This window comes from Parabacteroides acidifaciens, from assembly GCF_003363715.1.
Lineage (GTDB): Bacteria > Bacteroidota > Bacteroidia > Bacteroidales > Tannerellaceae > Parabacteroides > Parabacteroides acidifaciens.
On record NZ_QREV01000001.1, the window covers coordinates 173,014 to 215,520 of the forward strand.

Annotated in this window: 28 protein-coding genes (1 of these 28 only partly in view); 8 read left to right on the forward strand and 20 right to left on the reverse strand. The window is 49.5% G+C overall.

The window, feature by feature from the left end; genetic code table 11:
- On the reverse strand, positions 1 to 972 hold the 5' portion of the coding sequence (locus DWU89_RS00715; protein WP_115497775.1) for a helix-turn-helix domain-containing protein. The gene continues 6 nt to the left of window position 1, outside the view; the window shows 972 of its 978 coding nt (coding positions 1-972); it begins with the start codon at positions 970 to 972; its stop codon lies off the left edge, out of view.
- A gap of 400 nt (positions 973 to 1,372) precedes the next feature.
- On the opposite strand from DWU89_RS00715, the gene DWU89_RS00725 reads away from it, so the two are divergent.
- The 5 genes from DWU89_RS00725 to DWU89_RS00745 all read left to right on the forward strand — a co-directional run bounded on the left by DWU89_RS00725 (position 1,373) and on the right by DWU89_RS00745 (position 9,223).
- Positions 1,373 to 2,926 (forward strand): Mfa1 family fimbria major subunit, encoded by a 1,554-nt coding sequence (locus tag DWU89_RS00725; RefSeq protein WP_115497777.1) that lies wholly within the window; start codon positions 1,373 to 1,375, stop codon positions 2,924 to 2,926.
- 110 nt (positions 2,927 to 3,036) lie between these two features.
- On the forward strand, positions 3,037 to 4,062 hold the full coding sequence (locus DWU89_RS00730) for a FimB/Mfa2 family fimbrial subunit (protein WP_115497778.1): 1,026 nt from the start codon (positions 3,037 to 3,039) through the stop codon (positions 4,060 to 4,062).
- Between the two features lie 20 nt (positions 4,063 to 4,082).
- Positions 4,083 to 5,459 carry a hypothetical protein gene (locus DWU89_RS00735; RefSeq protein ID WP_115497779.1) on the forward strand — a complete coding sequence of 459 codons (1,377 nt, stop codon included), beginning with the start codon at positions 4,083 to 4,085 and terminating at the stop codon, positions 5,457 to 5,459.
- A gap of 30 nt (positions 5,460 to 5,489) precedes the next feature.
- Positions 5,490 to 7,730: a fibrobacter succinogenes major paralogous domain-containing protein gene (locus tag DWU89_RS00740; RefSeq protein ID WP_115497780.1), complete on the forward strand. Its 2,241-nt coding sequence runs from the start codon at positions 5,490 to 5,492 to the stop codon at positions 7,728 to 7,730.
- Between the two features lie 587 nt (positions 7,731 to 8,317).
- Entirely contained in the window at positions 8,318 to 9,223 is a 906-nt protein-coding gene (locus DWU89_RS00745) for a DMT family transporter (RefSeq protein WP_115497781.1), read from the forward strand.
- 160 nt (positions 9,224 to 9,383) lie between these two features.
- Here the strand turns inward: DWU89_RS00745 and DWU89_RS00750 are convergent, their stop codons facing one another.
- The 11 genes from DWU89_RS00750 to DWU89_RS00800 form a co-directional block, all read right to left on the reverse strand.
- The gene (locus DWU89_RS00750; RefSeq protein WP_115497782.1) at positions 9,384 to 10,676 is read right to left on the reverse strand and encodes a TolC family protein; all 1,293 of its coding nucleotides are present in this window, start codon (positions 10,674 to 10,676) and stop codon (positions 9,384 to 9,386) included.
- Between the two features lies 1 nt (position 10,677).
- On the reverse strand, positions 10,678 to 13,719 hold the full coding sequence (locus DWU89_RS00755) for an efflux RND transporter permease subunit (RefSeq protein WP_115497783.1): 3,042 nt from the start codon (positions 13,717 to 13,719) through the stop codon (positions 10,678 to 10,680).
- An 11-nt stretch (positions 13,720 to 13,730) separates the two neighbouring features.
- Entirely contained in the window at positions 13,731 to 14,780 is a 1,050-nt protein-coding gene (locus DWU89_RS00760; protein ID WP_115497814.1) for an efflux RND transporter periplasmic adaptor subunit, read from the reverse strand.
- A gap of 127 nt (positions 14,781 to 14,907) precedes the next feature.
- Positions 14,908 to 15,912: a DNA/RNA non-specific endonuclease gene (locus DWU89_RS00765; protein ID WP_115497784.1), complete on the reverse strand. Its 1,005-nt coding sequence runs from the start codon at positions 15,910 to 15,912 to the stop codon at positions 14,908 to 14,910.
- Between the two features lie 130 nt (positions 15,913 to 16,042).
- Positions 16,043 to 18,256 carry an alpha-L-rhamnosidase-related protein gene (locus DWU89_RS00770; RefSeq protein WP_115497785.1) on the reverse strand — a complete coding sequence of 738 codons (2,214 nt, stop codon included), beginning with the start codon at positions 18,254 to 18,256 and terminating at the stop codon, positions 16,043 to 16,045.
- 23 nt (positions 18,257 to 18,279) lie between these two features.
- Positions 18,280 to 20,856, reverse strand: coding sequence for a family 78 glycoside hydrolase catalytic domain (locus DWU89_RS00775; protein WP_115497786.1), 2,577 nt, complete (start codon positions 20,854 to 20,856; stop codon positions 18,280 to 18,282).
- Between the two features lie 19 nt (positions 20,857 to 20,875).
- Positions 20,876 to 22,624 carry an alpha-L-rhamnosidase-related protein gene (locus tag DWU89_RS00780; RefSeq protein ID WP_115497787.1) on the reverse strand — a complete coding sequence of 583 codons (1,749 nt, stop codon included), beginning with the start codon at positions 22,622 to 22,624 and terminating at the stop codon, positions 20,876 to 20,878.
- A gap of 172 nt (positions 22,625 to 22,796) precedes the next feature.
- Entirely contained in the window at positions 22,797 to 23,597 is an 801-nt protein-coding gene (rhaD, locus tag DWU89_RS00785; protein ID WP_115497788.1) for a rhamnulose-1-phosphate aldolase, read from the reverse strand.
- A gap of 20 nt (positions 23,598 to 23,617) precedes the next feature.
- Positions 23,618 to 24,643: an L-rhamnose/proton symporter RhaT gene (gene rhaT / locus DWU89_RS00790; RefSeq protein ID WP_115497789.1), complete on the reverse strand. Its 1,026-nt coding sequence runs from the start codon at positions 24,641 to 24,643 to the stop codon at positions 23,618 to 23,620.
- A gap of 87 nt (positions 24,644 to 24,730) precedes the next feature.
- On the reverse strand, positions 24,731 to 25,987 hold the full coding sequence (locus DWU89_RS00795) for an L-rhamnose isomerase (protein WP_115497790.1): 1,257 nt from the start codon (positions 25,985 to 25,987) through the stop codon (positions 24,731 to 24,733).
- 10 nt (positions 25,988 to 25,997) lie between these two features.
- The gene (locus DWU89_RS00800; protein WP_115497791.1) at positions 25,998 to 27,470 is read right to left on the reverse strand and encodes a rhamnulokinase; all 1,473 of its coding nucleotides are present in this window, start codon (positions 27,468 to 27,470) and stop codon (positions 25,998 to 26,000) included.
- Positions 27,471 to 27,571: 101 nt separating this feature from the next.
- Between DWU89_RS00800 and DWU89_RS00805 the strand changes: the two genes are divergently transcribed.
- Positions 27,572 to 28,459: an AraC family transcriptional regulator gene (locus DWU89_RS00805; RefSeq protein WP_115497815.1), complete on the forward strand. Its 888-nt coding sequence runs from the start codon at positions 27,572 to 27,574 to the stop codon at positions 28,457 to 28,459.
- Between the two features lie 346 nt (positions 28,460 to 28,805).
- Here DWU89_RS00805 and hisB read toward each other — a convergent pair whose 3' ends face one another.
- From hisB to DWU89_RS00840, 7 genes are all read right to left on the reverse strand, one after another.
- On the reverse strand, positions 28,806 to 29,933 hold the full coding sequence (gene hisB / locus DWU89_RS00810; protein ID WP_115497792.1) for a bifunctional histidinol-phosphatase/imidazoleglycerol-phosphate dehydratase HisB: 1,128 nt from the start codon (positions 29,931 to 29,933) through the stop codon (positions 28,806 to 28,808).
- A 2-nt stretch (positions 29,934 to 29,935) separates the two neighbouring features.
- Positions 29,936 to 30,967, reverse strand: a complete 1,032-nt coding sequence (hisC, locus tag DWU89_RS00815; protein WP_115497793.1) for a histidinol-phosphate transaminase — start codon at positions 30,965 to 30,967, stop codon at positions 29,936 to 29,938.
- Entirely contained in the window at positions 30,964 to 32,253 is a 1,290-nt protein-coding gene (gene hisD, locus DWU89_RS00820; protein WP_115497794.1) for a histidinol dehydrogenase, read from the reverse strand. Before hisD ends, hisC begins: the two co-directional genes overlap by 4 nt.
- 3 nt (positions 32,254 to 32,256) lie before the next feature.
- Entirely contained in the window at positions 32,257 to 33,108 is an 852-nt protein-coding gene (gene hisG, locus DWU89_RS00825; RefSeq protein ID WP_115497795.1) for an ATP phosphoribosyltransferase, read from the reverse strand.
- A 259-nt stretch (positions 33,109 to 33,367) separates the two neighbouring features.
- A complete protein-coding gene (locus DWU89_RS00830) occupies positions 33,368 to 35,956 on the reverse strand; it encodes a M1 family metallopeptidase (RefSeq protein ID WP_115497796.1) in 2,589 nt (862 codons plus the stop codon).
- Between the two features lie 146 nt (positions 35,957 to 36,102).
- Positions 36,103 to 36,558 (reverse strand): DUF4268 domain-containing protein, encoded by a 456-nt coding sequence (locus DWU89_RS00835; RefSeq protein ID WP_115497797.1) that lies wholly within the window; start codon positions 36,556 to 36,558, stop codon positions 36,103 to 36,105.
- Positions 36,558 to 39,419 carry a M16 family metallopeptidase gene (locus DWU89_RS00840; protein WP_244205821.1) on the reverse strand — a complete coding sequence of 954 codons (2,862 nt, stop codon included), beginning with the start codon at positions 39,417 to 39,419 and terminating at the stop codon, positions 36,558 to 36,560. The genes DWU89_RS00835 and DWU89_RS00840 overlap by 1 nt, the downstream gene beginning before the upstream one ends.
- 145 nt (positions 39,420 to 39,564) lie before the next feature.
- Here DWU89_RS00840 and DWU89_RS00845 point away from each other — a divergent pair, with 145 nt between their 5' ends.
- Together DWU89_RS00845 and DWU89_RS00850 are read left to right on the forward strand one after the other, a co-directional pair.
- The gene (locus DWU89_RS00845) at positions 39,565 to 40,734 is read left to right on the forward strand and encodes a mechanosensitive ion channel family protein (protein ID WP_115497798.1); all 1,170 of its coding nucleotides are present in this window, start codon (positions 39,565 to 39,567) and stop codon (positions 40,732 to 40,734) included.
- A gap of 46 nt (positions 40,735 to 40,780) precedes the next feature.
- Positions 40,781 to 42,046: a mechanosensitive ion channel family protein gene (locus DWU89_RS00850; RefSeq protein WP_115497799.1), complete on the forward strand. Its 1,266-nt coding sequence runs from the start codon at positions 40,781 to 40,783 to the stop codon at positions 42,044 to 42,046.
- On the opposite strand, the gene DWU89_RS00855 is transcribed toward DWU89_RS00850, so the two are convergent.
- On the reverse strand, positions 42,040 to 42,282 hold the full coding sequence (locus DWU89_RS00855) for a hypothetical protein (RefSeq protein WP_147292080.1): 243 nt from the start codon (positions 42,280 to 42,282) through the stop codon (positions 42,040 to 42,042). The two genes, DWU89_RS00850 and DWU89_RS00855, sit on opposite strands and share 7 nt — an antisense overlap.
- Positions 42,283 to 42,507 lie beyond the last annotated feature (225 nt).

The following is a 42,507-nucleotide window of genomic DNA, read 5'->3' on the forward strand; positions in this document are numbered from 1 at the left end:
CAACACCTCATCTATGATCTTATGCTGTTTATTGAAAAACAGGCGCCTTTCGATACGTCCGCCTTCGGAGAGCAGGGTGGAAAGCTTGCAGAATGACCGGACCCACTCCTGCATCTTCTTAAAGTTACCACTGGTATCTGTAGACATGGAAAAGCTGAAATTCGTTTTAAACAAGGCCAGTGACTGCTTTTCGGAAGTAAAATAACCGGTTGTAAATCCCAGGTTCATAGCTGAAACATAAAACTTATAATCCGGCGGCAAGGCAAATTCCGGAGTATAAGTCCCGTTCAAAAACATTTCCAACTTGACCAAAAACTCTTTGAGTTCATTTTTGATTTCGTCTTTCTCTTGCGTACTGATAATACGCATCTTATGGAAATTATGTATTTCTATACTTATATTCCATATCAAGGCATTATCCCAGACATAAAACCCTTTCTGGAAATTATATATATCATAGAATTTCTCCACGATTTTAAGCAACCGGCCTGGTGGTTCCCAGCTGGCAAAATCACTGAATTCTTCCGATTGTACAAAATAACTGCCCCATTTGAAAAACACAAACTTCATAAGAATCGGAGAATGCACATAACATTCCAACGGCAAGGCATGGTACACATTGCCGGTTTCACTTTCTTCATCCAGACCGATTTCCCTCACTTTCTCGATATTGGAATCCAGTAAGTCATACAACGGATCCATAGATTGATATGCCGACGGCAGCCCCAAGATGACAGGCACCCATTGAAGTCCTAAATCCTGGTACAAAAGACTGTCCAAGGATATGTTCAAAGCTTTAGCCAGGATCCCCATTTCCCTGACGGAAAAGTTTACTTTGCCTGCCAGCCTTCTATAGGCAGACTCCTTCTCCAGTTTGAGAATGTCAGATATGAGGTAGACAAGATCAGCTTTCTTAATTCCCCTATTCTGCAATTCTTCGATAAATATATCATGTAGATCTTTCTTTTTCATATTTGTCACATTATTATATATGAATAGAAAACACAAAATTACGGGTATCGAAATATAAGAAAAATTATCAAAAGGCACAAGGTCCAAACTGCTAAAAAAAGACAGAGTTTCAAACTTAGCCCCATCGCCCTGAGTTTTTCTCCTTTTCTGTCAATATCCGGACAGGCTTCCTCCAAAAAGTCCATAAACAACATCTTTATTCCCATCGTTTTGCAGAATAATCTATGTTCAAACATCTTCCTCCTCAAAAAAGGTTCTAACCCTTCATTTTCACCTGATAAAGTTGTCTTTTTTCGCACTTCATAATAGCGGAACTTTGCCCTTGAAAACAAAAAGAATTTTATGCGTATGCAAAAAGTTATATTATCATTTACTTAATCACAATTAAAAAAACAAGACAATGAAACTGAGAACTATTTTTATGTCAATGTTGGTGATAGCCGCCTTGACCAGTTGTAACAATGATGACGTAGATCATCACGGCGGTCCGCAGATGGCAGACGTAGACGTGGCGTATCTTTCCATCAAAATCGAAACGCAGCCGACGACCCGCGCTTCCGGTTCCACCGAAAAACCCGGGGCAAACGAGAGCGATCTGAAAGCTCTTTACCTGATTACTTTTGATGATAATGGCATGGTTGTGGGAATCCCCGGAACAACAAATTATTTCACGATGCTCTCTACATCCTCGACAACACCAGAAGCGATCAAAGTGTCGAAAAACGCAAAACAACTATTGGTGATTGCCAATCCTGACGGAATGCTTAAAAACGCAATCAACAATATCAGCGTGACATCGAGCTTCAGCTCTGTCAATGCTGCAATCACCGGTACGACAAAAGACGAGGTTATAGACAACCCCAACAGTATCAGTAAAGGTTTCACGATGATCAACAGTGGTCCCAATGAAGAGACAGAAGGTAAAGTAACCAACCTGCTCATCGACATCTCAAACAGTCTTAAAGATAATGAGGATGAAGCTGAAGCCAACAGAGTGCCTGTCAGCCTTGAGCGTCTGGCAGCCAAACTCGACTTGCAGGAAAAGCCGGGTGGAGCCACAACAAAACAAGAAGGAGCGTCTTTTACGTTCGGTCGATGGACACTCGACGCAGTGAACTCGACCTACTACCCATGCGCCGAAAAACACATACTTGGAAGTACGCATACCCAGGGTATCTATAAAAAGAATTTCTATACATACGATCCAAACTTCAACGGAGCTTCCGGACTTGTATTTGCAACAATTGATACAGACAACGATTATAGCCCGTTGCTGGCTGAATCTTATGACTGGCAGAATAAGGGGACAACCGCTTATTGCATCGAAAACACAATGGATGCTGACGATCAGCTATTCGGAAATGCAACCCGTTTGGTGATACAAGCGACCTATTTCCCGTCAGGCTTCAATACTCAAGGTGACTGGTTCAACTATGCCGGTAAGAATTATGATGGCCTTGAAAAACTGAAAGAGGCTTATAGCGAAGCCGGTGAGGACTCAAACTTAAAGAAAGCTTGTGACAAAATGTTTAATAAAATCAAAGCGTATGCAAGCGAGCATCCCGGAATTACCATCTCCGGAGTTAATTTCGCCAGCCTTACAGAGGAAGATTTAAGCAAGATACCTAACGGCGGACAAGTAATCAAAGATGGTAAGGACGACGTGATCCGCTGGTATCAGAAAGGCCTCTGTTACTACTACTACATGATCCGTCATGACAATACATTAGACGACGAAATGGTTTTCGGAAAATACGGTGTTGTACGCAACAACTGGTATTCGCTGACATTGAATTCCGTTGGCGGACCTGGAAGCCCCTGGTATCCGGAAGCAAACAACCCGGGCCCGGGTGATCCGGACCCAAAAGATCCTATCGATGAAGCAGCAGGTTATCTGGGCATCACCGTATCGGTTGCTCCATGGATTGTATGGGAAAATGAGATTGATATTTAAGACTGTCAAGTCCTTGATGTAATAATAGTTTCATTCGGAAGAAACTTTAGTTCCACCCTCATGAAACAAAGGTTTCTTCCGAAAGTACTTTTTAATAATAACACAGGAGTATGAACACGAACAGAACATATCGGAATTTTAGTGCATTGGCCTTGACAGTCTTCGTGTCTGTCTTCCTGTTGTCTTGCATCAGAGAGTATATAGATGAATGCAGGACATACCTCGAGTTTATCTACGACCATAATATGGAGTACACAGACTCTTTTGATCCGCATGTCGGCTCCGTCGACCTGTTTATCTTCGATGCGCAGGATAAATACCTGTTCACTATGCAATCTTCGCAGGAAGAACTTATTGGAAACAAAAGAATGCCTTTTGGCTACAACCTCCCTTTCGGGAAATATAAGATATTGACAGTCGGCGGACTCTCCGACAACTTCCGTGTCACAGGAAAAAACGGAAGCCGGCTTATTCCCGGAGAAACAACGCCATACGAAACACAAATAGCACTGGCGCGTAACTCGAATACCGTTTCCCATGAATTTCCTCCGTTATGGATCGGGACAACAAAGGAAATCGATTACCAGGCAAATGAGACCGTTCATCCCATACACCTCATAAAAGCAACCAATCTTTTCAATCTGGTGTTGGCAAGTTCGGACTACGGACAAGAGACAAAGGCCGATACGAATGCTGCCGCCTATACGTTCGAGATCACTACTCCCGAAGGCGCAGTCTACGGACATGACAACAGCCCGAAAAATAAAGAAACAGTGAAGTACACCCCCTATTCCCTGACAGCCGGCGATGCCGCATCCGGAGCAATAGCGGAAGCCCATATTAATACCGGGCGGTTACTTCATGAAGAAGAATATGATTACCGGCTCACCGTCTGCAGTACGGAAACCGGAAAGGTCGTATGGGATTACGACCTGATGAAATTATTGGAACATACCAAGCCCGCTTCGCGCCCTGACGGCAACCCGTTGCCCATGCAGGAATATCTGGACAGACAAAGCGAATGGCATATTGTAGTTATATATAAAGGAGATGAGCCGGGTGGTCCTGAGAACTTTGTCGCTGTCAAAGTGATTGTCAACGACTGGATAATATGGCTCAACGATATAGGAATTTGAATATTTGAAAAAGGAATTTTATGAAAACGATATTGAACCTGATATACATAGTTATTGCGACCATAACCCTTTATGCTTGCACAGCAGAGCACGCAATAGGCGAACCTGTCCTGCAAGATACAAAGGGGATGATGGCTATAAATATCATTACAGGCGATGTGCAGGTCGATGAGTATGTATATTCCGCCCGCTTTATTGTGTTCGATAACGTATCGACTTATCCCACTGTCGATATCAACCAAATGGTAATACTGGACAAAAACAACGTCTGGTCATTCAATACCTATTTGAAAGTTCGCCATAACCAGGACAAAGCGCTCATCGTCATCCTGAACGAACCGGATGCATTAACCAGGACATTAGAGTCGGTAAGCTCTCCTTACGATCTGAACACGATAAAATTCCAAATGGCAGATATTTTCAATCAAAACCATACAGCTATCGGGACAAAGGGAATACCGATGACGGGCATCGTCCATAACATCTCCATAACAGAAAGTCATGCAAACGAAAACAGCGCCCTTGCACAAGAATTAAGAGTCGAACGTGCAGTCGCACGGGTCGATATTTGGTTCAAAACCTATCCGTGGTTTGAAGCAGCTGTTACAGAGAATACTAAAATCACCTTGTCGAGGTCATATGACGAAGGCTATCTGGTTGGTCCCGACATATTTTTCGGTTCCGATATGCAGACTGTCATACCCAATAAGGAGGTTGTCTGGCAGCATACGGGAGTTCCTTTGAAAATCGGGTATGAAGCAAAACGATATTGTTCTTTCTATACACCGGAGAGAACCTGCGACGCGGCAAACCATAACGATAAACTAATCTTGACCATTGAAGGCATAGACACCGAAGAAGGACAAAGAAGAGCCGTTACGACCTTGTTGGACTTTACCGATATGACCAACTTAGAACCCCTGACCATGCGAGAGGTAAGGCGTAACTATGTCTATAAAACAATCGCAAATATACATAGAGAAAAGATAGAGTTTTACACCACTATCAGTCCATGGACAAATGTCAAGCAAGACGTTATTATCGATCCGCAATATTTCCTGACCGTGAGTGAAGATAACCTCTACTTGCCGAATTACCAAGACAGAGCCGATGTGATTGCCATAACCAATTATGACCATAGCGATCGGAATTACCCGGATGGCATCTGTATTGGAGAAACACGATATTATACCAAAACAGGCGAACCGGTCACCGACACCAACAGCCTTTTATATGGTTGGCTGCGGGTAGCTCTTGACGAGAAGGAGGGCTATCTCCGCCGGGAAATAGAATACTCGAATATGCAAGAGATAAAAATTCCAGAGCATAACGGTTGCTATGCAATAGCAGAAGTCAAAGCCGGCAACCTGACAAAGCTGATCAGGATCAACCGCTAAAATGATTTATAATTAAATACATATAACAGTATGAAACAATATAATATCCTGACAAGAATAATAAGCGCAATCATCCTTTTGCTGTGCATAATGGGATGTACCGACGAGTCCATAATCAGTGGCGTTATACCGACAGAAAATAAAATAACGGTAAAAATGACTATGCCCGGCTTGGAAATCCCTATGCTGACCCGTTCAGGTGAAGATAGAATTTGGGAAAGAAAAATTGAGGAGGTAGACCTGATGTTCTTCGACGATTCATCTCCAAGCGAATTAATCAAACACGTTCATATCAATCAATTTTCAGAGGAAACATGGGGTGATGATCACTTCATCTTATTCCATTTGGCATTAGGAGAAAATGAAGATCTCAGCCATGCCCGCACCGTTGTCACAGTTGCCAACGCTCATGACAAAGTAATGGATGTATTAGGACAATATCCTCCCAAGAGTATATCCAAAACAGATTTATTGGATAATCTGATATTCCAGAGTTCCGGTCAATGGGACACTTCCGCCCTGATACCAATGTATGGAGAAACATATGTATATGGCATCTATAAAGGAGTACCGGTACCCAATATCGAAATGAAACGTATGCTGGCGCGAATTGATGTAGAAAACAAGGTAAACGGAAGTATTTTCAAATTGGAAAAAATCCACTTGGCAAACTACCGTACAAGCGGATTTATCGCCCCCGCCTGGAGCCATCATACCGGACTGATAATCGGAGAATGGGAGCATACATATCCTTATTCGAGAAATATGGACCCGATGGTTCCGTCGGGCTTTACTGTAAATCCCCCTATCGAATACAGCTATTCGCAGTACGATAATCTCCCGGGACCGCTAATGGAAGGACTAATATATACATACGAAGCTCCAAAAGCTACTCCAAATGAAAAAGTATGCCTTGTGTTGGAAGGTCTTTATAAGGGAGTGCGCACCTATTACCGTGTCGATTTCACTTCCGACCGGGAGGCGCATGAAGATTATGAAGTCTTTCGCGGAGACGATGTCCCGTTATATCGCAACCATAAATATGTCGTAGCGATTACCGCTGCCGAAGGAATCGGTTATCCGAGTTTTAATGAGGCAATTAAGGCCTCATCCGTACTGTCGAACCTGAAGACCTCCATCCTGATTGTGGATATGGCAGGAATAAATAACATTGTTTACGACGGGCAATACTTCATGGGAACCGAAAAAAAGGTAATCGACGTGCCCTGGAAGACAAGCAAAGAATTAAAGGTCAAGATTGTTTCTGATTATCAAGGTAGCTGGGAAGCTGAAATCCTCGACCCGGAAAAAGCATACTGGCTAAAGTTTGCAAACGGTACGACTTCCGACAGAGGCGAGAATCTCTCCGGCTTGGACCTTCTTGTGGCAGAGTCTACCCCTCCTCTTGAAGATTGTTATGCAACCGGCCAAGTCGTATTCTCTACCGGAAGACTCCGCGATACCCTTACTATCCGAAGAGTCACATTGGCAGAAATGTTTGCACACAGTAATATTATGATTATCGACAAGAGTTTGACATTCGCCACTTCGGATATAGATAGAGAGAGACTTAGGCCGACTGCGCAAGGAGTACTCTTCAAATGGGGATCGCTTTATCCGATCAGACCGGCCGGCAATCCTTACGAATCGCACAAATACGAGAGGTGGGAGGATATACCCTATGCCCACTGGAGTTTCAATTTCACGACAACTCCGACAAATAACAAAGATGCCGATGCATTCAAAACATATAACAATAACCTGGGTTTCAAAAAGGAAGCCGATATTGGCGATATATGCCGCTATATTTCAAGCCAAAAGACCTGGGGCGGAGGCAAATGGCGTTTGCCGACTAATGAGGAGCTAAGGTCACTGCTTGCAGAAACGACAAAAGACCCTCATATATATCGTTTTGGTAAATTCGGAAATATAACGAATGGCCTCAACAATGCGGCCGACAGTGTGTTTTTCAATATAGTCATGACAGGTACTTTTACTTATTTGAGCGGATTACAATTAGGAATCACAGCAAAAGACCATGTTAATGATACAAATTATCCGCCCGCCGGATCTATTATGCTTCCGGCTTCCGGTGGCCGGTATTTAGACGGCGAAGTTCAATATATTGGAGAGATAGGCGTTTACTGGTCTTCAACACCCGGCATTAATAATGAGACCGTCAGTTGCCTTCATTTCAAGCATGATGAGATTGAGTTTTACGATATAAACCGTTCATGTGCATTTCCGGTCCGCTGTGTCAGGGACTATTGATTGACGCATACGATTTTTCCAGCATCCGCGCCTGGAAATTTATTCCGTATTTCTCCGCTCCTGTCCCATATTTTCCCGGACAGGGGCGGTTTTTTTTCGGACGGGAATAAAAAAAGGGGCACGAGGGGCACGTTAAAAGGCTTTTTCCGTAACTTTTATAAATATACAAGACGAGATATACTCTTCTGTAGCATATCTCGTCTCGCGTTATGATAAATGTTTAGAAAAAGGCCTTTTAACGTGCCCCTCGTGCCCCTTTTTACTAAAATGGAATAGATAAATTTGAGTCAGTATGCTCTTTTTCAACAGTTTGACTAATCTCGTCTTTCGGCAGTGTTTCGTCTGTAAATCCCATCTGACGGGCCTAAACCGGGTCAAAAGTCATCTCTATGACCGCAAAAAGGCGTCTGACGTTCCGCTTTAACTGTTCAAAATCGCCCCTTTTTAGCATCTTGCCCAGGTTATTTACGTTCAGATTAGTGATCTACAGACGTGTTTTTCGACTAATTTGGCCCATATTTCACTGCTCGAGAGATATAATGGCGCATCGAAACAAAAAGTGTATATTTGCAACAAAATATACAAATATGACCGCAAATAACAAGCAAATGTATCGCTTTCACTTTCTGGCAATCCTTACCGTTATAATATGGGGTACTACTTTTGTCTCGACTAAAGTGCTTATAGGCAACGGACTGACGCCGGTCGAAATTCTCCTCTACCGCTTTGCACTGGCGTACGCCGGTATCTGGTTCTTCTGCCCGCGTAAGCTGCTGGCCAAATCCTGGCGGGACGAACTGCTCTTTCTCGGGTTAGGGCTTTGTGGAGGTTCCCTTTATTTTATTGCCGAGAACACGGCGTTAGGGATTACCCTTGCGTCGAATGTGTCGCTGATTATCTGTACAACCCCTATCCTGACCGCTCTCCTTTCACGCCTGTTCAATAAAGGGGAACGGCTGAAAAGGCATTTGATATATGGTTCCCTGATGGCTCTGCTCGGAGTGGCGCTTGTCGTTTTCAACGGCAGCTTTATCCTGCAAATTAACCCGCTGGGCGATATGTTGACCTTATTGGCTGCCCTGATGTGGGCATTCTACGGGTTAATACTGAAACGGCTGGGAAACCGGTATCCGACTCTTTTTGTCACCCGGAAAGTATTCTTTTACGGAATCATCACCCTGATTCCCGTCCTGATAATCTCTCCTATCCATCCGCAAATGGAAGTACTGACAGCGCCTGCCGTTATCGGAAACTTGCTGTTCCTTGGCGTTATCGCTTCCCTGCTCTGCTATATCATGTGGAACACCGCCGTGAAAGAATTAGGGGTTGTCCGCACGACAAATTATATTTATGTCGTTCCCTTAGTCACCCTTCTGACTTCGGCCATCGTCATCGATGAAACCATTACGGTGATTGCGCTAATCGGTTCCGCTTTCATCCTTTCGGGTGTATATGTAGCAGAGAAAGGATTCACACTGCGGCGAAATAGCTGACAAAAAAAGGGGATATGTCAAAAGTCCCTTGTCCCCGCGCTTGACGCGGGGCCGCAAAAGAACAGGCCTTATCAATCAGTTGTTTATACGGTCGGTTTTAATGCGATCCCGCGTCAAGCGCGGGAACAAGGCTGTTTTGACACATCCTCTTTTTTATATATTATTGCAACCGACGAAGCCCCACAGCCTTGTTATATTGGGCAAGGGAAGCTTTCTGCTGGTACCAGGTTTGGATCAGGCTGCTGTAGGACTGAATCCAGGAGAGTTGGGCAGAAAGCACGTCGAGGATCGGAAGTTTACCTTCGTTGTAACTGAATGTATTCAGGTCGAGGTTTTCTTCGGCAATCTGGCAGGCTTCTTCGGCCATATTGATCTGCTTGGTATTCTCCGTCAGGCTGGTCCAGGAGTTGGCCACTTCCTGCGAAATCTGGTCGCGGGTGTTGTCCATTGCATATTCCTTACTGCGCAGGATCGCTTTCTGCGAATTGACTTCCTTGAAACGGGCGCCCCAACGGAACAAAGGTATCTTCAACGAGGCAAATACGGCGGGTGTCCAAAGCTGGTCGGAACCTTTTACATTCAGCATCGGAGTACCCCAGGTTCCCTGGAAACCGATTGCCAGTGTCGGGTTGTATTTAGCTTTTGACAAATTGATCTGCCGCTTCTGGTACTCGATATTCAGTTTGGAGATCATAAAATCCGGACGGTTTTCCAAAGCAGCCTCCTCTCCTATATGCAACGGTAAAGGCTGAACCTTTGTGATGGAATCGGCTATATCCACCGGAGTCATAGGAGGAAGCCCCATAAGAATATTCAAGTTTTGCAGAGCAATCTGGTAATCCTTATATGCAGAACTTTTATTCAACTCGGCTTCTTTCAGGCGAGATTGAACTTGCAGCAGGTCTGTCTTACTGATCTGTCCGTCCTCAAAACGGGTAGTCAAGACATTCGCAAGCGTTTGCACAATATCAACATACTGGCACATCACGTCGTACATACCTTTACGGGCAGCGGCAGACCAATAGTTCAAGTCGGCGGCATAAATAACATTATCCGTCGTCAGTTCTTCGGCCTCGGAAGCGATCTGTCCCTGGACCTGGGCAGCTTTGTAGTTATTGTAAATCTGTCCGCCGGCATAGATCGGCTGGCTTACCGTAGCTCCCAGGCTATAGGTGTTATGGTCCATTTCAACTGCCATCCCCGGTCCGAAATCAAGATCATACTTGTTGATACGGTATTGGTAACTGCCGGAGAAGTCCACAGCCGGGAAGAACCCCGTTTTTGCAGCCTTTACAGCCTGTTGCATCGCAATGCGTTCTTCGGCACTTTGTTTTATCTGGCGGCTATATTCAAGCACTTTCTGCTTGTAGTCTGCTACTGTGATGGGCTTTTCCTGTGCTCCCACAGACAAAGCCCCCAACAGCATACAACCGATAATTATTTTATTTCTCATATTATTCCGATTTAATCTTAAAGAATATACAATAGGTCACCGGAAGGACGAAGATGGTCAGGACTGTCGAGATAAACAAACCTCCCATAATCGTAGCAGCCATACCGGCAAACATGGCGTCGCCCAACAACGGCAACATACCTAAAATCGTCGTACCCGAAGCCATCGTCACCGGAACGATACGCGTCTTGGTAGCCTCGATGACAGCATTCACCGGCGCCAGGCCACTGTTGAGCTGCAAGCCGATTTCGTCCACCAGCACGATCGCATTCTTGATGTTCATACCGATCAAGCCCAGCAAGCCCAACATGGCAAAGAAGTCGAGCGATTTGCCGAACACCAGCAATCCCAATACCACACCGATAAAGATCAACGGCAACATACACATGATCAGCACCGGTTTCCGGTAGAATTTCGGGAAGAGGAACAACAGGGTAATGTAGATCAAACCGAACATCAACGGGATGTTGGCAGCGATCGCCTTGTTTCCTTTATCCTGTTCGGACTGTTCACCGAAGTATTGCAGTTTATAGCCTTCGGGCACCTGTACTTCCTGCTGTATCTGTTGCCACAACTGGCTGAAGGCGGCCATCGTATTGGCTCCGCGTTTCGGTTCGCACTGCATCATCATATAACGCTGGCGGTTATAACGCTTGACAACACTGAACTCGTAATCGAGTGAGAAATCGTCAATCACCTGTTCCACTTTTACGGAACGCCCTTTGGCGCTGTAAACCGGAAGCGTTTTAAGATCGTTCAGGTTCATGGAGTCGCGATCGGCATCTTTCATCAGGATCGGCATAAAGACGTCTCCTTCGCGGTATTCGCCCAGCGGCACACCGTTCGTGGCCGAACGGAGCGAATAGGCCATCTGCTGGCGCGTAATACCCAAGCGAAGCCCCTTCTCCTGCGAGTATAAGGGTTTCCATACCGGGACTTTATTTCCCCAGCTATTACGCACTTCCATCACCATATCGTTCTTGCGTGCTATCTCCTGTGCCCGTTGCGTCAAAGCTACCAACGTGTCGATATTGTCACCCACAAAGCCGATTTCAATAGCGGCATCCGGTACGGGAGACAAAGCGAACAGGGCTGAACGGGTCAGGATGTCCGGATAGTTGGCAACCATATATTCATAGAACTTGCTTTCCTCGCTTTGCGCATCCTTGGCATCCTTCGTTTCGATCAGCACGTTGGCAAAGTTCGGCTTCGGACCGATAGAAGAACTTGCCAGATAGTAACGGACCGGAGAGCCTCCCAAAGTGAACGAATAGGACTTGATCTTATCATTATTCTTCAGATAGTCCTCAATCTTAATCACGTTCTTCTCCACATCATCGATGCCATATCCTTCCGGGAAAATCAGGTCGGCACGGAAATAGGGCTTGCTCATGATCGGGAAGAAGCTCTGCGGCATGATGCTCATGATAAACAGAGACAGGAACAAGGTTGCGACAACCGAAGTAAGCGTGACATAACGGCGTTTGATCAAACGGCTCAATACCTTCTCGAACTTATGGTACAGTTTGGTATCGTACGGATCTTTGGATTCGCCCGGCTTTGCCTCTTTCAGGATGAAATTACCGAAAGTAGTCGTCTGTGTCAAAGCCAACACCCAGCTTAACCCCAGAGAGACAGCCAAGACGATAAACAACGGTTTCACGATCTCGGCAACCGAAGCCGGAGCCAGATACATCGGCAGGAAAGAGCAAACGGCGATAAAGGTTGCGCCAAGCAGCGCCCACTGCGGTTTTGTCGCACCGTCGACCAAAGCCTGGTAACGGGAAAGACCGCGTTTGATGCCGACCTGTGCATTATCTGTCACCACAATCGCATTATCCACCAACATACCCATCGCGATAATAAAGGCAGCAAGCGAAGTTCGGTTCAGCCCGACGCCCCAGATCAACATGATCAGCAACGTACCGCCTACCGAGAAAAGCAACGAGCTTCCCACCAACATACCGGCCCGGGAGCCCATCACAAGGAAAATAATCACGATTACGATCAGCAACGATTCGATCAGGTTCAGGATAAAACCGTTGTTCGCCTCGTCGGCAATCTGGTTTTCCGGATAGATCGTTTTCATCTCCATGCCGATCGGGAAAAGCTGCTCCATCTCTTTCAGATGGTCGGCAACAGCATTACCGACAGCCACTACGTCATCCTTTGCACCTGTAGCCACACCGATACCGATAGCCCGTTTACCGTCCACACGCATCAGGTTGGAAGGCGGATCCATATAGCCGCGTTCGATAGTGGCGATATCGCCCAAACGGACTTCACTGCCTCCCTTAGTCACGATCAGCTGGTCGCGGATATCCTGTATGCTTTTATAAGTACCTTCGGCACGTACACGAAGCTGGTAAGTTCCCGTCAGGATCTCACCGGTATTGACCAAGAGGTTTTGTGTCTGGAGAACCTGCTGGATCGAATTGGGATCGATTCCCAGGTTTGCCAGCTTGGGGACGGAGATACGGACATTTACAACCTGTGTCTGTTCGGCAAACAGATAAACTTTCTGTACACCGGGGATAGGAGTCAACTCCGTTTTGATCTTCTGCGCCCAGTCGCGCATATCGTCGTAGGTAAAACCATCGTCGGCCGTCAAGGCATAATAGATACCGAACACATCCCCGAAGTCGTCACTCACATTAATGGCGGAAGCTCCACTCGGGAGGCGGGGTTGTATGTTGGCTACTTTACGGCGCAACTCGTCCCACTTGACGGGCATATAATCCGGCGACAGGGTCGGTTGCAGTTCGATCGAGATTTTCGACATGCCGAAATAAGATTCAGACTTGATCTGAAAAACATCAGACATGGACTGAATTTCCCGTTCGATAGGTTCCGTTATCAATTTCTCTACCTCTAAAGGAGTGGCGCCCGGATATTGCGTAACCAAAACAGCCTGTTTGATTACAAAGGGCGAGTCCTCCTTCTTCGGTAATTTGAAGAAAGAATATATACCTCCTATCAGCATCACTGCCAAAAAGAAGTATATAATCTTCTTATTCTCTAAGGAATATTTTGGAAGATTCATTGTTTATCAGCTTAATCTGTTAATACTTTTACCTGTTGTCCGTCTACCAGGCGGGTAGCCCCGGCCGAGACAACCTGGTCGCCGGCTTTCAGCCCTTCGGTAATGACAACATTGTCTTTCCCGACCAGTTCGACTTCCTTAATCTGGCGACGTTCCACTTTCTGCGTCTGGCTGTTGTAGACGAAGACATACTTATCTTGGTTCTCTTCGTTGGCAACAATTGCGGAAAGCGGCACCAATACGGCTCCTTCGTTAAAGCTTTCGCTTTCGATATGCAGAACCACACGGCAGGAAAAGCCGACAGCCACTTTATATTTCTTCAGATTAAACTCCGGATCATCTATGTACAGAAATACCGGAACACCGGAACCGTCGGGAGAAGCTTCCACGTATTCTTTTACCTTCGCTTTGAAACGGACGCCTTTGTAGTTGTCAAACTCTACATATATATTATAAGGCGTAGAGAAATAAGTGATGTTCGTCTCCGGCATCGTAAACTGCACTTGCAGCTTGTTCGGATTGATCAGGCAGACAATTCCCTGCCCGGCCTGTACCTTTTGATAGTTTTCCACATATTTCTTCTGGATGAAACCATCGAAAGGTGCACGCAGTTTCGTTTGTTCCAATTGGTTCTGGGCATACTCGAAGGCTGCTTTGGCGTTTGAATAAGAGGCTTCGGTCGTTTCATATTCCTGCTTGGAAATAGCCTGTTTGGAAAGCAACTTCTTGGCACGCTGCAATTGTGCTTCGGCCGTTTGAAAAGAAGCTTTCTTTGCTTCATATTCCCATTTGAAGTCTTGCGGGTCGATTTCGGCGACAATCTGTCCCGTACGGACTTTCTGCCCTTCGTCTACATTCAGCGAGATCAGCGGTCCGGACATCTTAAAGGCCAGGTCACTGAACTGGTCCGGCGAAACCACGCCGCTAAACGACTTTTCCACAACATTCAAAGAGGTCACTTCCGCCAGTTTCACCGGACGGGGACCTTGCTCCTTCACCGGCGGCTGACTACATGACATCAATGCTGCCAATACAAAAACGGGGATTAATTTACCATTCATGATAACTTGCATTTAGTTATTTGTTATTACTATTTATAATCTGATTTGTAATTGCATAACTCTGGTTTATTATGCCATAGTTATACAACATCCTTTTAAATTCTATTGTTCCGATTCACATCGGATTTCAAAAAGACCAACTGTCCCAATCGACAGTCCGTTCCATTTCTTTTTCCTCTCCATCGGGGATGGATGGGAAAAAGTCGATACCTGTTACCCTCTCAACGCTATCGATAGGAATTGCCATCGATTTCAACGAGTTTTCTTTATAGTCCCTATTTTCGAAAAGGAAAGCGATACCTTTATAACCGCTTCCCGTATGATAACATAATACTTTATAAAATGATTTAGGTATGGCTACCCTGTTTTTACCCAAACGTTTCATATCGTCTGTCATGACCGGGCCTGTAACGATCAGCAACGAACCGTTGTCCATCGCCCATAAACGGCACTGTTCTTCCAGGTCTTTCCAGATTCCCCGGTTCAGTTTCGGCTTTTGAGGACAGATATTACTCAGGTAGAAAGATTCACGCATGGCCTTTTCCGACCATTTCATATCGCCTGCCGGAGCCAGATGCCCCCGGTCATAGCCCGTACGTGAATAGTCTTCATTCGTCGCAGTCGCCCCTTTCACTAAGGGGTCGGGGACGAACTTGTTCGAACGTTCCGTCTTCCGGCTTTTGGCTTCCGTAGCGGTCAGCTCGTAAGCCACCCAGTTTGCAATACGATATTCGGAATTATAAGACACAGTGTATCCTTCATGCTTGATTACCTGCTCCTGGCGTTTTGCCTTCAGGCGGGGAATCTCAGTATTGGCAGGGATTTTAAATGTCTTTGTGGAAGTAGCAACCGGAGCTTTACCGGCCGGTGTCTTTTTGGGCGTTTGCTGTTTCGGCGTATCCTGCTTTGGCTTGGCTACAGGTTTCTTGGCTGGGATAGCAGTCCGTTCCTTCTTTTCCTCCACTGCCGGCTTTTGATTTGCGACAGCAAAGTAGTCATAAATAAACAGTACCCCCATCAAACAAGCAACCACGATAAAGGCACCGATAAACACCCGCTTCACCGTTGAAAGGAAAGCCGAAGTCTTTTGAGTCTTTTTTCGCGGTTTTCTTACACTCTTTCTTTTTGCCATTTCTCTTGATAAACCGATTCCTATTGGGCGCAAAAGTAGGCAATATCAATATTCTACACAATATCAAGAGAATAATTGTATTGGTCTGTATTGTTATAAAAAGTGCCCCGATTAAAAGGGGCACCTTCATTTATAACGTCCGGGATGAAATTGTCAATGTATGTTCTCCCGCTTCCAACCGCTTCACTTTCCCCTTTGAGACAGGGACTTCGGCGGTTGTTCCTGCCGGGACGGACAGTGTCATCCGAATCTTGCTGCCTTTCCGGTTCAAGGAAACCTGTATTTTACCGTAATGGGTGTCAACCGTTGCAGATGCTTCGGTCAGGGTTCCCATCTGCGGGCAGACTTTGAACGAACGGAAACCGGGTGAGGTCGGTTCTATGCCACATACTTTCTGGCTCAAGAGGGTAAGCGGCCCTCCACTCCAAGCATGATTAGTCGTTCCGCCTCCGAAACCATCCGGACCAATCCCCCAACCTTCGAATAAGGTGGTGCAATCAGGATACTGGTCGATCATCTTGGCATAACGCTGCCGGGTGCGTTCAAGGGCAAATGCCGGTTCATTCATCTGGAAAAGCGCTTCGAGCACATACTTCTCCATATAAGGGCTGGCATGGTATTCCTTTTTCAGCACCTTCACCAATGCCGGGTATTTATCGGCGGAAGCCAGGCCGGAAACAACAGCCATCGCCTGTGCACGGTCGTCCGTCTCACCCTTATAGCCGGGAGAGCGGTAGGCGGTTCCTGTCCAGAACTTCGTATCGAAACATTTCTCTATGCTGTACATCATACGGCTTATGTCTTCAGCATCGGCCGTCTTACCCAATTGAAGGGCAAAAGCCTTTTCGGCTTTCAGCGCCAGGTAATACCAGCAGTTCGTGAGGACGCCCATATCGATATCTTCGCCCCAGTCGCCCCAACTCCAGTCGCCGTCGCGCTCGATAGCCAGGCCGCTCTTGTCGACCTGCCAAACCTGGTGCAGATAACGGTGCAGGCGGTCGTAGATACCGGCAACGAAACTACTGTCGCCACTATAATAATACTGCGTATAGAAACCATACCAGCCGACAGATGCCAACATCTGCAAAGGCAATTCCTTCCGCCAGTTTCCGGCAGGCGAAGGAGCGAAAATCACGCCATCCTCCCGTTGCCAGTTCATCAGCTCATGGATACCCTTCAGTGCCATTTTATGGCTGGACGGGGAAAGAGCATAGAAGGCTTCGCCTAACTCATTCACTTCATCGCCCCACCATTGTGCACGCTCGCGATCCGGACAGTCCATATAGCTGTCGCGCATCGTTATGTACAAGGTACGTGCCGAACGCTTCCACAGTTCATTCATAAACGGATCGTTACACTGGAAAGAACCGGTGAACTCCGTATTGTAGCCCGTCTCCCGGAACTTCACATCGAGCACCTTCACCCCTTCCGGCAGGATATACCGCATCTCGTGCCCATTCATCCAACCATAGCTCTCGTATTCCTGGACACCGTCGCGGGTGATATATTCGGCACGGACATTGTTCGCGCTGCCTCCTTCATAATTATCGGTCAGGATATGGACCGTCTTACCCGCCGGAGCTTCCACTTTCAGATAAGGCGTCACCTGGCAGTTATAAGGCAGGCGACAATAAAGCGTATCGCCGGCAGCCGACTTACGGACATCGACATACGGCTTCAGGCCATAGTCTTTAAACAACGGGATCGGACGTTCCACCAGCTTACCTAACGGCGCCACTCCTACCTCGGAAATCACGACGGCAACCCCCATCCTGCCCTTATAACCCGGCTGGTTCCAACCGGTCAATTCCATCCGTGCATCAAAACGGATATTACTTTCCGGCAAACGGTAGTTCGGGAAAGGAGCTTCCGTATTCTGATACGCATCATAGAGGGAACAGAACCAACTTGCATCGGACACGATCTCCACACCCGGCGCAATGGCTTCAAACAGCAGGGCGGCCAGCCCGCTGTTTACATGACTGAACCCGCTCTTACCGAAATGCCAGACCAGAACGGCTATCGTATTCTCACCGGCAGTCAGGTAGGGAGCGATCTCCACCGAATCATAATAAGTATCGTACAGAGACGGACCGCGCTTCAACCCACCTTCGAACACAACCAGCTTGCCATTGATCCACAGCCAGTATTTGCTATCGGCGGCAATATGGGCGGTAAGCGTCTGCGGCACCTTCTCTATATCGACGGTCTTACGGTACGCTAACCAGGTGTTTGCGGCACTCTGGCAACGCTCCGTATTGATCCAACGGGCTTTCCAGTCGGACTTGGCCTGAGCGGAGGCGAAGCATCCGATCAACAGCAGTATCAGAAAGTATTTTTTCATCGTATTCTTATTTATCAGGTTAATCAGTATATGTTGACGTGCGTACCGGAACCGACCTTCTTTGTCTGGTCGCCTACCCGGATATCGGCTGTACAGCCGGAGGGTACCGTAACCGTAAGCGTCACCTTTCCTCCTTCCCGCTTCCATTCGCTGGTAATCAGCCCGCGAACAGAACGGTATTCACCTTTCGCCCAGTCCAGTCCTTCCACAAAATGAGGGGTGATCAGGATATGGCTGAATCCCGGCCCTGCGGCATCATGATTGATACCGGCAAGCTGGTTCATCATCCAAGCAGAAACATCGCCCATAAAGACATGGTTAAGGGAAGCATCCCTGAATTGCGGACTCAGCGTCCAGGTCTCGGCCAATGTCGAATAACCCATTGTTTCCACCCAATAACCCCATGAAGGCGCTTCTGTCTTCGTAACCATCTTCATGGCATCTTCCACATAGCCGTAGCGAGTCAGCATGGCCGGAACGGATTTACTGCCTAACAGGCCGAAATCGAGGAAATGATTGTTGCCACGTACAACCTCGCAAAGTTTATCTGCAACCAACTGTTCCTTGCCTTCGGGAACGATACCTAAATAGAGGGCGATGGCCTGTGCCGTCTGTGTCCCTTCCGCATAGATGCCTGTCTCCGGGTTAAAGAATTTATTATTGACCAAAGCCTTCAACTCATCCGCTTTCTGCTGGAAAGGAGTGGCATCCTTACCCAATAAGCGGGCAAAACGGGCCATCAGCGTATAATCCAGATAGTAGTAGGCTGTGGAAGTGTAGGTATTATTGGTGGTAGACTTCCAGTACACCCAGTCGCCCAATCCGAAAGTCAGGTAACCGTCTTTCTCCTTCGTCTTCAGATAATCCAGGTAGCGGAGCATGGTCGGATAGAGGTTCTCGATACTGCGTGTCTCCCCATAATAATCATACAGGGCATTCGGAATGATAAACATGGCTGCATCCCAAACCGGACCGGGCCATTCGCCGTATCCCCAACCGCTGGACGGGATAATGCCGGAGATATCGCCGGCTTCACGCTGGTTATCGATAAAGTCGTTCATCCATTTCTCATACAACGTGATCCCGTCGAAGCCCCACAAACCGAGGTCGACTGCCACATGTGCATCGGCCGTCCATCCGTTCTTCTCGCGCTGCGGGCAATCGGTCGGAATGCTGTGCAGATTACTGCGATAGGCCTCCATCGTAGCGTTCCATATCTTATTCAACAACGGGTCGGAGCAGGAGAACGAGCCGACCGGATCCACCGCCGTATGCATAAACAAACCGGTCAGGCTTTCTTTCGTCAGCTTGACAGGAGCGGAACTTTCCACTTCCACATACTGGAATCCGTGGTAGGCGAACGAAGGCATGAAGACCTCTTCCTCACCGGTTCCTTTCAGTGTGAAGACATCCATCTGGAACACTTCACCCGGTTTTACGGGATGATAATAGACATTGATATTGCCCTGTTCCAAACGGCCGTCAGCCTTCAGCAGCTCGCCGTGCTTCAATGTGATGCGTGTGCCGGGAGCTCCCTTCACCTTCAGGCGGGACAGGCCGGCAAAGTTTTTCTCGAAAGAGAATACATAGAGCTTGTCGCTGAATGCCTTCATCGAGACAGGAGACAGCTCTTCCGTAATCCGGATGCCGGGCATTTGCTGGGCTACCAACAGAGGAGCCGGAGCCTCAGTCACAACGGCCTGCGCCCATTTGGCGTCATCGAAACCGGCGGCATTCCAACCCGCCTCTTCCAGGGTGGCATCATACTTGTCACCGCTGTATATGCTGTTATACGTGTATGGGCCTGTTGCCGTACGCCAGGTTCCGTCGGTAGCGATCACATCTGTCGTTCCATCCGTATATTGGACGCGTAATTCGCAAAGCATCTCCGGACGCTGACGCCAGCGTGCCGTCTCGAAATTCCAGACGGCAACGGACTGCTCGTTGAACCAACCGTTACCCAACACCGTTGCCACAGCGTTTTCACCCGTCTTCAGCAACGGGGTGACATCGTGCGTCACATACAGGATACGTTTGTCGAAATGCGTATAACCCGGATCGAGGTAGTTTTCCCCTACCCGCTTCCCGTTCACAAAGAGATCGTAATATCCGGCGGCGGCGATGTAGACGCGGGCATCCTTTACCTCCTTATCGAGTGTAAACGATTTCCGGAACATCGGAGCCGGTTCAAATTCCTTATCATTATTGTCGGTAATCCACTGGCCCGACCAGTCGGACGGTTCGAACTTGGCAGTCTCGAAAGTAGCCGTTTCGGATGTCTGGCAGACATTCCCGCCTTTATCCCATACCGTGACATTCCAATAATAACGGGTATGCGGTGCTAACTTCATGCCGTCCGTATAGGGTTGCAGGTTGTCGGGGGAAGTACCAATCCTTATTTCCGAACGGGAGGCGAGGAAGTTGTCCTCATTTCCTTTATATTCCCAGGTAAAGCGCGGGCTTTTCGTGTCCAAACCGATCGGTTCGCGCAGGTACTCCGTACGAAGGTTAACCGGTACCGTCAACTCGTTCTTACCCTTGCAACCTAATAACGAGAGGAAGGCAAGCGAGCAAATAACTAATGTGTTTATCTTTCCCATATATCTTTATTTGATTTGATTATTGTATGATCTTTACTTCTGCCGGAGCGTCGATCCGGCTCTTTACCTGACCGTCGACACCTATCTCATGACGGATCGTAATGATGCCGTACGGAGTCGGGAAAGTACCTTCCACCCACTCCAAGTCACCCAGGTGAGGCGTAATCCGGACAGTCCGGCAACCCGGCTCCACAACCTGGACGCCCAACACATATTCACTCAGCCAGGAGGTCGGTCCGGAAGCCCAGCCATGACAAAGGCTATGACGGAAACCCTTATAGCAATAAGCGCCGTAATCGCCATGAATATCTTTCTTGCCTGCCGGAACCAATTCATCGATGCGCGAGGCATCCGGCAACCATTCCATATTGAAATCTTCCCAGAAAGTAGTCGCTCCCAGGTCGATCATCGCACCCCAATATTGGCGGATCACATCGATAGCCCCCCGGTAATCACCGGCGGCAGCCATTGCACGGAGCATATAGTAACCGTAAAAAGTGGAGAAGCCTTTCGCCCCGTTCACGGACAGGTATTTCCGGTTTGCTTCTTCCGGCTTCATCAGTCCGGCAAGCGTCAACAGGGAAGCGGCCTGCTTGGAGCCGGGGGCGTCCGGGGCAACGCCGGACTTCAGCAGCGGTTTCGTTACTTTCGATGCGGCCTTGACCATTTTCTCCATCATTGCCTGGCATTCGGAGGCAAGCGCGTTCTCTCCCAAGACTGTGCAGAGTTCGTTACCCGCCTTCATCGCCTGCACCATCAAAGCCTGCAAGCCGGCGTTTATCGCCATCGGGTTCGCATTGGAGGGCCAGTCGAGAAAACGGTTTCCGTCAAGTTTCTCCACCCCGTCTGCATCCACCTTGGAAATAAGGTGGCGGAGAAGGGCGGTCATATAGGGCTTTTGTTCTTTCAGGTAAACCAAGTCGCCATGGTAGTAATACCAGTCGCGGTGAATCAGCAGCCACCAGATCGAATAGGAACTGATGCCGTTCATCCATTCGGGCAGCGGGGTGATATCACGTATCAGGTCGAGGCTCTTCGGAACCACTTCATTGTAACCGAAGACCGTATTCACCGTCATCACTTCCGGATGCAGGTCGCCTACCCAGACCAGGCGGTCGCGTTTGATCCCGTCCCACAGGTATTCCTGCATATTCAGATGCACGGTATAAGCGCCGGTTTGCCAGATTTTATTCAGCCGCTCGTCATTGCAACGGAAAGAACCTTTATACGGAATATCGCGGAAAGTCGATATGGCGCGGACCTCCTTCAAGTGCAGCTCGGCCGAATCATCCAACAGGTCGATGCGGACAAAACGGAAACCGGAATTACCCACTTCCATGACTCCCAACCAGGGAAGGCGGATCGTAAAATCGCGCATGGCATGATCGTTAGTAGCTCCGTTTACTCCGTCAATCTCGCACATGGCTTCGCTCACCGACTCGCCGAAACGGACACGGATGGCAACCGGTTCGTGTGAAGCCGGCATCCCGGTCACAATCTGCAAGCCGCCTTGCAGTTCCTTTCCGAAATCGAGCAGGATGGCGGGGTGTTGCTTGTCGGTACTGGTCATCTTACAAATAGTACGGTTTGCGAGGTCGGACTGCCCGTTACCGGGAAGAAGCAGATGGTCCGCCCCCCGGATCAATCCGCTTTCCTGTTGCCAGACAATACGCACGGGAGGAAGATATTCACGCACACGGCTGTCGCGCTGCTGTGCGGACAACGAAACGGTAAGGAATAGAGAGATGAGAATTAACTGTATTTTCATGGTAACATTATAGTATTAAAAGATAAGGAGGTGTGTCAAAACTGTCCTGTTCCCGCGCTTGACGCGGGATCGCATTAAAACCGGCCGTCTGATTGATAAGGTCTGTTCTTTTGCGGCCCCGCGTCAAGCGCGGGGACAAGGGACTTTTGACACATCGCCTTGCAATCGTATATTACAATCCGAACGCCGGCACCAAATCATCCAGCTGCTTGTCGGTCATGCCGGCGGGTTCGTATCCGGCCATGCGGGCGCTGAAATAAATCTGGGCGGATTTGCTCAGGGTGTCGATTGCGTCGAAACATTCGATCAGGTCTTCGCCCACCGCCAGGATTCCGTGTTTTTCCCAGAATACGACATCGTGTTTCTCCAACTGCTTGATAGTGGCACGCGCCAGATCCAGTGTCCCCGGGATTTCGTACGGAACGATACCCACGCCTTTCGGAACGATGATACGGCATTCCGGGATCATGCTCCATAAAGTACGGGTGATCTTTTCCGAATCGAGGAACGGCTGGCAATGCGTCATACCGATCAGGTCGGTCGGGTGTGTATGCAAAACGACTTTATTATTCCGTCTCAATCCACGCAGATAATTGTGCATCATCAGGTGGGAAGGCAGTTCGGAGGTCGGCAAGACCAGCTGTTCGGCAATTATATCGTAGCTTTTCCCATCTTTAGCGATACGGATCAGGGAACCGTTGGCAAACGGGTCTTGCGCCACATAGCGCATCCGCTTTCCGGTTCCGGTGACATAGAAAATATCCCCTCCAAGAGCCGTCATCGCCTCTTGCAAAGGAATAGCCGGGCCTAATGCGGGCAGCGCTTTTTCGACATCGCTCATCAGGTCGGTCAAATTAACAGAGATGTTACCACCGTTGCGTTCCGCCCATCCTTTTGTCCAGAGATAGCCGGCAACTTCGGCAATACGGCCGATTTCGGCCATTAATTGTTCATTGTTTCTGATTCTTTCCATTTTACTTATTTGTACATTAATCAAACCAAATTAGGCAGCAAGAGCGAGAATATCAGGAGACACATACCGCAGATCAAAACGATGATCGTCTGCCTGCTCACTCCCTTCCATTCTTTCAGGATAATTCCCCAGACATTGCTGAAGATCACATTCAACGACATCAGGATGCTCCATGAAAAAGCCAGCATCACCGGAGAATCGGCGAAATAGCTCTTTCCCATCCCTAACCCGAAGAATTGTGAATACCATAAAACCCCTGCCAACGCGCAAAATAAGACATTATTCAGCAAAGTACCACCCGATACCGAGAAATAATCTTTCCCTGTCTTATTCCGTATATTCTGAAATATGCAGTAGGAAGCATTCGTCAGAAAGCCTCCGATCGTCACCAACAGGATAACCGGGTTCAACGCGAACAGTTCGCTTGCGCCCGACTGCTTGGCCTTTTCAAGAATAGGAGCGCCGGATTCCAGCCCCAAATTGAAACAGGCGCTCATCACACCCGCCAACAGAGCGACCAGCAACCCTTTTGTCAGGGCAAAGTCTTTCACAGCCGCCTTCTTTTCCTCTTCCGTCATATTACGGGCACGAAGGCTCCCGGCATACCCGATCACGGCAATACCGGCAAGCGTGATACACACGCCGATCAACAGGATTAACCCATCGCCATGAAAGAGGTCCGTTCCGCCGAACACCGCCGGGAAAAGGGTACCGAAGCCGGCACAGGTGCCAAGCGCGATACTCTGACCGAGCGCGACACCTAAATAGCGCATACTAAGCCCGAAAGTCAGACCGCCTATCCCCCACAGGACACCGTAGATGACAGCTCCCGTAGCCCCGCCTGCATTCCACAGTTCGGCAAGGCTGCTCCCGTCGGGAATGGCAAGCTGCGCACCTAAGAACGGGAAAACGAGCCAGGCAAAGATACCCTGCACCAGCCAGAAGCTTTCCCAACTCCAGTCCTTAACCTTATTGATCGGGACGTACGAGCTGCTCTGCCCGAAACTCCCGATCGCTATGATGATTAAACCGATGATTATTTCCATAAATAATAATTTTTCAATGTGCTAATTTGCCAATTTGCCAATAGAGGCACATTTAGCGAAGCGCCACATTGGCATATTGGCACATTATTAACGTTTGCTTGTGACTTCAGCCTCGTACTTCTCGATTTCAGCGATGTAATCTTCGCCTACAGGAACGTCGTTTTGCAGGCAGAACATATCCCATACAGCTGTCCAAGGCAGGCTTTTCAGCTCTTCCTGCAAAGCTAAGCGCTGGAAATATTTGCCTTCGGCCTCGTACTGCTGTAAAGTGGCGGACGGTTCCAAAAGTGCCTGCATAAAGGCCTTCTGTGTAGCACGGCAACCGATCACATAAGCGCCGATACGGTTGATCGTAGCATCGAAGTAGTCCAACCCGATATGCACACGGTCCAGCGCCTTGCAGCGGATGATCTCGCGTGCCAGGTCGAGCAGGTCGTCGCTCAGGATCACAACATGGTCGCTGTCCCAACGGACCGGACGGCTCACGTGCAGCATGATCTCCGGCGTAAAGAGAAGAAGCGCGGAAACCTTGTCGGCGATGCTTTCCGTCAGGTGGAAGTGTCCCGTATCGAGCGTCACGATCTTATTCTTCTTCGCACCGTAGCCCAAATAGAAATCGTATGAACCGACGGTATAGCTTTCCAGACCGATACCGAACAGCTTGGCTTCGATACAGTCTTTCATATTGGCATACTTCGTAGCAAAAATCTCATCTAAAGATTGCTCCAATATCTGGCGGTATTTCAGGCGGTTGGCAGGGACTTCCTTGCTTCCGTCGTGAATCCAGAGGTTCATTATACAAGGATCATCCTGATATTTACCCATCTCTTCACTGATCCAGCGGCAACGTTTCGTATGCTCGATCCAGAAGTTACGGATATCGTCGTCCGGGCTTGCCAGCGTCAGGTCGCCACTCTTCGGATGCGAGAAAGAGGTACTGTTGAAATCCAACTTCATCCCGTTTTCCTTCGCCCACTGCATCCAGCTTTCGAAATGGACAGGCTCCACTTCATCGCGATCGACCTTCTTACCCTGGAAGTCGCCATATATTTCATGCAGGTTCAACCGGTGCCGGCCGGCGATCAGCGACGCCGCTTTCAATACGTCGGCACGTACTTCCTCGATCGTGCGGGCACGGCCGGGATAATTACCCGTTACCTGGATACCGCCTGTCAGCGAACCGCCCTGGTTCTCGAAACCGCTCACGTCGTCCGCCTGCCAGCAATGCATCGAAAGGGAAATCTTCTGCAATTTGTCCATTGCGTCTTTTACATCTACACCAACAGCAGCATACCGTTCGGCAGCTGCATCATACGCTTGTTTGATAATGTTTTCTTTTGTCATGGCCTTATTTTTATGAGGTTACAGATTTATATTTCCTGAAAGCCTCTTCCCACTCGCCGCTGCCTTCCGGCTGGAAGACGGACGGTGAGAGGAAAGAGTTGATCATACGGCGCATCTCCCAACGGTCGGCCACCAGTCCGGCCGCCCTCGCCTGCACCATACAGTTGCCGATCGCCGTCGCCTCCGAAGGCCCTGCCACGACCGGCATATTAATTACATTCGCCGTAAATTGGTTGAGAAGATTATTCATCGAACCTCCGCCGATCACGTGCAACTTGCGGATCGGGAAAGGTGCTATTTCCGATAACAATGTCAGGACCTCCTTGTAACGGAACGCTAAGCTCTCGAAGATGCAACGGATAAACTCGTCATCTTCGGCAGGCACCGGCTGCCCCGTTTCACGGCAGTATCCGGCAATCGCCTCCGTCATGCTTGCCGGGTTGGCAAAGCGCGGATCATCGGGATTCACAAAACTGCGGAAAGGAGTCGCCCGTTCCGCCATCTTGACGATCGCCGGATAGGAATAATCGCGTCCGGCCTTCTCCCACTCTTTCCGGCATTGTTCGAGCAACCACATTCCGGTGATATTCTTCAGGAAACGGGTTGTCCCGTCTATACCGCCTTCGTTTGTGAAATTATGGCGGAAAGATTCTTCCGTGATAATCGGCTCTTCCGTCTCGATCCCCATCAGGCTCCAGGTTCCGCTACTCAGATAGGCGAACTCTTTGTCCTGTGCGGGGACAGCGGCAACAGCCGAAGCCGTGTCATGTCCGGCAACCGCCACAACGGGCACCTTGCCTATCCCGGTTTCTTTAGCGAGCGCATCGGTCAGCTCTCCCACTAATGTACCCGGCATCACCACCTCCCGCATAAGGGAAGGCGAAACACCTGCCGCCTGCAACAAAGAGGCCTCGAACTTCTTCGTCACCGGATTCAATATCTGGGAAGTGGACGCATCCGTATATTCACAGACCTTTTTGCCTGTCAACAGATAGGACAGCAGGTCGGGCATAAACAGAATCTCTTCAGCAGCCTCCAACGGGCCGAATCCCTCCTGCCCCGCGCGGAACAGTTGGAACAGGCTATTGAAGTTCATAATCTGGATACCGGTCAACCGGTACACTTCCGAACGGGGAACGCGCTGGAAATACGCTTCCGGCGCCCCGTCCGTATAAGGATCGCGGTAAGCGCGCGGCAAGCCCAGCAAAGAACCGTCTTTTGCCAGATAACCGAAGTCGACGCCCCAGGTATCGATCCCGATCGAATCGGGGACAATCTGCCGGCGCGCACAAACCATAAGGCTTTCTTTCAAAGCATCATATAGCTGATATATGTTCCAGTAATATTTTCCGTGCAATTCCATGATTGCATTGGGGAAGCGGTGGAGTTCCTGCATTTCAAATTTGCCACCTGCCAGAGTGCCAAGAACGGCACGTCCGCTGGTTGCTCCAATGTCGAAGGCTAAAAAGTTATATTTCTTCATGGTACAACAAAGTTCTTTATTTTATAATGACAAAAGTAATGGGTAAATGATTACCTTTGCTTTTGAAAATGATTTTAAACCTTTCAAATCTGACAGATGCGATGGAGAAACAAATTAGCGATCAATTAAGATATCTGGCGATAAGTGCGATGGATGAAGAATGGGGAATTGTCGTCACCACTGTCGGCTACCAGTTCATTCCCCCCAAAGGGAATTATCCTCTTTCCAAACACCCGGACAATTACAATTTCAAACCGCAGACCGGGCGCATCCTGAACGAGTACCAGCTGGTTTATATCACAAAGGGAAGCGGCTACTTCTCGTCCCAGTCCTGCAAGGAGCAGAAGATCAGCGCCGGCACCATGATCCTGCTTTTCCCCGGCGAATGGCACAGTTACTATCCGGACAGCGAAACCGGCTGGGACGAATACTGGGTCGGTTTCCGGGGCATGCACATCGACAGGCGTGTGGAAAAACGTTTCTTTACCCGCGAAGAGCCGTTGCAGCATATCGGGCTGAGTGCGACCATTGTCGGGCTGTATGAAGATATCCTGAAGTTCGCCTCGCAGGAAAAGACCGGCTATCAGGAGATGATCTCGAGTATCGTGCTCCACATAATGGGGACGGTCTATTATAAAAGGCGGAACAACTCCTTTACCAATACATATGTGGTAGATAAAATCAACGAAGCCCGCATCCTGATGAAAGAAATGGTGGAAAACCCGCTGACACCGGAGGAAATCGCTTCCCAGTTAGGGCTTGGTTACTCCTGGTTCCGCCGTATGTTCAAAGAATACACGGGTGTCTCGCCCGCCCAGTACCAGTTACAGCAAAAGCTGCTGAAAGCGAAAGAGCTGCTGACCGGCAGCAGCCTGAACATATCGGAAATAGCCTACAGCCTCAAATTCGAGAATGCCGGACAGTTCTCCACCTTCTTCAAAAAGAAAGAAGGCGTCACCCCCTCGGAGTTCCGGGAGCGGGCACACTAACGTTATCGAGCCTTTTATGTATCGAAAATGACCGTTTTTAGCCCTTATCTACGACGAGTAGGTACGACTGAAAACTCGAAAAGCGGGTGAAAACAGCGGATTTTGACCTCTGCAAAACGGCATAAAAACGCCTTTTTCGGGCAGTTAAGCCCACTTTTGTGCTGGTGAAACGGCACAAATGGGGAGTACGACAGAAAGATGGGCAAAAAAGAGAAATAAACAAAACATTAATAAATAAGCACTTACAAAAATACATCTCTTTCTTTTTAACCTGTGGGGGGCACGTGCCCCCCATTTCTGATTCCCGTCCGAAAAAAAACCGCTCCCGTCCGAAAAAAAACGGGACCTATAACATTCCCTTCGTGCTCGGGAGCTCATATTTATAGATATCGCGACGGATAGCCATTTTAATAGAGCGTGCCAGGGCTTTGAAGATTCCTTCTATCTTGTGGTGCTCATTGGCGCCTTCCGCTTTGATGTTCAGATTCATGCGGGCGGCATCACTGAGGCTTTTGAAGAAGTGGAGAAACATTTCGGTCGGCATATCCCCCACCTTCTCACGATGGAACTCGGCATCCCAGACGAGCCAGGGACGTCCCCCGAAATCGAGCGCCACACTGCACAGGCAGTCGTCCATCGGCAGGCAATAGCCATACCGTTCGATCCCCCGCTTGTCACCTAAAGCCTTCAGCAAAGCCTCTCCGAGCGCGATGGCCGTGTCTTCTATCGTATGATGTTCGTCCACCTCCAGGTCTCCTTTCACCTTAACGGTCAGGTCTATGCCGGAATGCTTGCCGATCTGGTCGAGCATGTGGTCGAAGAAGCCGAGACCGGTTACAATCTCCGTCGCGCCGCGTCCGTCCAGGTTCACTTCCACGTAGATATCCGTCTCCCTCGTCGTACGCTGGACTACGGCACGCCGTTCGCCGGCAAAAAGGTATTCGGTCACCCGGTCCCAGTCATCCGTAACCAGAACGGGGGAAATAGCGGGATTGGCAGCCAACAGTTGGCGGGCTTCGTCGTCATCGGCATGCAACCAGATGCCTTTAGCGCCCAGATTGACGGCCAACTGCATATCCGTCAGGCGGTCACCGATCACATAGCTGTTTGCCAGATCATATTCGCCGGACAGATACTTGCCCATCATTCCCGTACGGGGCTTGCGGTTCGGCGAATTGTCTTCCGGAAAAGAACGGTCGATCAGGATATCGTCGAAGCAGATGCCTTCGCCTTCAAGCGTTTTCAGCATCTTGTCGTGCGCCGGCCAGAACGTTTCTTCCGGAAAGGAAGCCGTTCCCAACCCATCCTGGTTCGTCACCATCACAAACTCGAAGTCCAACTGCTTCCGGATAAAATAGAGATTGCGGAAGACTTTCGGATAAAACTCCAACTTCTCCAAGCTATCTAACTGATAGTCCACAGGCGGCTCTATCACTAACGTGCCGTCACGGTCTATAAATAAAGCTCTTTTCATGCTTACATCTTTTTAAGGGCGTCCAGCAGGGCGTCGTTCTCGCCCGGTTTGCCGACCGTGATGCGGAGGCAACCGTTGCACATCGTCACGTTCGTCCTGTTACGCACAATAATTCCATATTTCACCAGATTCTTATAGATCGTGTCCGCATTGGTCACTTCGACCAGGATGAAGTTTGCATCCGTAGGATAGACTTTAAGGACGCAGTTCAGCTCCGGCAATGCAGCCAGCAGGCGGATACGCTCGGAAAGGATCGAACGAAGCTGGTTCTCCATGCGTTCCTGGTTTTCCAGCACATAGAGGGCGCGTTCCTGTGTCAGCAGGTTCACATTGTACGGATATTTGATCTTATTGAGAATCGCAATGATCTCGGGAGAGGCAAACGCCATTCCTAAGCGGATTCCGGCTGCTCCCCAGGCTTTCGACATGGTTTGCAGGACAATCAGGTTCGGGAACTTCTCCAACTCGGCAAGAAAAGAGGGTTCGATAGAGAAATCGACATACGCCTCGTCTATCACGACAATCCCCTGGAAAGTCTCCAACACCTTATAAAGCCGGTCGCGGCTCAGGTTGTTTCCCGTCGGGTTGTTCGGGGAACAGAGGAAGATCACCTTCACCCAGTCGTTCGCCGCTTTCAGAAGGTTGTCCGTATCCAGGTCGAACTTATCATCCAGCTTAACCTTCCGGAACTCTACGTTATTGACATTGGCCGCCACTTCATACATGCCGTAAGAGGGGTCTATACTGACAATGCTGTCGATAGACGGCTCGCAGAAAGCGCGGATGATCAGGTCGATCGGTTCATCGCTGCCATTCCCCAGGAAGATAGATTCGCGGTTCACGCCTTTGATCTCCGCAATCTTCTTCTTCAGTTCCCATTGCATCGGGTCGGGATAACGGTTGTACGGCCTGTTGAACGGATTCTCGTTCGCATCCAGGAAAACAGAGGCATTGCCCTGAAACTCATCACGTGCGGATGAATAGGGTTTCATGTTCCAGACGTTGGGTCTGACTAAGTCTTTTAAGTCTTTCATAATGTGTTCAATCTGATTGTTACTGCATTTCTGTGCGCCTCCAACTGTTCGTTGGCGGCCATTGTTTGGATCGTCCCGCCCAACTGCCGGATGCCGTCTGCCGTGATTTCCTGGAAGGTGATCTTCTTGATGAAGCTGTCCAGGTTGACACCGCTGTAAGCCTTGGCATATCCGTTGGTCGGAAGCGTGTGGTTGGTTCCGGAAGCATAGTCGCCTGCGCTTTCCGGCGTATAGGGGCCCATAAAGACACTGCCTGCGTTCTCGATCTGTCCGGCGATAGCGGCATAATCGGCGGTCTGGATAATCAGGTGTTCCGGTGCATACAGGTTCGTGAAGTCGATCACTTCCTGCCGATCCTTCAGCACGATGATACGGCTGTGGCTAAGGGACTTCTCCGTTATCTCCTTGCGGGGAAGGCGGTCCAGTTGTTCCTTTATGGCCTGCATGACGCCTTCGACAATGCTTTCGGAAGCTGTTACCAGCATGGCCTGGCTGTCTACGCCGTGTTCCGCCTGTGACAGGAAATCGGCTGCGATAAAGGCGGGGTTGGCCGATTCGTCGGCAATCACCTCCACTTCCGAAGGGCCGGCAGGCATATCGATCGCCACCTCTTTCAGGCTGACCAACTGCTTGGCTGCCGTCACATACTGGTTTCCGGGACCGAATATCTTATACACTTTCGGCACTGACTGCGTCCCGTAGGCCATCGCGGCTATCGCCTGGATACCTCCTGCCTTGAATATTTTGCTGACACCGGCCACCTTCGCGGCAAACAGGATGGCGGGATGTACCTTCCCGTCCTTGCCCGGAGGCGTACAAAGTACGATTTCCCTGCAACCGGCGATACGTGCCGGAACTGCTAACATCAAGACCGTTGAGAACAGCGGCGCCGTCCCTCCCGGAATATACAGCCCGACCTTCTCGATGGCGACCGCTTTCTGCCAGCAGGTGACACCCGGCGCCGTCTCCACCTTTTTACCGGTAAAGCGCTGTGAGGCGTGGAAGGTTTCTATGTTTTCCTTTGCCCGGCGGATGGCCTGTTTCAGGTCTTCGGCCACCAGTTCTTCGGCTTCAAGCAATTCCTGCTCCGACACCCGGAGGGATCGGAAGGTCGAAGGGTCTATCTTGTCAAACTTCTCTTCATACCGGATAACGGCTGCATCTCCTTCCCGGCGCACTTCATCCAACACCGTACGGACGGTGTCGAACAGAGCCGTCACATCCATAGCCGGCCGCTGGGCCAATGAGGCCCATTCTTCTCTTGACGGATATTTGATTACTTCCATGGCTTAGAGGATCATCTTTTCAATCGGTATGACTAATATGCCTTCGGCTCCCAATGATTTCAGCTTGCCGATGATTTCCCAGAAATGTTTCTCGGCGATCACGGACTGGACGGATACCCAGTTCTCGTCGGCAAGCGGCGTGATGGTAGGGCTCTTCATCCCCGGCAATACTTCGATGATCTCCTGCATCTTGTCTTTCGGGGCGTTCAGTAAGACGTATTTCTTACCTTCCGCCACCTGGATGGCTTCGAAGCGGAACAACAATTCATCCAGAATCGCCTGCTTTTCTTCGGACAGGTTGTTGTTAGCGATCAACAGGGCTTCGCTCTGCATGATCACTTCCACCTCTTTGAGCTGGTTGCTTACCAGCGTACTGCCGGAGCTGACGATATCGAAAATAGCATCCGCCAGGCCGATACCCGGTGCAATCTCCACCGAACCACTGATGACGTGCAAGTCTGCCTTCACTCCCTTTTCTGTCAGGTAAGCCTTCAGTATTTCGGGATACGAGGTGGCAATGGTCTTGCCCTCGAACCACTCCACGCCCCGATAGTCTTCATCCTTCGGGATGGCGAGCGAAAGGCGGCATTTACTGAATCCGAGGCGTTTGATCAACTTGGCTTCCTGCCCTTTCTCCACATACTCGTTTTCACCGACGATACCGATGTCGGACACGCCGTTTGCCACCGACTGCGGGATATCGTCATCGCGCAGGAACAGCACTTCCACCGGAAAACCTTTTGCCGACAACAGCAAAATGCGTTTTCCCCTGTTCAGTTTAATACCGGCTTCTTCCAACAGAAGCATTGTTTCATCGTAAAGACGACCTTTCGATTGTACTGCAATTCGTAACATGTTTATTTCGTTTATATATTATTGTTCGTTTCCAAAAACAAAATAAGGCTTACCGTATAACGGCAAGCCTTACTTATTTATCTTATATGTTTCTACATACCAAACAGCCCACCGAACTATTGCCCGTTGTAATGATGATGATGGTGATGCAGAACTGTTCTTTTCATTTGTTATTATTTTTACGCTGCAAAGTTACAATAATAATTGAATTAGCAAATAAAACTTACAAAAGATTACTCAAACAGGCCGTTTTTTCTACTTAATCGTGCAAACGGTAGAGATGGTCCGCCTGTTGCCTGATTTTATTCGCGAGCAGAACCGGATAATCGGGATGGGCGGCAAAGAAGTCGTCCACCTCCTTCCGCGCTTCTGTCGAGGTATGCCCTCCAAGCAACGCACTCGCCCAGTTGCGCGGGAAGAAAATATCGCCTGTACGCTGTATCTCCTGCATCGCTTCGAGAGCGGGACGGATATACGCGACCGCTTCCTGTTGACGCAGCGGACTGTTCAGGTTGGCTAAGGCGGCCGATGCCCACGGTTCGACACGGCGGTTTTCGGCGACAAGCAGGGAGGCAAACACGCTGTCGCGCACCTCCTTCCGCGGTGAGACGGAGGGCGAGATAAAGGCATACTGCCGCTTGCGGTCCGGATTCGTGATGCGCAATTGCTGGGTAGCGACAATCTCGTCCGCCTTCTCCGGCATCAGCAGGGCCAACTGGTAGGAAAGGCCGATATAGTCATTCTCGCTCAACGAACAGCCTGCCGGTGCTTTCCGGTCCTGCCAGAGTGCATACAAACGGGCGACGGCTTCCGGCGAGCGGGCGATGGAACGATACTGGCGGAATGCCTGCAAACGGTACTGGGGTTGTTCCGCCGTCGTCACGATCTGCCAAAGTACCTGTTCCAGTTTCTCCGGAGCAGACGGATACAGGCGTTGGCAGTTGCCGATATATCTCAAAGCGGCAGAGAACAACAAGCTGTTCTTCTCTCCGGGCAGATAATCCAGCATGGCATCCATGTAGCGGCCGGCAGGGATCGTCTGGTTCAACAGGTTCTCATATAAGGTAATCAACAGGGAGCCGCGCAGCACTTCATCGGGGTGAGTCTTCAAGACGGACATCAGGCCGTCGAGCTCCTCCTCTCCCACACGGAAAAAGCCGTAGCCCGTACCGTCGACATTCGGAACCCAGACGGAACTGGCAGTATAAACAACTGATTGATCAGGGCTGTTCTTTTGCGGCCCCGCGTCAAGCGCGGGGACAAGGGTTTTTGAGACATTCCCATCGGATCCTAATGAAACGGATACCCTGTCCGTACGACTATCGGTAATAACAGCGTACGTCACCACCTGCGGCCAGCGTAATCCCCGTCCCCAGGGATCGGACTGGGTGACGATCAGACTGTCTCCTTTCACCTCCGAACGGATTTCCGGCATGCCTTTCTCGTTTATCCAGACATGGCTCCAGGCTTTCAGGTCGCGGTCCGTATAGTTGTCCAGGATGGAGATCAGGCCGTCCCAGGTCGCATTGCCGTAGGCGTAGGTCTTCAGATATTCCTGTATGCCTTTCCGAAAGGCATCCTTCCCCATCATACGGATCAGCATCGCCATGACGACGGGGGATTTATCGTAAATGATATTGCCGTACATCAGCCCGGCGTCGCGCATATTCGCCAAGTCCTGCTTGACGGGGTTCGCCCCTGCCGTACGGTCTTCCGAGTAAGCGCCCGGAATATAATCGAGCATGAAATTGAGGGAATGGTTCACATCGGGGAACAACGGCTCGACCATCTGAGAGGCATAGTAATTGGCAAAGACCTCCTTTGTCCAGACGTCATTGAACCACTCCATCGTGACGAAGTCTCCGAACCACATATGCGATGTCTCGTGTGCGATCAGGGCACTGCGCGAGAGGCGTTCGTTCAACGTCGGGTTCTCGTTCAGGAACATCCGCCCATCCGTATAGAGAGTTGCTCCCGTATGTTCCATGCCGCCGAACTGGAATCCCGGAAGGATAATCAGGTCGTATTTGGCGAAGGGATACGGGATGCCGGTATAGTTCTCCTGCCATTCAAGCGCATCGAAGACTTCGGAGGCGATCTCCGGACACTGTGCCGCTTTCTTCGGATCGGTCTCACGGTGATAGATCGAGATATGCCGTCCGTCGCGCGAAAAGGTTTCCCGCGTCAGCTTCCCGGCGACAAAAGAGAAGAGATAGGTGCTGAGCGGCTCCGTCTCCCGGAAAAGAATCCGGCGGCGTCCGGCTACGGTCATCGAGTCGACTTGTTCGACCGCTCCGTTGGCGACAGCCTGCCAAGCGGCGGGAACTTCTAAGGACAGGGTGAAGAGCGACTTCATATCCGGCTGGTCAAAACAGGGGAACAGCGTGCGGGCGCGGTCGGGCACGAGCAAGGTGTACAGAAACTCGTCCCGCCGGTTGAGCGACTGGTCGTTTGCCGTAAATTCGATTGCGACGCGGTTCTCGCCTGCCGCCACCTCTCCGGCTTCGATCACGATATGCTCGTCTTTCACCGTATAAGGAGTTTGCTTGCCGTTCAGCAAGACAAATGCCACCTGCGCCGGTTCCCCGCGAAAGTCTATGATAAGCGGTTGTTTCTCCCGGAGGGTAAGCGCGATCTCCGCTTTGCCGATAACGGCTTCCTCGCGGGATTCGGGGATCGAGAAGAAGAGATGATAGCGAACATCCCCGAAATGTTCTTTCCTGTACTGCGCCAACTCACGACTGACACCCGGTTGCAACAGCACGGCATCCGGCGCGGGGCTTCCGCAAGCCGTCAATAAGCCGATAGCAGCCACAGCTATGAGTTGTTTGATATTATTTATCTTCATAATATGGTAAATTATTGCCTTAATAAGAAGTTATGTACTATCCCGTTCCCGCGCTTGACGCGGGATCGCATAGGAACAGGCTTGATCCGATATTTCATACCGACAGTTCTTTTGCGATCCCGCGTCAAGCGCGGGAACAGGGCTACTTATTCCCGTAAATATTCAGCGATGGACATAAAGTTGCGTTCCAACAGGTACATCTGGCTTGCCATAAACCCGAAGAACTCGCCCCAATCTTGACGGCGATGGAAGTCGATTCCTAACTTTGCCGTGTAGATGCGGGCGACCTGTTTGCCTGTGTCGCGCACAAAACATATATCCCATATCAACCCCTCGGGGAAATCCGTTTCCAGCGTTTCCTTATACCACGTCAGGCGTTCGAACATCTCCAACCGGGCTTCCTCGCTCCGGTGGTTTACTTCCAAAATGACAAATGCGCCTTCACGGTTGGCGTCAAATTTAAGTTCGACTCCCCTGACTTTCGTATCGTACAAGGTCCAGACCTTCTTGCGTCCTCTCAAATAGGGTTGTACTTCACAGAACGAGGCGAAACTTTCCCAAAATTCAAGTTTCAGGTTTTTGAGTTCGTCTTTACTATACATTATCTATATATGTCTTTCTTTTTTACTTTAACGATCGTACCGAATGCAGCCAGTTTCTTCATGTCGATACGCTTCTCATTCCCGGCGATCACGTAGACCACCGGACGGCCGCTGACCTGCTCCCGGTAGAAGCGGGAAATATCCTGCATGTCCATTTTGGCGACATTCTGCAAAAATGCTTCTCCCGGGTCCTGCTCGAAACCTTCCATCCTGAAGGCGGCCACTTTCTCGGAGAGGTTACGGAAGGCAGGGTATTCGTTATTGGTCTGGTTGACCAGCGTCTGCCGGATTGCATCCACCCGTTCCGGTTTCAGAGGCATCTCGCGGATCAGCGAATCCAGTACGCCCAGCGCATCCAGCGTCTTGTCTCCTTGTGTGGAAAGCATCGCCGTAAAGCTTCCGGCCGCTCCCTTATGCGCATGGCTTGGCAACTGGTAACGCCCGTTCGTCCGGTAGGCAAACGAACGGAACTCCCTTATCTCCTGGAACATCAACGACGACATATCGCCACCGAAATAGACGGAGAAAAGACGGGAGGCATGACGGGAAGCCGTGTCATCGACAGGATCGCCCTTTACATAGCTGTAGACGATGCTCTGCGTCATGTCCGGCATATTGATAAAGAAGACCGTCGGCTTGTCGTATTCCCGCAGCTCGCGCCGGTAAGGTGACTGGGAGGCTACCGTAGCCCGTTCCAGCGGGATATGCCGCCGGACTGTCTCCACCACCTTTTCGGGAGACAGCGTACCGCAGTAATGCAAGTCGCACTGTACATTCCGGACCTGGTCATAGACGGCCAGCAGGTCTTTCCCTTTCAGCTTCTTGATCTGTGAAAGCGGCAGTTTGCGCAGGTAGCGCGACTGGTCACCATATTTGACCTGCTCCAACAAAGCCGCCGCGACATTATCGCTCGATTTGAAAAAGGCTTTTTCCGTTACCTTCGCATCGTCCACGATTTGGCGCATCTTCTTATCGTCGGCTTTGGCGTGGCGGATAAAATCGCCCACCAGCTCCATTGTCTCGTCTATATGGTTGTCGAAACCGGTCACTTTCATCGTAAAAGCATCCGCCGTCGCATCAAAAGCAAGCGTACTCCCGATCGACTGCAAGCGGGTACGGAACTGCTCAAACGGCATCGACTCCGTCCCTAAGAATTGCAAGTAGTTGGCGAGTTGCATCAGGGCCGGCTGTTCCAAAGCGCCGATCCGATAGGTGATATTAAAGGTAAAGATATCATTCAGCGGATTGGGGGTTGCATAGAGCGTCACTAAAGGGGTAAGCTCCAACGTCTGCACATCCTTCTTGAAATCGATAAAACGCGGAGTCACGGATTGCGCCGGCAACTGCTCCAACTGCTTGGCATAGGAAGACGAGGCATCCGCATGGCGGGGAACGACCGGAGCGAAGGAGGGCTTCGGCAGGTTGTCCTTCGGGTATTTCCCGGTGCTCTTGGTCACACACAAATAGTTATCGCTGAAATATTTTTGAGCGACACGCACGACATCTTCTTTCGTGATCGACTCGATCCGCGCCACTTCGTTCAGATAATCATCCCAGCTCTTCCCTTGCGAGAAAAGATTCATCATGACCGTTGCACGCGAATCGATATTCTCCAAGGCGGAAGCATACTGCCGTTTCTGTTCGAGCTTCAGGCTGTTGAACACTTCATCGCTGAAATCGCCCTCTTTCACGCGGTCGATCTCATGCCAGACCATCTTCTCGGCAGAACTATAAGACTGGACAAGCAATTTGGGCATGATGGCAACCGCCAGAATCCCCGCCTCGTTCATGCTCTCGTTGATCGCGATAGCTCCCATCAGTTTGTGCTCCACCATCAGTTTGTCTAAATAGCCTGTCCCGTTGGCATTGTTCAATAAGTTGACCGCGATATTCAGCGCGACCTGGTCTTCGTGGTTGGCCGAAACGCCCCGGAACCCCAGTCCCATCGCTTTGATAAACGGGATCGGGAACCTCACTTTCATCTTCTCCCGCCCGTTAAACGGGGGCAGCATCACTTTATCCTGCTTCGGCACCTGTCCACGACGGATGCGTGAAAAAGTCTTCTCCAACACCGGCATGACCTGCTCCGTATCGAAGTCTCCGCTAAGGATCAAGGCCATATTGGAGGCGACGTAATAGTCCTCGAAAAACTTGCGCATCTCCGTCAACCGCGGGTTCTTCAGGTTCTTCGTGCTTCCGATAATCGGATAGGCGTACGGATGCGGACTGAAATAGCGGGACAAGAGCGTGTCCATCACCTGGCCGCCGATAAAGTCGCCATACATATTCTTCTCCTCATACACCGTTTCCAACTCGCTCTGGAAAAGACGGAAGACGGGATTAATCAGCCGTTCGCTGTTGATCTCCGCCCACTGGGCCATATATTGCGGGGAAAAGGTATTGAAATAAATGGTGGCATCGTATGAAGTAGCGGCATTCAAACCGGAACCGCCAAAGCGGCTGATGAGCCGGTTGAACTCGTTGGGTATCACATATTCGGATGAACGGATACTCAGCTCGTTGATTTCCTTCTGGAGGCGAATACGGGCCGAAGGGTCTTCAGTAAGCGCCAGTTCGTCATATTTCATGACAATAGAATCCAGCAAAACCTTTTCGGCCTCGTAGTCGAGCGTTCCGATACGGTCTGTTCCCTTAAACATCATATGCTCGAAATAGTGGGCGATGCCCGTATCCGGACAATCTTTCGCACCTGCCTTTACCACAACGGCACCAAAGACTTTCGGTTGGCTGTGGTCTTCATTCAGCCAAACGGTCAATCCGTTTTCCAGTTTATATTCTTTTACTTTGAGAGCGTTCAGGTCCTCTGCCCGCAATTGATAAGAACAACATGCGAATACCATCATCAATACTTTTAGTTTCACGGTCATGTTATATATTTGCAATATAATTGACAAAGATAATAATTTTAATGAGAACCAACGATAGTAGGAATTGAGGATAAACCAAAAGGATAATTAATTGTTATCCCTATAAAGCAGATACGATATGATAAACTTAGGCAGCTGGATGAATGGCATCCTGACCGGTTGGGGAATAGATCCCAAAGTTGCAAATACATTCGACGAGATAATTATTGCCGTACTGTTGGTCATGCTGGCAGTCGGAGTGGACTATCTATGCCAGGCCATCTTTGTCGGCAGCATGAAGAAACTGGCGCAACACACGCATTACCAATGGGACACGCTTCTTATCAAACGGAAGGTCGTCCACCACCTGGTCCATACGATACCGGGCATTTTGGTCTATGCCCTGCTCCCGCTCGCCTTTATCAAGGGGAAAGGACTCCTGTTGTTATCCCAGAAAATATGCGCGGTCTATATCGTGTTCGCCCTGTTGCTGGCGATCAACGGTTTCATCCTTGTCTTCCTGGACATGTACAACCTGCGGCCCGTCAGCAAGAACCGCCCGATAAAAGGCTTCATGCAGGTCTTGCAGGTGCTGGTCTTTTTCATCGGGGGAATCGTTATGATCAGTGTCCTGATCGGCAAATCGCCGGCTACCCTGCTTGCCGGCTTAGGTGCTTCGGCAGCCATCCTGATGTTGGTATTCAAAGACTCGATCCTGGGTTTTGTGGCGGGCATACAGCTTTCCGCCAATGATATGCTCCGGCCGGGCGACTGGATCACGGTGCCCGGTTCCAATGCAAACGGCATCGTACAGGAGATCACATTGAACACGGTCAAGATCCAGAACTTCGACAATACGATCTCCACCATTCCCCCCTATACACTCGTCAATGGTTCCTTCCAGAACTGGCGGGGAATGACTGAGTCGGGAGGCCGCCGCGTGATGAAATCCATCTATCTCGACCTGAACACCATCAAGTTCTGCACGCCGGAAATGCTGGACACATTCCGTAAAGAGATCCCGCTGCTTGCCGATTATAAGCCGGATGAAGGCGTCGTGCCCACCAACTCACAAGTGTTCCGCGTCTATGTGGAAAAATACCTGACCAGCCTTCCGGTTGTCAATACCGATCTGGATTTAATCATCAGCCAGTTGCAGTCGACCGAGTACGGCGTCCCGATCCAAATCTATTTCTTTTCCCGCAATAAAGTATGGAAAGAATACGAACGCATCCAGTCGGACATATTCGACCACTTCTTCGCGATGGTCCCGAAGTTCGAATTGAAAGTTTACCAGTATTCGGAATAATGCTGAATTTTTGTAGCTTTGTAGACCAAACAATAATAATTTATTTATGCACGCAATACAAGAATGGGTTAACAGTCATTTGATTGAATGGGGTATCATCAGCAGTTCGGCAACCGAGATAGACAACCTGATCGTCCTTCTGCTCATAATCCTGGCAACAGTAGCTATCGATTATATCTGCCGTTACATCTTCCTGAATATGTTCAAACGCCTGGCGAAGCGGACACGCAACCAATGGGACGACCTGATCGTTGAGCGCAAGATCATCAACAAGCTGATGCACATGATACCGGCCATACTGGTATATGCGCTGTTGCCGTTGGCCTTCCCGCCTGACGAAACGCCCAAACTTCTGGGAATCCTGCAAATGATATGCCAGATTTATATTATTGCCGTCTCCCTGCGCTTCATCAACGCGTCCCTGAATGTCGTACACGAGATATACAACCGGAAAGAGTCCCTTAAGAACAAACCGCTGAAAGGATTCATCCAACTGTTGCAGGTGGCAGTCTTCTTTATCGGCTTTATACTGATCATCAGCATCCTGATTGGGAAATCACCCACGACGCTATTTGCCGGGTTAGGTGCTTCGGCAGCCATCCTGATGTTGGTATTCAAAGACACGATCCTGGGATTCGTTGCCGGCATACAACTATCGGCCAACGACATGCTCCGTCCGGGCGACTGGATCACAATGGCTAAATACGGTGCGGACGGAACAGTTATCGAAGTGACGCTGAATGCCGTCAAAGTAAAGAATTTCGACAACACCATCACGACTATCCCGCCCTATGCCTTAGTGAGCGACGCCTTCCAGAACTGGCGCGGCATGTCCGAATCTCCCGGACGACGGATCAAGCGCTCCATCAATATCGACATGAACAGTGTTTGTTTCTGTACCCCGGAGATGCTGTCTAAATTCCGTAAAATATCTTTGCTGACAGACTATATTGATGAAAAAGAAAAAGAGCTGAAGGCATACAACGAAGAGCACCATATCGATGCTTCCATCCTGGTCAACGGACGGAGGCAGACCAATATCGGCGTCTTCCGGTCCTATCTGGTAAACTACCTGAGAAGCCTGCCCGCAGTAAGCAAAGAACTGACCTGCATGGTCCGCCAGTTGCAACCGACCGAAACAGGAATTCCCATCGAACTGTATTTCTTCTCTTCCATAAAAGAGTGGGTCTTGTACGAAGGCATCCAGGCCGACGTGTTCGACCATGTGATGGCCGTTATCCCGGAATTCGGTCTAAGCGTATTCCAGAACGTATCGGGCAGCGACCTGCGCAGCCTGAAAGTTCCTCAATAGGCATTCGGATTACCGGCAGCATCCTCACGGGTTAGTTGTGCCGTAGAGGAACGGATAACCCGGCGAACGGAGTGTCTCATACGGAATGCCTTGTACCTATGCACTTCTCCGCTATTCATGTCACAGCTGTAAAACAAAAGAAATCCAACTGTAACATAGAAGGTAGACAGCCGTGACATGAAAAGAATACGGTTGTGACGGCTCACCCGATAATCATTGGGGATAAATAAATTCATTATTTGGCAAAAGAGAGCCTGCGGCAAAGGGGGCTTATTGTAAAAAACGTATTTTTCAGGTTCGAAAGACATCCGAAATAAAACAAATATTAATCCGCTTTTTTGACCTCAAAAAGGGACTTTTTCCCCTTTTTTGAGTGTTTTTAGTCATTACGACCGTCCTCTTTGCCATCACGACCGTGCTAATGTGTAGTGCACTCGGCACCTCGCGAAGATTAGGACGGT

Bases quoted from the DNA above. Each gene is read 5' to 3' on its own strand.
- DWU89_RS00830 (WP_115497796.1), bottom strand. From the start codon at position 35,956: ATGAAGATAAATAATATCAAACAACTCATAGCTGTGGCTGCTATCGGC.
- hisC (WP_115497793.1), bottom strand. From the start codon at position 30,967: ATGAAAGACTTAAAAGACTTAGTCAGACCCAACGTCTGGAACATGAAA.
- rhaD (WP_115497788.1), bottom strand. From the start codon at position 23,597: ATGGAAAGAATCAGAAACAATGAACAATTAATGGCCGAAATCGGCCGT.
- DWU89_RS00800 (WP_115497791.1), bottom strand. From the start codon at position 27,470: ATGAAGAAATATAACTTTTTAGCCTTCGACATTGGAGCAACCAGCGGA.
- DWU89_RS00855 (WP_147292080.1), bottom strand. From the start codon at position 42,282: ATGAATTTATTTATCCCCAATGATTATCGGGTGAGCCGTCACAACCGT.
- DWU89_RS00745 (WP_115497781.1), top strand. From the start codon at position 8,318: ATGACCGCAAATAACAAGCAAATGTATCGCTTTCACTTTCTGGCAATC.
- DWU89_RS00795 (WP_115497790.1), bottom strand. From the start codon at position 25,987: ATGACAAAAGAAAACATTATCAAACAAGCGTATGATGCAGCTGCCGAA.
- DWU89_RS00740 (WP_115497780.1), top strand. From the start codon at position 5,490: ATGAAACAATATAATATCCTGACAAGAATAATAAGCGCAATCATCCTT.
- DWU89_RS00735 (WP_115497779.1), top strand. From the start codon at position 4,083: ATGAAAACGATATTGAACCTGATATACATAGTTATTGCGACCATAACC.
- DWU89_RS00760 (WP_115497814.1), bottom strand. From the start codon at position 14,780: ATGAATGGTAAATTAATCCCCGTTTTTGTATTGGCAGCATTGATGTCA.
- hisD (WP_115497794.1), bottom strand. From the start codon at position 32,253: ATGGAAGTAATCAAATATCCGTCAAGAGAAGAATGGGCCTCATTGGCC.
- DWU89_RS00730 (WP_115497778.1), top strand. From the start codon at position 3,037: ATGAACACGAACAGAACATATCGGAATTTTAGTGCATTGGCCTTGACA.
- DWU89_RS00755 (WP_115497783.1), bottom strand. From the start codon at position 13,719: ATGAATCTTCCAAAATATTCCTTAGAGAATAAGAAGATTATATACTTC.
- hisB (WP_115497792.1), bottom strand. From the start codon at position 29,933: ATGAAAAGAGCTTTATTTATAGACCGTGACGGCACGTTAGTGATAGAG.
- DWU89_RS00780 (WP_115497787.1), bottom strand. From the start codon at position 22,624: ATGAAAATACAGTTAATTCTCATCTCTCTATTCCTTACCGTTTCGTTG.
- hisG (WP_115497795.1), bottom strand. From the start codon at position 33,108: ATGTTACGAATTGCAGTACAATCGAAAGGTCGTCTTTACGATGAAACA.
- DWU89_RS00840 (WP_244205821.1), bottom strand. From the start codon at position 39,419: ATGGTATTCGCATGTTGTTCTTATCAATTGCGGGCAGAGGACCTGAAC.
- DWU89_RS00765 (WP_115497784.1), bottom strand. From the start codon at position 15,912: ATGGCAAAAAGAAAGAGTGTAAGAAAACCGCGAAAAAAGACTCAAAAG.
- DWU89_RS00775 (WP_115497786.1), bottom strand. From the start codon at position 20,856: ATGGGAAAGATAAACACATTAGTTATTTGCTCGCTTGCCTTCCTCTCG.
- DWU89_RS00850 (WP_115497799.1), top strand. From the start codon at position 40,781: ATGCACGCAATACAAGAATGGGTTAACAGTCATTTGATTGAATGGGGT.
- DWU89_RS00845 (WP_115497798.1), top strand. From the start codon at position 39,565: ATGATAAACTTAGGCAGCTGGATGAATGGCATCCTGACCGGTTGGGGA.
- DWU89_RS00770 (WP_115497785.1), bottom strand. From the start codon at position 18,256: ATGAAAAAATACTTTCTGATACTGCTGTTGATCGGATGCTTCGCCTCC.
- rhaT (WP_115497789.1), bottom strand. From the start codon at position 24,643: ATGGAAATAATCATCGGTTTAATCATCATAGCGATCGGGAGTTTCGGG.
- DWU89_RS00835 (WP_115497797.1), bottom strand. From the start codon at position 36,558: ATGTATAGTAAAGACGAACTCAAAAACCTGAAACTTGAATTTTGGGAA.
- DWU89_RS00750 (WP_115497782.1), bottom strand. From the start codon at position 10,676: ATGAGAAATAAAATAATTATCGGTTGTATGCTGTTGGGGGCTTTGTCT.
- DWU89_RS00805 (WP_115497815.1), top strand. From the start codon at position 27,572: ATGGAGAAACAAATTAGCGATCAATTAAGATATCTGGCGATAAGTGCG.
- DWU89_RS00725 (WP_115497777.1), top strand. From the start codon at position 1,373: ATGAAACTGAGAACTATTTTTATGTCAATGTTGGTGATAGCCGCCTTG.